Here is a 57,010-nt window from a genome sequence, read left to right on the forward strand (position 1 = left end):
GCCACCCAGGCCATCACCTTCGAGTGCACGAAGTGGCGGCGCGGACCCCGGACCTCCCACAGCCCCTCGTCCGGCTCGCGCCACGCCGACCACAGGAAGTCCATCAGCGCCTGGCGGAGCCGCCACACGTGCGGCTTGGCGGGCAGCCCCGCGTGCTGCGCGAGAGTGAGCGAGTCGATCACCTCGCCGTACACGTCGAGCTGCGACTGCCGTACGGCGTGATTGCCGATCCGGACCGGCGCCGAACCGCGGAAACCGGGCAGCCACGCCAGCTCGAACTCGGGGATCCGCCGCTCACCCGCCAGGCCGTACATGATCTGCAGTTCCGCGGGGTCGCCCGCCACGGCGCGCAGCAGCCAGTCGCGCCAGGCCGCCGCCTCCTCCTGGTAGCCGCACGCGAGCAGCGCGCCCAGGGTGAGCGTGGAGTCGCGCAGCCAGCAGTAGCGGTAGTCCCAGTTGCGTACGCCGCCGATCTCCTCGGGCAGCGATGTCGTGGGCGCCGCGACGATGCCGCCGCTCGGCGCGTAGGTGAGCGCCTTGAGCGTGATCAGGGAGCGGACGACGGCGTCCCGGTGCGGTCCGTCGTAGCGGCACCGGGCCACCCACGCCCGCCAGTCGGAGAGGCTCGCGGCCAGCGCCTCGTACGGGTCGACGCGGTCTGGGCGCGGTTCGTGCGAGGGGTGCCAGGTCAGTACGAAGGCGACCTTCTCACCCTCGGCGACCTCGAACTCCGAGTGCGTACCGAAGTCCTTGCCCCAGGTGCGAACCTCGGGCTCGGTGCGCAGCCACACCGAGTCCGGGCCCGCGACGGCCACCCGGTGGCCGTCGGACTTGCGCATCCACGGCACGATCGAGCCGTGGTCGAAGCGCAGCCGCAGCGTGCTGCGCACGGTGACCCGGCCCTTGACGCCTTCGACGATCCGTACGACGTCGGGGGCGCGGTCGCGCTGTGGCATCAGGTCGGTGACGCGTACCGTGCCGTCCTCCGTCTCCCACTCGGTGTCGAGTACGAGGGAGTCGGTCCGGTACGCGCGGCGGGTGCAGGCGTCCGCCCCCTTCGGCGCGATCCGCCAGTGGCCGTTCTCCTCGTCCCCGAGCAGTTTCGCGAAACAGGCCGCCGAGTCGAACCGGGGGAGACAGAGCCAGTCGATCGACCCGTCCCGTCCGACAAGGGCGGCGGTCTGGTGGTCGCCGATGAGGGCGTAGTCCTCGATGGATGGGTGCACTGTTGCCGGGTTCCCGGCGGGTACGACGATCAATCCCGGCGAGGGGTTGTTGTGTGGGTGCGGGTCGGTGGGGGCTGATCGCGCAGTTCCCCGCGCCCCTGGTGGGGCCCGGCCCCGCTTGTACGACGGAGGGGGCGGGGTTCGGTCCCCGCGGTCCGCCGTGCTCAGACCGTGGCCGGTTCGGCCTCTGGCTCGGTCTGGGCGGCTGCCGCTTCTGCCAGGTCTCGGCGTTCTCGGCGGACCAGGACGACCCAGCCGACCGGGACGCCCGCGGCGAAGAGCCACCACTGGATCGCGTACGCCATGTGGGGGCCGATGCCGCTGTGGTCGGGCTCCGGGATCAGTTCCGGGGTGTCGCCCTTCGGCTCCGGCGCGGTCAGCTCGACGTAGCCGCCGAGGACCTGCTTGCCGAGTGCCTTCGTCTGCTGCTCGCTGTTGATCAGCATGACCATGCGGTCGGGGAGGCCGCGGACGTCCTTGATGCCGCTGTCGGCGGTCGTCTCGTCGGCCATCAGCCGGCCCGTGACGGTGGTCTCGCCCTTCGCGGGCGCGGGCACCTTCGGAAACTCGGTCTGCGCCCCGTCCGCGGGGATCCAGCCGCGGTTCACCATGAGGACCTTGCCGTCGTCCAGGACGAACGGGGTCAGTACGTGGAAGCCGACCTCTTCGTCGGAGTTGGTGCGACGGCGGACGACGACCTCGTCCGCGGTGTCGAAGGTGCCCTTCGCGGTCACCCGGCGGTACAGGTCGTCGCGCTCGATCGCCTTGCCCGGCGCGGTGAGCGACTCGGCGGGGACCGGCTTCGCGGACAGCGAGTCGGAGATCACCTTGTTCAGCGCGACCTTGTGCTCGTGCCGGTGCAGCTGCCAGAAGCCCAGCTCGATCATCGTCGGGATGAGCGCGAGCATGATGAGGGTGAGGATCACCCACTGCCGGGACAACAGGAAGCGGTACACCCCACGACCGTACAACTCGGTCATGGGGTGTTGACGGGAGGGGGTGGCTTGGCGGCGTGTGGTTCGGACGGGGGGTTCAGACCTTGTCGATGATCCCCACCCTCCCCTCCGCGCGGGCGCAGTGGGCCCCGCAGTACCAGTGGCCCTCGACCTCGACACCCTGGCCGATGATCTGGACGCGACAGTGCTCGCAGATGGGCGCCATGCGGTGGATGGCGCAGGAGAAGCAGTCGAAGACGTGCACCGCACCCTGTGCGTGCACCTCGAACGTCATGCCGTAGTCGTTTCCGCAGACCTCACAACGTGCCATGCGCCACAGGGTGGGCCGCCGGGGCGGTACGGGCGAGCGGTCGCCGGGCGAGTCGCTCCCCAATCACCCGTACGACCGGATGCCCGCGCCCCCGGCGTGCGCCCCGTACGGCCGACGCTGAGCACGGCAGACGCTCCGTCACGCCTTCGACGCCGGCTCCACGTCCCGCAGCAGCTGGCCGAACGCCGCCTCGTCGACGACCGGAGTGCCGAACTGGCGGGCCTTGACCACCTTGGACGTACCGGAGTCCGGGTCGTTCGTCACGAGGAGGCTGGTGAGCCGGGACAGGCTCGTCGCCACATGCAGCCCGGCCTCGACCGCGCGGTCCTCCAGGAGGTCGCGCTCGACCGAGGTGTCCCCGGAGAACGCGATGCGCATGCCCTGCTTGAGCTGCTTGCCCGGTTCGTACCGCCCCGGGTTGGGATAGGGGCACGCGGGCCGCTTGCGCGAGGGGCGCCAACTCCCGGACGGGTAGCCCCCCGACGAGTAGCCGCCGGAGGAGGAGCCCCCGGACTGCCGGCCGATCCGCGGGGCGGCCCGGTCCGTCCACTCCGTCAGCGGCCGGCATTCGAGCAGCGGCAGCCGTACGCCCTCGCGCGCGGCGGCCCGCAGGCTCGGCCGGAACGCCTCGGCCAGCACGCGCGCGTCGTCCAGCGCGTGGTGCGCGCGCTGCTGTACGACGCCGAAGTGCGCCGCGAGCGACTCCAGCTTGTGGTTGGCCAGCGGCAGGCCCAGCTCCTTGGACAGCGCGATGGTGCACAGCCGCTGACGGACCGGCGCCTCGCGTTCCGCGCGCGCGTACTCCCGCGCGATCATCGACCAGTCGAACACCGCGTTGTGCGCGACGAGGACGCGGCCGTCGAGCCGGGAGGCGAACTCCTCGGCGATCTCCGGGAACAGGGGCGCCCCTTCGAGCACATCACTCGTCAGACCGTGGATCCACACAGGACCCGGGTCCCGCTCCGGGTTGACCATCGTGTACCAGTGGTCCTCGACCTCGCCGCGCGCGTCCAGCCGGTAGACCGCGGCCGACACTATGCGGTCGTCGCGGGCCAGTCCTGTGGTCTCCACGTCGACGACCGCGTACCCCTGCGGATAGGCGGCCGGCCACGGGGTGGTGGACGGTGCGGTCTGATGGTCTTCGAGCATGGTCACTGAGGATAAGGGGCGCGACTGACAGTCCTGTCCCCGGAGTCCGGGCCCGGGCCGGATCCGGAGTCCGACTCCCCGTCACGAGCCCCCGCCAACAGCCCGGCCACCAGCGCCTTCACGGAGAGGGTGAACAGCTTCTCGGTGTCGATGGCCCGCGCGAGGGTGCGGGCGAGCGCCGGGTCCTCCTCCGCCGTACGCGCCCCCCACAGCTCCTCCTCGCCGGGGTGCTGCGCCGGGGCGCGCTCACGGTTGCGCTCGACCAGGACGTGCCCGACGACCTGGAACTGCACGGCCCGTACGACATCGGCGGCCCGTGTCCCACGCAGTCCAGCCGCGTGCACCTCGTGCACCAGGGCCTGCTGCGCGGGCAGGAACATCCGTTCCGTCAGGCCGCGTTCGTGCACCATCGCGACGAGGTGCGGATGGTCGCGCAGCCGTCGGCGCAGGGCGCGCGCCACGGACACGATGCGCCCCGCCGGGGTGCGCCCGACGGGCCGGATCTCGCCGAGCTCGGCGACGGTGCGTTCGACGAGCGCGTCGAGCAGCGACTCGCGGTTGCCGACGTGCCAGTAGATCGAGGTCACCGCCGTGCCCAGCTCGGCGGCGAGCCTGCGCATCGTCAGCGCCTGGGGACCGTGCTGCCTCACCAGGTCCGCGGCGGCGGCCAGGACCTCCTCGCGGGTCAGTGCCGGTCTCGCCATGACGCCCCCAATTCCCTGTGGCGCACGAGTATTTACCCTTCGCGAGGTCTGCTGTAACTGTGTTACAGGTGACGGCCCATCAGAGAAGGACGGTCAGAGAAGGGCGGTACGACATGGCACGCGTACGGTACGGCGCGCGGACCGAGGCGGAGATCGGCGCCGCGCGCACCGCGAGCTCCCGGCTCCCCGACATCTGGTCCACCGGTGTGGTGGCCGTCTGGGAGAGCGACCCCGACGCGGTCGCGGCGGTCCTGCCGCCACCGCTCAAACCCACCGGGCGGCCCCTGGTCCGGGTGAACATCAGCAAGGTCGACCTGCCCGGATACCCCCTGGGCGCGGGCTCGTTCGCGGTCGCCGCCGTGCACGACGGGGTCGAGGGCTGGTACCCGCTCGTCATGCCGATGACCCACGAGCGGGCCCTCATCGGCGGCCGCGAGGTCTTCGGGGAGCCCAAGAAGCTCGGCGAGGTGACGGTCGAGCGCGACGGTCTCGTCGTACGTGCGGCCCTCGCCCGGCACGGCATCGAGTTCGTGGAGGTACGCGGCGCGGTCAGCGGGGCGCTGCCCCTGCCGGAGCCGACACAGAAGACCGACTTCTACTTCAAGTTCCTTCCGGCGGTGGACGGTTCGGGCTTCGACGCCGACCCCGTACTCGTGCACTGCGTGCGCAACGAGAAGGTGCGCAGGCTGGAGCGGATCACCGGTGACGTCGTCCTCCGGGAGTCCATGTACGACCCGGTCGCCGACCTCCCCGTACGCGAACTCGTCGAGATCACCCTCGGCGAGAAGACGACCGACCAGAGGGGCAGAGTCGTCGAACGGGTCAGCGGGCAGGCCCTGTTGCCGTACATCCACCAGCGCTACGACGACCCGCAGCAGATTCTCGACGGGCCGCCCGAGGGGAGCACCTGAATGGAACTGAGGGCGGGACAGGTCGCCGTCGTCACCGGAGCCGCGAGCGGCATCGGGCTGGCCATGGCACGGCGGTTCGCGGCCGAGGGGCTGAAGGTCGTCCTCGCCGACGTCGAGGAGGGCGCCCTGGAGAAGGCCGCCGCCGGGCTGCGCGAGGACGGGGCCGTGGTGCACGCGCGCGTGGTCGACGTCGGCGAGCGCGAGGAGGTCGTCGCGCTCGCCGAGGAGACGTACGAGAGGTTCGGTGCCGTGCACGTCCTGTGCAACAACGCCGGAGTCGGCTCGGGCGCCGAGGGCCGTATGTGGGAGCACGACCCGAACGACTGGAAGTGGGCGTTCGCGGTCAACGTCTGGGGCGTCTTCCACGGCGTCCAGGCCTTCGTGCCGCGGATGCTGGCGGGCGGGGAGCCGGGCCATGTGGTCAACACCTCGTCCGGCGACGGCGGCATCGCGCCCCTGCCCACCGCCTCCGTGTACGCCGTCACCAAGGCGGCCGTCGTGACGATGACCGAGTCCCTGTACGCGCACCTGAGGGCCGAGCACGCGCGCGTGGGGGCCTCCGTGCTCTTCCCGGGGCCCCACATGCTCCGTACCGGGCTGTGGGAGTCGCATCGCAACCGGCCCGACCGGTACGCGAAGCAGAAGCCCCGCCAGACCCCGTACCGCAGCCTCGACCAGTGGGAGGCCGCGATGAAGGAGGCGGGGAAGGACGTGCGGTTCACGCCGGTCGAGGAGGTCGCCGACTTCGTGGCGGACGGCATCCGGGCGGACCGCTTCTGGCTGCTGCCCGACAGCGAGCACAGCGACGCGCAGATCCGGGCGCGCTCGCGGTCGATGCTCGACCGCGCCGATCCGGCGTACCTGGAGAACTTCATTCTCGACTGAGGACTGGACCGGACCGAGGAGCCGCAAAATGGCCGCTACGACAGAGCCCTACCTGATCATCTCCTCCGACTGCCACGCCGGACTGCCCACCGAGGAGTACCGGCCCTATCTGGACGCCCGTTTCCACCGGGACTTCGACGAGTTCCTCGCGGGCCGCGACCGCCGCCGCGAGGAGATGACACGGCTCGGCATCCGCAACGAGGCGTTCGCGAGCAAGTGGTTCCAGGACAACGAGGAGGGCCTGCGCGGCGGTTGGGACTCCGCGCAGCGGCTCAAGGAACTGGACGGCGACGGAGTTGCTGCGGAGGTCGTCTTCCCCGACGCCGACGCCGTGGACAGCCGGACGGCCGCGCCCTTCGGGGTGGGCCTCGGCCTCTCCGGCGACCAGGACCCGGAGTTGGGCATGGCGGGCGCGCAGGCGCACAACCGCTGGCTGGCCGACTTCGTGGGCGAGAACCCCGAACGCCACTGCGGAGTCGCCCTGTTGCCCGTCACGGCTCCCGCCGAGCGGGTCGTCGCCGAGGTGTACCGCGCCAAGGAGTCGGGCCTCGGCGCGCTGATGATCCCCTCCATGTGGGTCGACAAGGAGCCCTACCACGACCGCCGTTACGACCCCGTGTGGGCCGCCGCGGCGGAGTGCTCCATGCCGGTGCTGACGCACTCGGGGGCGGCGCCCCGCCACGAGTACGGCGACCACCTCGGGATCTATGTGAGCGAGGTGACCTGGTGGCCGGCCAGGCCGTTGTGGTTCCTGCTCTGGTCCGGTGTCTTCGAGCGCCACCCGGGGCTCAGGTTCGGTGTGGCGGAGTCGGGTTGCTGGTGGCTGCCGAACCTCCTGTGGTTCATGGACCGGCTCTACCTGGGCGCGCACGGCGGCAAGAAGCTGTCCCCCTTCGCGGAGCTGACGCGTTCGCCGCACGAGTACCTGGACCGCCAGGTCTTCATCTGCGCTACCAACACCAAGCGGCGCGAACTCGCGCAGCGGTACGAGATCGGCGTCGACAACATCCTCTGGGGCAGCGACTTCCCGCATCCCGAGGGCACTTGGCCCGACACGCGCGCGTGGCTGTCGCGCACGTTCCACGACATCCCGGTGGCGGAGACGCGCCGCATGCTGGGCCTGGCGGCGGCGGAGGTCTTCGGCTTCGACACCGGGAAACTGGCCCCGCTCGCCCGGCGTATCGGCCCGACACCGGCCGAACTCGGCCAGTCCGAGGACCAGTCGGCCGTCGAGGCGTCCTGGGCGCGCTCGCGCGAGGTGGGCCGGCACTGGCTGACGGACCACGACTTCCCGGTCCTGGGGGTGACCCCGTGAACACCCGGAACGAGAACCCCGTGGGCGAGAACCCGGTGAGTGACGACCGCTACACGGTCATCTCGGCCGACTGCCACGCGGGAGCCGATCTCCTCGACTACAAGCCGTACTTGGCAGGTCGGTACCACGAGGAGTTCGACGCCTGGGCAGCCTCGTACGTCAATCCGTACGAGGACCTGATGGCCGACACCGCCGACAAGAACTGGAACTCGGAGCGGCGGCTCGCGGAGCTGGAGCAGGACGGGATCGTCGCCGAGGTCGTCTTCCCGAACACCATCCCGCCGTTCTTCCCCTCGGGTTCGCTGATGGCGCCCGCGCCGACGGCCGAGGAGTTCGAGCGGCGCTGGGCGGGACTGCGGGCCCACAACCGCTGGCTGGCGGATTTCTGCGCGGCGGCCCCGGGCCGGCGGGCGGGCGTCTTCCAGATCCTCCTCAACGACGTCGAGGAGGCGGTGGAGGAGATCAGGTGGGCGGTCGGCGCGGGGCTGCGGGGCGGCCTGCTGCTGCCCGGCACGCCACCGGGCAGCGGGCTGCCCGAGCTGTACTCGTCGGCGTACGACCCGATCTGGACGGTCTGCGAGGAACTGGGCGTGCCCGTGAACCACCACGCGGGCTCGGCCTCCCCGCCGCTCGGCGAGGAGCCCGCGGCCCGGGCCGTCTTCATGGTGGAGACGACCTGGTTCTCGCACCGCGCGCTCTGGCACCTGATCTTCGGCGGCGCCTTCCGCCGCCATCCCGGCCTGAAACTGGTGCTGACCGAGCAGGGTTCGGGCTGGATACCCGGGGTGCTCGACATGCTGGACTACTACCACGGGCGGCTGGTCGCGGCGGCGACGAAGGCGACCACGGCCGAGTCCAAGTTCGGTGCCGGGCTCGCCGCTTCGATGGGCAAGGGCCCCTCCGAGGTCTGGCGGGACAACTGCTTCGTCGGCGCCAGTTTCATGCGCCCGCACGAGGTACCGCTCCGCGACCGCATCGGCCTCGACAAGATCATGTGGGGCAGCGACTACCCGCACGACGAGGGCACGTACCCGTACTCCCGCGAGGGCCTGCGGATCGCGTACGCGGGCCTTTCCCGCGCGGAGATCGCGGCGATGGTCGGCGGCAACGCGGCCCGCGTGTACGGCTTCGACCTCGACCTCCTCGACCCCATCGCGGCGAAGGCCGGCCCGACCGCCCAGGAGATCGCCGAACCACTGGGGGAGCCTCCATCGGACGCGACGAGTCCGGTGTTCGCGCGGGGAGGGTCGGTACGGGTCTGGTGACGTCCCGGGTGGGATGCTCCCGCATGTGACGGAACCGACGCATGACGAGGCCCACGGCGGGGCGCTGGGCGAGCGGTTGAACTGGCTGCGGGCGGCCGTTCTGGGTGCCAACGACGGCATCGTGTCCACCGCGGGCCTCGTCGTCGGCGTGGCCGGGGCGACGGACGACCGCGCGGCCCTGCTGACGGCGGGGCTCGCGGGCCTGCTGGCCGGCTCCATGTCGATGGCCGCGGGGGAGTACGTGTCCGTCTCCACCCAGCGGGACTCGGAGAAGGCCGCCCTCGCCGCGGAGAGGCGGGAGTTGCGGGACCAGCCGGAGGCGGAACTGGAGGAGCTCACGGAGCTGCTGGAGGAACGGGGACTCTCGCGGGAGGTGGCCCTGGAGGCGGCGCAACAGCTCACGGAACGGGACGCTCTGAAGGCACACGCGCGCGTGGAGCTCGGCATCGACCCGGACGAACTGGCGAACCCGTGGCACGCGGCCTGGGCGAGCTTCCTGGCGTTCACCGCCGGGGCGCTGCTCCCGCTGCTGGCGATGGTGCTCCCGCCCGCCGACTGGCGGCTGGCGGTCACCGTGGTCTCGGTCCTCGCCGCCCTCGTCCTGACCGGCTGGATCAGCGCCCGCCTCGGCGCCGCGGACCCGGGCCGGGCGGTGCTGCGGAACGCGGCCGGCGGGGCGTTGGCGATGGCGGTCACCTATGGGGCGGGGGCATTGCTGGGCGCGGCGGGGGTGTGACGGCCATGACCTGGGGTTGAGGCGCTCGCACCGGGGCCGGGCCGCGCGGCTCCTTGGTGGAGATCGCCAAGAAGCAAGCGCATACCGCCGGTAATACTTGTGGGTAACAACGTCTAGCCGCGGTCCACCAGCGGTTCTACGGTGCTTGCATGCCGAACCTGCCCGATGTCGTGCTGTGGTCGATACCCGCGTTTGTGCTGCTCACCGTGATCGAGGTGGTGAGCGTCCGGATCCATCCGGACGACGATGCCGCCGGGTACGAGACGAAGGACGCCGCGACGAGTGTCGGCATGGGGCTGGGGAGTCTGGCCTTCGACCTTCTGTGGAAGATCCCGATCGTCGCCATCTACACGGCGATATATGAGCTGACACCACTACGGGTGCCCGTCCTGTGGTGGACCGTGCCACTGATGTTGCTGGCGCAGGACTTCTTCTACTACTGGTCGCACCGCGGACATCACGTGATCCGGATCCTCTGGGCCTGTCATGTCGTGCACCACTCCAGCCAGAAGTTCAACCTCACCACCGCGCTGCGCCAGCCCTGGACGACCTGGACGGTGTGGCCGTTCTACGTCCCGCTCATCGCGCTCGGCGTCCATCCGGCCGCCCTCGCGTTCTGCTCGTCGGTGAACCTCGTGTACCAGTTCTGGATCCACACCGAGCGGATCGACAAGCTGCCCCGGGCCTTCGAGTTCGTCTTCAACACGCCCTCGCACCACCGCGTCCACCACGCCTCCCAGGGCGGCTATCTGGACCGTAACTTCGGCGGGATCCTGATCGTCTGGGACCGGCTCTTCGGGTCGTTCGTCCCGGAGACCGAGCGGCCGGTGTACGGGCTGACCAAGAACATCGACACGTACAACCCGATCCGGGTCGCCACCCACGAGTACGCCGCCATCGCCAGGGACCTGCGGGCCGCGGGGAGTTGGCGGGAGCGCGCCGGGCGGATGTTCGGGGGGCCGGGATGGCAGCCGTCGCCCGCCTCCCCTTCGGGGCAGGCCACCTCTTCGGAGAAGGCCGTCGCGGCCCACGACAAGCCCCTCGCGTCCCACGAAGAGCCCCTGGCGTCCCAGGAGAAGTCCGTCACGGAGCCGGAGCCCGCCGCGTGAACGCGCGCCACGCGCGCGTGCTGCTCGTCGCCCTCGGCCTGGTGACGGTCGTGGACCTCGTCTCCCTGGCCGCCGGGTACGACACCGGTCATACGGTGGCCAAGCCCCTCCTGATGCCCCTGCTCGCCCTCTACGCGCGCGTGTGCGGCGGAGCCCGGCTCCTCGTCGCCGCGCTGCTCTTCGGGTGGGGCGGAGACGTCCTGCTCCTTTTCGACGCCGAGCCGGCCTTCCTCGCCGGGATGGCGTCCTTCGCGGCGGGCCATGTCTGCTATCTGCTGCTCTTCCGGCAGACCACAGCACTCGCCGGGAAACGGCCTCCACGCGCGCGTGCCACCTGGCTGACGGCAGCCGCGTACGCCTTCGCCCTCGTCACCACGGTCGTCCTCCTGTGGCCGGGGCTCCCGGCCGACCTCCGCGTCCCCGTCGCCGGCTACAGCCTGCTGCTGACCGCGATGGCGTACGGGGCCGCACGGCTCGGGCTCCTCGCGGGCGCCGGCGGGGCGCTGTTCATGCTTTCGGACACCCTGATCGCGACCGGCGTCGCCGACTGGCCACAGCTTCCGCGGCCCGACCTCTGGATCATGGTCACGTACATCGCGGCACAGTATCTGCTGGCCAGAGGGGTGCTGGGGGTAGTCGGCGCGCAGCCCGCACCCCAGGCGACGTACCGTGAGAGGCGCACCCTCACCACCTGAGCAGGAAGCAGGATCCAGCCATGCGCGCCACCACCATCCACGCCCCGTTCGACATGCGGGTGGAGGACGTGCCCGACCCGGTGGTGCGGAATCCGGGCGACGCCGTGGTGCGGGTGCTGCGCTCCTGCATCTGCGGCAGCGACCTGTGGGCGTACCGCGGAGAGTCGGCGCGGCGGCCGGGCCAGCGGATCGGGCACGAGTTCCTCGGGATCGTCGAGGAGACCGGTGCCGAGGTGACCGGATTCGGGCGTGGTGACCTCGTCGTCGCGCCCTTCATGTGGTCCGACGGTGTGTGCGACCACTGCCGCGAAGGGCTCACCACGTCCTGCGAGCACGGCGGTTTCTGGGGCTCGGTCGGGTCCGACGGCGGGCAGGGAGAGGCCGTGCGCGTCCCGTTCGCCGACGGCACGCTCGTCGCGCTGCCCGCCGAGGCCGCCTCCGACGACCATCTGCTGGCCGCCCTCCTGACGCTCTCCGACGTCATGGGGACCGGCCACCACGCGGCACTCGGCGCGGGAGCCCGCGCGGGAGCCACGGTCGCCGTCGTCGGTGACGGCGCCGTGGGCCTGTGCGCCGTGCTGGCGGCCAAGCGGCTCGGCGCCGACCGGATCATCGCGCTGGGACGCCACGAGGCCCGTACGGACATCGCACGGCGTTTCGGGGCCACCGACGTCGTCGCCGAACGCGGGGACGCGGCTGTCGAGGCGGTACGCGAACTCACCCGCGGCCAGGGCGCGCACGCCGTCGTCGAGGCCGTCGGGACGGAACAGTCCATGCGGACCGCCGTGAACATCACCCGTGACGGCGGTGCGATCGGCTTCGTCGGCGTTCCGCACGGCAGCGGCACCGGCCTCGACCTGAGCGTCATGTTCGACCGGAACATCGCCCTGCGCGGCGGGGTCGCGCCCGTCCGCACGTACATCCCGGAGCTGCTGCCCGACGTCCTCGACGGGACCATCGACCCGTCGCCCGTCTTCGACCTCACCGTCGGTCTGGATGGTGTGCCGGACGGCTACAAGGCGATGGACGAGCGGACCGCGCTCAAGGTCATGGTCGCCAACTGACCAGTCCGGCCGACCGCGAAGGTCACCAGCGGATCGGCACCGGCACCGCGGTGAGCACCGCCGAGACCGCGACCACGGCGCCCAGGACCATGACCTCCGCGCGCGCGGGGGAGTAGGCGGTGAGCGGGTCGGCCGCCCGGCGCAGCCGGTGGCGGGCCCACAGGGCCAGGACGGCGACGGCGACCACGAGGAGCACCTTGGCGAGCAGGGTGCGTCCGTACGCCGTCGTCGTCAGCTGTTCCAGGACCGTGCCGGGCGGCATCCGGCGCAGGGTGCTGCACACACCCGTCGCGGTGATCGCGGCGAGCAGAACGGCCGCCACGCGCGCGTAGAGGCCCAACAACGCGACGCCCTCCCCAGGGGCCGTGTTCCGCCACCGGTGGAGCGTGCGCAGCACATACAGCAGCCCGCCCGCCCACAGGGCCGCGCACGTCACATGAACGAGTGTCAGACCGGAGCCGATCATCGGGCTCTGCTCCGTGGTGGGGTGGGCGCGCAGCGCCTCCGCGACGGCCACCGCCGCCAGCGGCCACACCTGGTTGCCCGGGCGGCGCGACAGGGCGCACAGGCCCATCACGACGAACGCGTTGACCTCCAGCAGCGCGAGCGCGCCGTCCCGGGTCTGGTAGAGACCGCCGATGTCCATGTCGGAGAGACTGCGCGGCACCAGGTTGCCGGTGGCCACCACCGAGGCGAGACCGAGCGCGGCGACGAAACCGGCGGCGGCCGCGGCCGGGGCCCAGCTGCGGGGCGCGTCCTGGAGCGGCGCGCCCGGCACCCTGCGGGCCAGCCGGGCGACGAACAGCTCGCCCGCCGAGACGCACACCGCGGCGAACAGGACCGTCCGCAGGAGTGCTATCCCGCGTATGCCGGGAGCGGAGGCCTCTCCCGTGCCGCGCAGCGCGGTGGGCGGCCCGAGGAACGGGATCAGCGCGGCCAGGGCCACCAGGACGAGGACGGCGACGGAACGCCGCACGACGGCCGCGCTCACCCGGGGCGCGCCCGCCTCGCCACCCGCGTCGGCAGTCGGTCTTATCGAACTCACCTCAAGATCTTCACCAGTCGTCCAGGTCCGGGCAAGTCCTGGCAAACAACTGGCGGAACGGTATTCCGCTCACGCACACGACATTCCGCCCATCCATACGCGCCCGACCGCCCTCCCGACTCAGACCCAGCGTGGCGAATCCGCACCCCAGGGCCCCGGGGGCCGTGACCAGTCGCCCGGCCCGCCCGAGAAGGAGACCGGCGGCAGGGCGTACCGCAGCCGCCCCAGGGCACTGTCCGCCTCCGCGAGCCAGGGCGCGGGATGGCCGTACGAGCCCTCACGCGAGCCGGAGTCGTCCGCCGTTGCCCCACCCGAAGTGGACGCGTCCTCCGTGGCCCCGCCCCGCTCGGCCCTCGCCGTCAGCCAGGCCGCCGTCCGCGCCAGCGCCGGCCGTACGAACCTCGTCCCGCCCTCGTCCAGCCCCTCCGTGACCGCGCGCAGCACCCCGGCCGCGAGCAGATACCCCGTGCCGTGGTCGAGAGCCTGCGCGGGCAGTGCGCCGGGCCTCTCCCCGGATCCCTCAAGGGCCGCGATGCCGGTGGCCACCTGCACCAGGCTGTCGAACCCCCGCCGCCCGCCCCACGGCCCGTACGCTCCCCACGCCGACAACTGCCCCACCACGACCCCGGGCCGCCGCTCGGCCAGCGCCTCCGCGGAGAGCCCGAACCGGTCCAGGGCGCCCGGGCGGTAACCGGTGACGACCACGTCCGCCGAGGCGAGCAGTTCCTCGAAGACCTGCCGGTCGTGGCGGCCCGCCGTCAGGTCCAGCGTGGCGGACCGCTTCCCGAAGCCGGTGTCCGTGTGCTGGTCGGCGAGTTCGGGCAGCCCCGGCGGGTCGACGCGCAGGACGTCCGCGCCGAGCAGCGCCAGGGTCCGGGTCGCGACGGGCCCGGCGATGACACGGGTGAGGTCGAGTACGCGCAGCCCCGCGGCGGGCAACAGCGGGTCGCCCGCGAGCGGCGGAAGACTCCGCGGGACGGCGGAGCCCAGCCGGCCGCGCTCGACGAGCGGCCGCCCGGCGACAGCCGCCCCCTGCTCGTGCCGTGCCCATTCCTTCGGTGTGCGCAGCGCGACGGCGAGGCCACCGGCCGCGTACACCGTGCTCTCCACCTCCGCGGCCGACCGCTCCGCCAGGCACCCGGCCACGGCCTCCACCGAGGCGTCGTCCGGCAGTCCCAGGGCGCCCAGCAGCCGCGCCCGGTGGTGCGGATAGTTCGCATGCGTGCGCACCCACCCGTCCGCCGTGCGCCAGAACCGCGACAGGGGCGCGAAGGTGACCGGCGCCCGCCCGTCGACGAGGAGATGCCGCTCGCTCACGAACGCCGTGGCGACGGCCCCGTCGTCGACGCGCACCTTGGGCACGTCGACGAGCCCGGCCCGCCGCGCGCCCAGCTCGGCGGCGGCCAGCGCGCACGCCCCCACGCAGGCCCGTGCCAACTCCCGTACGGGCAGCCGTGCTTCCAGCGCGCCGGACCGTACGACGGTCGACAACCGTGGGACCAGCGCGGGATCCCCACCCAGCGCGGTCCACGCGAACTCCGTGGTCGGTGCATCCGAATGAGTCATACAGGCACTATGCAGGGTGTACGCGATCAACATGGGACGCGGTGTCCGTCATGGGACGCTGCGTCCGGCAGGGGACGCGGTGCCCCGGACGCGCGAGAGCCGGGTGGCCCATGGGCCACCCGGCTCGACATCCTGGTGGGGATCAATCCCCGTCAGGGATGCGCTACTTCGTCACCGCGTCCAGCGCGTCGGCGGTGCCCCAGCCGTAGAAGCCGTTGTAGTTCTTCGGCCCCTCGCAGACCGCGTCGACCTTGCCGTCGCCGTCGATGTCGTACGGCTTGGTGCACGGCGTGGCGTCGGCCTGCGCGTACAGCAGGGCCTTCACCTTGGCCGCCGAGGCGTGCGGGTGCGTCGACTTGATGAGCGCGGCGACGCCCGCGACGTGCGGGGACGCCATCGACGTACCGGCCATGTAGCCCCACGAGCCGCCGGGGAGCGGGCCGAGGATCAGACCGCTGGTGGCAGGCGGCGCCGGGGTCTGGAAGCGCGTCGAGTCGCCGCCGGGGGCCGCGATGTCGATGACGCCCAGGCCGTGGTTGGAGAAGGACGACTTGATGCCCTTCGCACCGGTCGCCGCGACCGTGACGACACCCGGCAACTGCGTCGGGATGTCAAGGCATTCCGACGGGTCGATGACGCGCTCGGAAGGAGTCGAGTCGTTCGGCGAGACCGGGTCGGTGATCTCGTCCGCGGACAGGTCGTAGTTCTCGTTGCCCGCCGCCGCGACGTTGACCGTGCCCTTCTTCTCCGCGTACCTCGTCGCCCGGCCGATGGCCTCGACCAGCGCCTTCTGGTCCGGGTCGTTCTTGCAGTTGAAGTACCACGGGTCGGTGTAATAGCTGTTGTTCGTGACGTCCACGCCGTGCTCGGCCGCCCACATGAAGCCGCAGACGACGGCCTCCGTGTAGAAGAAGCCGGCGGTCGTGGAGACCTTGATGCCGGACACCTTCACGCCCGGCGCGACACCCGTGACACCGACGCCGTTCTTGGCGGCCGCGATCTCGCCTGCGACATGCGTGCCGTGCGGGCTCTCGGCGGCGCTCGGCCGCCAGGCCCCGTCGGTCGTGTCCGGCTTGCCCGACACGCAGTTGACCGACGCCTTGCGGTCGAAGTTCGGCGCGATGTCGGGGTGCGTGTCGTCGACGCCGGTGTCGATCACGGCGACGGTGACCTTCTTGCTGCCGAGCGTCTTCTCGTGCGCCTTGTCCGCCTTGATGGCGGGCAGATCCCACTGCAGCGGCTCCAACGGGTCCTGCCCGGCCGCCGCCTCGACGTCCGCGACCTGCTCCGCGCTGAGCACCTTGGGGGTGCCGACATCGGTCGTCGACTGCGCGGGCAGCGGCGCCGTACGCGTCGAGCCCGCCGATTCCACCCCGCGCACCTTGCGGATGGTCTTGGCGAAGTCGGCGTTCGACGAGTGGACGACGATCACGCCGATCCGGTCGTACGACGTCACGATCGTGCCGCCGGCCCGGGCGATGGCCTTCTTCACCTGGGAGGAGGGACCGTGCCCGGCGCGGACGTTGACGACGTAGCTCAGCGGAGTGGCCTCCGCCGAGATCTTCGCCGCCACGTCGCTGACATCGGCCTTGTCGGCCGCCGGGGCCGCCGAGGCGTTGACGTTCGGCAGGAAGGCGAGAGCCGTCGCCAGGGCCATTCCCAGCGGGATGGCTATGACGCGGCGGGAGCGCGTCTGAGGCGCTGTCATGCTGTCTCCAGTTCGTTTCGCGAGTACGTGCGGGCCGTGCGGGAAGTCCCGGGAAACGCGGACTACTTGACCGCCTTCAGCGCGTTCACGATGCCGAAGCCGTAGAAGCCGTTGACACGCTTGCCGCCCTCACAGTTGGCGTCCTGCGTGCCGTTGCCGTCCTGGTCGTACGAGTCCGGGCAGCCCGGGTTGTCCGCCTGGGCCTTCAGCAGCGCCTGCAGCTGGGCGGGGCTCGCCCACGGGTGCTCGGACTTCAGCAGCGCGGCGACGCCCGCGGCGTGCGGCGAGGCCATCGAGGTGCCCTGCAGGAAGCCGTACTGGTTGTTCGGCATCGTGGAGAGGATGCGGCCGTTCTTCGACGGGGTGTCCGGGATCTGGTAGAGCCGGTCACCACCGGGCGCGGCGACGTCGATGACGCCCTTGCCGTACGTGGAGTAGTACGACTTGAGGTTCTGCACGCCCGTCGCGCTCACCGTGACGATGCCCGGCAGCTGGGTCGGTACGTCGAAGCACTCGTGCGGGTCGATCGTGCGCGTGACCGGGGTCGAGTCGTCGGGGCTCGTGTCGTCGACGATCGCGTCCGAGTCCAGGTCGTGGTTGGAGTTGCCGGCCGACGCGAGGTGCAGGGTGCCCTTCTTCGTGGCGTACTGCTGGGCCCGGTTGACCGCGTCGACGATCGCCTTCTGGTCGGGATCGTCCATGCAGTTGTAGAGCCACGGGTCCACGTAGTAGCTGTTGTTCGTGATCTCCACGCCGTGGTCGGCGGCGAACACGAAGGCACAGACGACGCTCTCCGGGTAGAAGAGTCCGTTGTCCGGGTCGCTGACCTTGATGCCGGAGACCTTCACGCCGGGCGCGACACCGGCCACACCGATGCCGTTGCGGGCGGCGGCGATCTCACCGGCGACATGCGTGCCGTGGTAGTCCTCGGCGGTGTACGGACGCCAGGCGCCCTCACTCGTGTCGGCCACGCCGCCCACGCAGTTGGCGGACTGCTTGGCGGAGAAGTTCGGGGCCAGGTCCGGGTGCGTGTCGTCGACACCCGTGTCGATCACGGCGACCGTGACCTTCTTGCTGCCCGGGTTGATCTTGGCTGCCTTGTCGGCGCCTATCGCGCGCAGGTCCCACTGGTCGGCCTCGAGGGGCTCGCTCGCGGGGGTGGCCGCGGCCTTCACCTTGGCGGCCTCGGCGGCCGACAGATAGTCGGCGGCGCCCTCGTCCGTCGTCCCCGCCGCGGTCAGCGGCGTCGTGCGCGTGGCACCGGCGGACTGCACCCCGCGCGCGGTGCGGATCTGCGGGCCGAACTCCGGGTTGGCGGAGTGGACGACTATGACGCCGATCTTGCTGTACGTGGTGACGACCGTGCCGCCGGCCTTGGCTATCGCCTTCTTCACCGACTCGATCGTGCGGCGGTCGGTCTTCGTGTTGACCACGTACGCGAGGTTCGGGCCGTCCGCCGCCGTGACGGCCGGAGCCGACTGCGGGGCGGCCGCCGTGGCGACACCCGGAATGAAACCGAGCGAGGCGGTGAGCGACAGAACTACGGGCACGGCGAGGGCGAGACGGCGTCTGGAACGCAGATGAGCCATGGGATCTCCACATCATCCGGAAACGGAACCAGCCCGAACACAGGTGGTGCCCGGGCAGGTACATGACGGGGTGGTGCAGGCCCGAAGCTATCTCCCGTCGTCCCTGGCCAGCAATGACTTACGGGGATGTCTTCCGAAACGTCGGCCGCCACTTCCGAAATAAGTGCCGCGAGTTGAACCGCTCCTCGCGCGGCTCCGTGACGTTGAGCAGGGAGCACGAGCACGATCGAGCCCCCTGTCGGATCACGCCCGGGGCACCTAACATCGCCACCCGGCCCACGTGATCCACATCACCGTGAGGTCAGAAATAAGCCATGTCCGTACCCAGCCCGTCCCCCGATCCCCAAAGACCCCCGTCCAACGTCGCAACCGCACCCGCAACGCGAGGAGACTCCGTGGCCACCGACGCACCGCCCCCCTCGAAAGCCGAACCTCATCTCCCCACCACCGAGGAGTTCGTAGAGGTACAGGAGAGCGCTGAGTTCGGTGAACTGCGCCGCGCCCACCGCTCCTTCGCCTTCCCGCTGACCATCGGCTTCATCAGCTGGTACCTGCTGTACGTCCTGCTGTCGATCTACGCGGACGACTTCATGGGCACCAAGCTGTTCGGCAACATCAACGTCGCCTTCGTCCTGGGCCTCGCCCAGTTCCTCACCACGTTCCTCATCGCCTGGTGGTACGAGCGGCACTCCTCCCGCCAGCTCGACCCCAAGGCCGAAGCGATCAAGTCCCGGATGGAGGGCGGCGCATGAGCCCCGCGATCACTCAGGTCCAGCTGGCGCAGGCGCAGCTCGCGGCGGGGGAGGCCAGCGAACACAGGCCGCTGATCATCTCCCTGTTCGCGGTCTTCGTCGTCGCCACCCTCGTCATCACCGTCTGGGCGGGCCGGCAGACCAAGGACGCCGCGGACTTCTACGCGGGCGGCCGTCAGTTCAGCGCCTTCCAGAACGGTCTCGCCGTCTCCGGCGACTACATGTCCGCCGCCTCGTTCCTCGGCATCGCCGGCGCCATCGCCCTCTTCGGGTACGACGGCTTCCTGTACTCCATCGGCTTCCTGGTCGCCTGGCTGGTGGCCCTGCTCCTGGTCGCCGAGCCACTGCGCAACTCCGGCCGGTACACGATGGGCGACGTCCTCGCGTACCGCATGCGGCAGCGCCCGGTGCGTACGGCGGCCGGCACCTCCACGATCGTCGTCTCGATCTTCTACCTGCTGGCGCAGATGGCGGGCGCGGGTGTCCTCGTCTCGCTGCTGCTCGGCATCACCAGCGACGCGGGCAAGGTGGCCATCGTCGCCCTGGTCGGCGTCCTGATGATCGTGTACGTGACCATCGGTGGCATGAAGGGCACCACCTGGGTCCAGATGGTCAAGGCCGTGCTGCTCATCAGCGGCACCCTGCTCATCACCTTCCTGGTACTGCTCAAGTTCGACTTCAACATCTCCGACCTGCTCGGCTCGGCGGCCAAGAACAGCGGACAGGGCGCGGCCTTCCTGGAGCCGGGCCTGAAGTACGGCCTCACGACTACGTCCAGCATCGACTTCATCTCGCTGGGCATCGCCCTCGTGCTGGGCACCGCGGGCCTGCCGCACATCCTGATCCGCTTCTACACGGTGCCCAACGCCAAGGCCGCGCGTAAGTCCGTGAACTGGGCGATCGGCATCATCGGCGGCTTCTACCTGATGACCATCGCGCTCGGCTTCGGCGCGGCGGCCCTCATCTCGAAACAGGAGATCGTCGAGTCCAACCCGGCCGGCAACACGGCCGCGCCACTGCTCGCACTGCATCTGGGCGGCGTCGACTCGGCCTGGGGCGCGATCCTGCTCGCCACGATCTCCGCGGTGGCCTTCGCCACGATCCTCGCGGTGGTCGCCGGGCTGACGCTGGCCTCGTCCTCGTCGTTCGCCCACGACATCTACGCGAACGTCATCAGGAAGGGCAAGGCCACCGAGAAGGAGGAGATCAACGCCGCCCGGTACGCCACCATCGGTATCGGCGTCGTCTCCATCGGCCTCGGCGCCCTGGCCCGTGACCTGAACGTCGCCGGTCTGGTCGCCCTCGCCTTCGCGGTCGCGGCCTCCGCCAACCTGCCGACGATCCTCTACAGCCTCTTCTGGAAGCGGTTCACCACCCAGGGCGCGCTGTGGTCGATCTACGGAGGCCTCACCACGGCGGTCGGCCTGGTGCTGTTCTCGCCGGTCGTCTCGGGCAAGGCCACCTCGATGTTCCCGGACGTCGACTTCCACTGGTTCCCGCTGGAGAACCCGGGCATCATCTCGATCCCCGTCGGCTTCCTGCTGGGCTTCCTCGGCACCCTCCTGTCCAAGGAGGAGCCGGACGCCGGCAAGTACGCCGAACTGGAGGTCCGCTCCCTCACCGGTACCGGAGCGCACTGACCGTCCCGCCCGGCGGCCGCGTCGTAGATCCCTACGACGCGGCCGCGGTGCGTCTCGTGGGATCAGGGCCCGCCTCGTTGTCGGTCCCGTCACGTAGGCTCGCTGGTATCGGATCGACTGATCGACCAGATGTCTCTGCCGAGGTCCGTACGGAAGAGCTAGAGGGAGGGGGCCCACGTGCTCATCGACACCTACGGCCGAGTGGCCACCGATCTGCGTGTCTCGCTGACCGACCGATGCAACCTCCGCTGCACGTACTGCATGCCGGAGGAAGGGCTGCAGTGGCTGGCCAAGCCCGACCTGCTCTCGGACGACGAGATAGTCCGCCTCATCGACATAGCGGTCACCCGGCTGGGCATCACCGAGGTCCGCTTCACCGGCGGCGAGCCCCTGCTGCGCCCCGGCCTCGTCGGCATAGTGGAGCGCGTGGCGGAGCTCGAACCCCGCCCCCAGATGTCCCTGACGACGAACGGCATTGGCCTCAAGCGCACCGCGACCGCCCTGAAGGCGGCGGGCCTGGACCGGGTCAACGTCTCGCTGGACACGCTGCGCCCCGACGTCTTCAAGACCCTCACCCGCCGTGACCGCCACAAGGACGTCATCGAGGGCCTCGAAGCCGCCCGCGCCGCGGATCTGACCCCGGTCAAGGTCAATTCCGTACTGATGCCGGGACTGAACGAGAACGAGGCGCCCGACCTGCTCGCCTGGGCCGTGGAGCACGACTACGAACTGCGGTTCATCGAGCAGATGCCCCTGGACGCGCAGCACGGCTGGAAGCGCGACGGCATGGTCACCGCCGGTGACATCCTCGCCTCACTGCGTACGCGCTTCGAGCTCACCGAGGAGGGCTCCGAGGAGCGGGGCTCGGCACCCGCCGAGCGCTGGGTGGTGGACGGGGGCCCGCACCGGGTCGGCGTGATCGCCTCCGTGACGCGCCCCTTCTGCTCGGCCTGCGACCGTACGCGGCTGACGGCCGACGGCCAGGTCCGCACCTGTCTGTTCGCGCGCGAGGAGACCGACCTGCGGGCCACACTGCGCTCGGACGCACCGGACGAGGAGATAGCCCGTATCTGGCGGCTCGCCATGTGGGGCAAGAAGGCGGGGGCGGGCCTGGACGACCCGACGTTCGTCCAGCCGGACCGGCCGATGTCGGCGATCGGCGGCTGACGGCTCGGCCCGCTGTCTTCGGAAGGGGCTCGGCTACTCCGGGGACTCCCAGTCCTCCAGGAGTACGACGTCCTTCAGGAAGCCACGTACGCCCAGGAACTGGGACAGGTGCTCGCGGTGTTCCTCGCACGCGAGCCACGTCTTGCGGCGCTCAGGCGTGTGCAGTTTGGGGTTGTTCCAGGCGAGGACCCAGACCGCGTCGGCCCGGCAGCCCTTCGCCGAACAGATGGGGGAGGAGGGCGAGGACGGGTCGGAGCCTGGGACGTTCAGAATCACGCCTCGACCCTACGTCAGCGGCACTGACCGACCGCTCCGGGTGGGGTCGAGGGGGCCGCGAACCCCGCTCCACAAAAGGCGACGCCGAGCAGCCACGGGGGGAGCTGCCCGGCGTCGGTCTGTCGCTCCGACGGGGGATGCGGAGCGCGTACGAAGTATGTCACGGGTAACCCGCTGCCCGGCACCGGAACAACATGATTGATCTGAGCTTTTCTTGAGCTTGGTACGGTCCTGAATTCCGGTCCCGAAGGATCGTTCGTGGTCAGGTCCGCTCGTGCGGCTCGTCCCGCAGGCGGGGGCCCGGATCGGTCACGAGGTCTTCCGGGACGGATTCCGCGGCGTCATCCGCACGGGGCGCCGCGAGCATCGGACGGGTCGGCGCCGTCACGAACGTGGACGGCAGCGAGGGCGCGTTCTCCCGGCCCGCGTTGGCGATCACCACGGCGACATAGGGGAGCAGGATGCCGAGCGCCAGGGCAACGACGGCGACGTGCCGTTCGACGTTCCAGAGGGTGGCCGCGAGGATCACCGAGAGCGTGCGGACGGACATCGAGATGATGTAGCGGCGCTGCCTGCCACGTACATCGTCGGCGAGGCCCTGCCTGGCTCCGGTGATCCGGAAGACCTCGACCTCGCTCTGCTTCCGCATCACGTTCCACCACCCGCCTGTGTCGGACGCTCCCCTGGCCCGTACAGCCTCCACGTTACGCCGCGGCTGCGTCGCCTACGAGACCGGGGCAGGTCCGGTTTCGGCGGGGGACGGCTGCGCCGTACCGCGTATGGCCGTGCCCGACATGCGCCGTATGGCGGACAGGCCGAGACTGGGCGTAATGCTCACGTAGAGCCGTATAGGAGGCAGCCATGGGCTGGTTGTGGGCGATCATCGTGGGATTCGTGCTTGGCCTGTTGGCCAAGGCGATCATTCCGGGCAAGCAGCACAGCCCGCTCTGGCTCACCACGATCTTCGGGATCATCGGCGCGATCGTCGGCAACGCTATCGCCCGCGGCTTCGGCATCGAGTCGACCCGCGGCATCGACTGGGGCCGCCACGCCCTCCAACTCGGCGCCGCGATCGTCATCGTCTTCCTCGGCGACATGCTCTACACAGCCATGCGAGGCAACAAACAGAGAGCCTGAACGGGGACGCCCGTCAGGGGCGCGGGGAACTGCGCGACCAGCCCCCACACACCCGCACGGACGAACCGACCCGCCGTTCCCCTGCCCCTAGCGGAGCTCAACGGCGGCAAGGTTCTTCTTGCCCCGCCGAAGCACCAGCCACCGCCCGTGCAACAACTCCCCCTCGCCGGGAACGGCATCCTCGGAGGCGACCTTCACGTTGTTCACGTAGGCACCCCCCTCCTTCACCGTCCGCCGCGCAGCGGACTTGCTGGCCACCAGGCCCACCTCGGCGAAGAGGTCCACCACCGGACCGAGCTCGGCGACCTGGATGTGCGGCACCTCGGAGAGCGCCGCACTCAGCGTCTTCTCGTCGAGCCCGTCGAGCTCACCCTGACCGAAGAGGGCCTTCGACGCGGCGATCACGGCGGCCGTCTGCTCACCGCCGTGCACCAGAGTCGTCAGCTCCTCGGCGAGAGCCCGCTGGGCGGTACGCGCCTGGGGCCGCTCCTCCGTCAGCTTCTCCAGCTCCTCGAGCTCCTCGCGGGACTTGAAGGACAGGATCCGCATGTACGTCGAGACGTCCCGGTCGTCCACGTTCAGCCAGAACTGGTAGAACGCGTACGGCGTCGTCATCTCCGGGTCGAGCCAGACGGCGCCGCCCTCGGTCTTGCCGAACTTGGTGCCGTCCGCCTTGACCATCAGCGGCGTCGCGACACAGTGGACGTCGGCGTCGGGCTCCAGCCGGTGGATCAGGTCCAGGCCCGCCGTGAGGTTGCCCCACTGGTCGCTGCCGCCCTGCTGGAGGGTGCAGCCGTACCTCCGGTACAGCTCAAGGAAGTCCATGCCCTGGAGCAGTTGGTAGCTGAACTCCGTGTAGCTGATGCCCTCCTGGGACTCCAGGCGCCGGGCGACCGAGTCCTTCGTGAGCATCTTGTTGACGCGGAAGTGCTTGCCGATGTCCCGGAGGAACTCGATGGCCGACAGCCCGGCCGTCCAGTCCAGGTTGTTCACCATCACCGCGGCGTTCTCGCCCTCGAAGGACAGGAACGGCTCGATCTGGCCGCGCAGCCGGCCGACCCAGTTGGCGACCGTCTCCGGGTCGTTGAGCGTGCGCTCCGCCGTCGGGCGCGGGTCGCCGATCTGGCCGGTCGCACCGCCCACCAGGGCCAGCGGGCGCAGGCCCGCGTGCTGGAGGCGGCGCATGGTGAGGACCTGCACCAGATGCCCCACGTGCAGCGAGGCCGCCGTGGGGTCGAAGCCGCAATAGAACGTGACGGGACCGTCCGCGAGCGCCTTGCGCAATGCATCCTCGTCGGTGGACAGGGCGAACAGCCCGCGCCACTTCAGCTCGTCGACGATGTCCGTCACGGTTCTCGTGTCTCCTTGGATGATCTTCGTGCAGTCGGTGATGGTCTTCGGACAGCCGGGATGACAGCCGACTGCGAGGCTACCGAGGTTATACGCCCTGACTGACAGAGCTCATATTGAAGTCGGGCACCCTCAGCGCAGGCATCGCGGCCCTCGTGAACCAGTCGCTCCACTCGCGAGGCAGCGTCTTCTCCGTACGCCCGGCCTCGGTCGCCCGCCCCAGCAGGCCCACCGGCGACTCGTTGAACCGGAAGTTGTTCACCTCGCCGACGACCTGGCCGTTCTCGACGAGGTACACGCCGTCCCGGGTGAGACCGGTGAGCAGCAGCGTCGCCGGATCGACCTCGCGGATGTACCAGAGGCAGGTCAGCAGCAGGCCTCGCCCGGTCGCGGCGACCATGTCCTCCAGGGACTTGTCCTCGCCGCCGTCCAGGACGATGTTGCCGATGCCGGGGGCCACCGGGAGACCGGTCAGGCCGGCGCTGTGCCGGGTGCTCGTCAGATGCCTCAGCTCGCCCTCGCTGACCCACTCCGTGGGCCGCAGCGGCAGCCCGTTGTCGAAGACGGAGGCGTCGTCGCCGGAGGAGTGCGCGAGCACGAAGGGTGCGGACTCCAGGCCCGGCTCGTTCGGGTCGCTGCGCAGGGTCAGCGGCAGGTCGGTGAGCCTCTCGCCGACGCGCGTCCCGCCGCCGGGCTTGCTGAACACCGTCCGGCCCTCGGCCGCGTCCCGGGCCGCCGCCGACCACATCTGGTAGATCAGCAGGTCCGCGACCGCGGTCGGCGGCAGCAGCGTCTCGTATCGCCCCGCGGGCAGTTCGACGCGCCGCTCGGCCCAGCCCAGCCGGATGGCCAGCTCCGCGTCGAGCGCCGCCGGGTCCACGTCCTTGAAGTCCCGCGTGGAACGGCCGGCCCACGCCGAGCGCGTACGGTCCGGCGACTTGGCGTTCAGCTCCAGCGTCCCGTTGGGCTGGTCGTGACGCAGGCGCAGGCCCGTGGACGTACCGAGGTAGCTGGAGACGAGCTCGTGGTTGGCGAAGCCGTACAGCTCGCGTCCGCCCGCACGCGCGCGTGCGAACGATTCGCCGAGGGCCGGGGCGAAGTCCGCGAAGACCGCCGACGAGGTTTCGGCGGGCGCGTCCGTGAAGTCGGGGGAGACGGGCACGCCCTCGACGAGCGGCTGCGCGTCCTCCGCCGGACCCGCGCCGCGCGCCGCCGCCTCGGCGGCCCGCACCAGCGGCTCCAGCTCGTCCGCGGTCACGGCCGCGCGCGACACGACCCCGGACGCCGTGCCCTCGCGGCCGTCCACGGTCGCGACGACGGTCAGCGTGCGCCCGCGTGTGACGCCGTTCGTGGTCAGCGCGTTGCCGGCCCAGCGCAGGTTCGCCGTTGATTGCTCGTCGGCGATCACGACACAGCCGTCGGCCCGCGACAGTTCGAGGGCACGCTCGACGATCTCGTGCGGCTTGTTCGTACGAGGGCTCATCGACCGGCCTCCTGGGTGGTGTTGAGACTGTGCTTTCCCGGGGAGTAACCCCCGGACCCCCAGCCGATTCCAGTGCTGACGCTCATCGACCGGCCTCCTGGGTGGTGTTGAGGATGTTGACGCCCTTGAAGAGGGCCGACGGGCAGCCGTGCGAGACCGCCGCGACCTGGCCCGGCTGGGCCTTGCCGCAGTTGAAGGCACCGCCCAGGACGTAGGTCTGCGGGCCGCCGACCGACGCCATGGAGCCCCAGAAGTCCGTGGTCGTCGCCTGGTAGGCCACGTCCCGCAGCTGACCGGTGATCCGCCCGTTCTCGATCCTGAAGAACCGCTGCCCGGTGAACTGGAAGTTGTAGCGCTGCATGTCGATCGACCACGACCGGTCGCCGACGACATAGATCCCGCGGTCGACGCTCCCGATCAGATCCTCCGTGGACATCCCGGCGGGATCGGGCCGCAGCGACACGTTCGCCATGCGCTGTACGGGCACATGGCCGGGGGAGTCGGCGTACGCGCACCCGTTGGACCGCTCGAAGCCGGTGAGCTTCGCGATCCTGCGGTCCAGCTGGTAGCCGACGAGCGTCCCGTCCTTCACCAGGTCCCAGGACTGCCCGGCCACGCCCTCGTCGTCGTACCCGATGGTCGCGAGACCGTGCTCGGCGGTGCGGTCCCCGGTGACGTTCATCAGCTCGGAGCCGTACTTCAGCTTGCCCAGCTGGTCGAAGGTGGCGAAGGACGTCCCGGCGTACGCCGCCTCGTAGCCGAGCGCGCGGTCCAGCTCGGTGGCGTGGCCGATGGACTCGTGGATGGTCAGCCACAGGTTGGACGGGTCGACGACCAGGTCGTACACGCCCGCCTCGACGCTCGGCGCCCGCATCTTCTCGGCGAGCAGCTCCGGGATCCGTGCGAGCTCCGACTCCCAGTCCCAGCCGGTGCCCGTGAGGTACTCCCAGCCGCGCCCGACGGGCGGCGCGATCGTGCGCATCGAGTCGAACTCGCCGCTCGACTCGTCCACGGCGACAGCGGTCAGCTGGGGGTGCAGCCGGACCCGCTGCTGAGTCGTCACCGTCCCCGCCGTGTCCGCGTAGAACTTGTTCTCGTGCACCGTCAGCAGTGAGGCGTCCACATGGCTGACGCCGTCCGCCGCGAGCAGCCGCGCGCTCCAGTCGGCGAGCAGTCCTGACTTCTCCTCGTCCGGCACGGAGAAGGGATCGATCTCGTACGAGGAGATCCAGGTCTTCTCCGCGTGCACCGGCTCGTCCGCGAGCTCCACGCGCTCGTCCGAACCCGCCGCCTTGATCACCTGGGCGGACAGCTTCGCCATCGCCACGGCCTGCGACGCCACCTTCGCGGCGCTGTCCATCGTCAGATCCACACCCGACGCGAACCCCCAGGTCCCCCCGTGCACCACACGCACCGCGTAGCCCAGATCCGTGGTGTCCGAGGATCCGGCGGGCTTCGCGTCCCGCAACCGCCAGGCCGCGCTGCGCACCCGCTCGAACCGGAAGTCCGCATGGTCGGCGCCCAGCGCCCTGGCCCGCGCGAGCGCCGCGTCGGCCAGGGCCCTCAGCGGCAGTGCCGTGAAGGCTTCGTCGATGGAATGAGGCACGGAGGTCTCCCTGCTGTCGTCGCCTGTCGGTCCGATCATGTCGCGCGGGCGCGCCGGGGGCCACAACTTTCTGTAGGGATCCGACAGCGAGTCCGGTACGTCACTGTCGGCGCCCGATTCTCCGTACGGGGGACGGTGCCGATAGGTTTTCGAGGTACCAGACCGGCTATCGAAAGGGTGATCCGTTGAGCCGCTCGGTTCTCGTCACCGGAGGAAACCGGGGCATCGGCCTCGCCATCGCCCGCGCTTTCGCCGACGCGGGCGACAAGGTCGCGATCACATACCGCTCGGGCGAGCCCGCAGCTCTTCAACAAGAAGGGTTCCTCGCCGTCAAGTGCGACATCACCGACAGCGAGCAGGTGGATCAGGCCTACAAGGAGATCGAGGCCGAGCACGGCCCGGTCGAGGTGCTCGTGGCCAACGCCGGCGTCACCAAGGACCAGCTGCTGATGCGGATGTCCGAGGACGACTTCACCTCCGTCCTGGACACCAACCTGACGGGCGCCTTCCGGGTCGTGAAGCGCGCCAACCGCGCCATGCTGCGGGCCAGGAAGGGCCGTGTCGTGCTGATCTCGTCGGTCGTCGGGCTGTACGGAGGTCCGGGCCAGGCGAACTACGCCGCCTCCAAGGCCGGCCTCGTCGGCTTCGCGCGCTCGCTCGCCCGTGAGCTGGGCTCGCGCAACATCACCTTCAACGTCGTCGCGCCCGGCTTCGTCGACACCGACATGACCAAGGTGCTCACCGACGAGCAGCGCGAGGCCATCGTGAAGCAGGTGCCGCTCGGCCGGTACGCGAAGCCCGAGGAGATCGCCGCGACGGTGCGGTTCCTCGCCTCGGACGACGCCTCGTACATCACTGGAGCCGTCATCCCCGTAGACGGCGGACTGGGAATGGGTCACTGATCACCATGAGTGGAATTCTCGAGGGCAAGCGCGTCCTGATCACCGGTGTGCTGATGGAGTCCTCCATCGCCTTCCACGCCGCGAAGCTGGCCCAGGAGCAGGGCGCCGAGATCATCCTGACCGCGTTCCCGCGGCCCACACTGACCGAGCGCATCGCCAGGAAGCTTCCCAAGCCCACCAAGGTCATCGAGCTCGACGTCAGCAACGACGAGCACCTGGCGCGGCTGGCCGACCTGGTCGCCGAGGAGCTGGGCGGCCTGGACGGCGTCGTGCACTCCATCGGTTTCGCCCCGCAGGACGCCCTCGGCGGCAACTTCCTCAACACGCCGTTCGAGTCCGTGGCCACCGCCATGCACGTCTCGGCGTTCTCCCTGAAGTCGCTGACCATGGCCTGCCTGCCGCTGATGCAGAACGGCGGCTCGGTCGTCGGCCTCACCTTCGACGCGCAGTACGCCTGGCCGCAGTACGACTGGATGGGCCCGGCCAAGGCCGCGCTGGAGGCCACCAGCCGCTACATGGCGCGTGACCTGGGCAAGCAGAACATCCGCTGCAACCTCATCTCCGCGGGCCCCATCGGCTCCATGGCCGCCAAGTCCATCCCGGGCTTCAGCGACCTGGCCGCCGTGTGGGACAGCCGTTCGCCCCTGGAGTGGGACCTCAAGGACCCCGACCCGGCGGGCCGCGGCATCGTCGCCCTGCTCAGCGACTGGTTCCCGAAGACCACCGGCGAGATCATCCACGTCGACGGCGGTCTGCACGCGATCGGCGCGTAAGCGATCGCGTAAGCGTTTACGCGAACGTTTGCGTATCCGCCTCCGTACGGCTTCGACGCCCCGTTTCCCGCACTGCGCGGGGAGCGGGGCGTCACCCGTTCGGCCCTGTCGGCCGGGCGTGCGGACCGGTAACTGCGCACCCTGGAGTAGGAGTTCCCCCCTCCCGAGATGCCCTCCCGAGCCCTGCCGAGGAGGTCCCCTTGTGCGCCTGTCCCAGCGCTTCGCCCCGCTGCTCGCTGCCCTGACCCTCCTGCTCGCGCTGCCCTGCGGCGCCGCCTCGCACGCCGGCTCCTCGCGCACCACGAAAACAGCCCCCCACGCGCGCGTGCCCGTGGAGGAGAGGCCCTTCGGGGCGGCGTGCCGGACCGCCGTCGACGGTTCGTCCGTGACGGCGTACTGCCACAACCCGTACCCCGAGCCCGATCACGTCCGTCTGCACATCGAGTGCGACCCGTGGTGGGACATCGACACCGACGGGGCCTCGGTCGAGGCCGGACCAGCCCAGACCGTACGGCTGACCGGCCGCTGCTGGAAGGAAGTCCGCTCGGCGTGGGTCAGCCACCAGCGATGACGACGGGCCGCCTCACGCGGAGGTGACGTCGGCCCCTTTTCGCGCCGGGGTGTCCACGGCGGGACGGCTCGGGCGGCACAGGAAGGGATAGCCCGCCGCCTCCGTGGCGGCGGTCTCCGCGTCGCCCGCGCGGATGGCGTCCACCAGACGCGTGTGGTCCATGTACGTCTCGGGCGTCAGCTCCTCGCCCACGTCCTCGCGCAGCCAGTCGCGCACGACCTCGCCCAGGTCCGCGTACATCGCCGTCATGACGTCGTTGTGGGACGCGGCGACCACGGCCAGGTGGAAGGTCGTGTCGGCGGTCACGAAGGCCTCCGCGTCGCCCGACTCCCAGGCCTCCTCGCGGCGTACGAGGAGGGCGTCCAGCTGCTTCAGATCGCGCTCCGTGCGGCGCTCGGCGGCCAGCTTCGCGGCGCTCGACTCCAGCGTGGAACGCAGCTCGGCGATGTGCCGCGGATCGGCGTCCGCGAAGCGGCGGTGCATCACGCCCGCCAGCTCACTGGTCGCCACGACGTACGTGCCCGAGCCCTGGCGGATGTCGAGCAGGCCGTTGTGCGCGAGCGCGCGGACGGCCTCGCGGACCGTGTTCCTGGCGACCCCCAGCTGCTCGACCAGCTCAGGCTCGGTGGGGATGCGGGAGCCCACCGGCCACTCGCCCGAGGTGATCTGGTTCCGCAGCTCGGCGATGACCTGTTCGGACAGTGCCGATCGGCGGGGGTGGCTCAGCGGCATGACGGTCCTTCGCGCCAGGGGGTGCACCGGGAGGACGCACCGGGATGCGTGTCAGGGGATTGTGCCCCAGGTGTGCACCAGGGGATTGGACAACCAATCATCCCATGATTCTATGATGTCTGGCATGACTGGCGAGGAAACCCGGACGGCGATGTCCCCACCGATACGCAGCTCCGCACAGGACGCGGAACTCCGACCGCCCGCCCCGCGCGCGTGGATGACGCGTGTGGTGATCATCGGCATCGTCCTCACCGCCCTCAATCTGCGCCCCGCCATCACCAGCCTCGGCGCCCTCCTCGAAGAGGTGCGCGACGGGCTCGGCATGAGCGGCAGCTTCGCGGGGCTCCTCACCTCCGTACCGCCGCTGTGCTTCGCCGTCTTCGGCGTCATGGCACCGCGCCTCGCCCGCCGCTTCGGACCCGCCGCCGTGGTCTGCGCCGGCATGGTCGCGATCGCCGCGGGACTGGTGATCAGGCCCTTCGCCGGGAACACGGCCGGGTTCCTGGTCGCCAGCGCCCTCGCCCTCATGGGCATCGCGGTCAGCAACGTCCTGATGCCGGTGATCGTCAAGCGCTGGTTCCCGGACCGGGTCGGCTCCATGACCGGCCTCTACTCCATGGCCCTCGCCCTGGGCACCGCCGCGGCGGCCGCCGTCACCGTGCCCATGACCCGGGCCCTGGGCGGCAGTTGGCATGCGGGGCTCGCCGTCTGGGCGGGGCTCGCGGCCGTCGCCGTACTGCCGTGGATTCCACTCGTACGGGCCCGGGGCACGGCCCTGTCCCCGGACGCCGCCCCGGCCTCGGCTCCGGCCCCTCCGGCCCCGGCCCGTGACGCCTCCTCGGCCTCCGCGGCGGGTCAGGAGCCCGCCCCGCTGCGGATCACCCGGAGCCGTACCGCCTGGGCGCTGGCCGTCTTCTTCGGGCTCCAGGCCACCGCCGCGTACATCACGATGGGCTGGATGGCGCAGATCTTCCGGGACGCGGGTGTCCCGGCGGGCACGGCCGGACTGCTGCTCGCCGTCACCATGGTGATGGGCGTACCGCTGGCCTTCGTCATCCCGCGGCTCGCCACGCGCCTGCCCCACCAGGGGCCGATCGTGGTCGCCCTCGGGGTCTGCGGCCTCGTCGGCTACGCGGGCCTCTACCTCGCCCCCGCGGGCGGTGCCTGGGCGTGGGCGCTGCTGCTCGGCATCGCCAACTGCGCGTTCCCGCTGGCCCTCACCATGGTCGGCATGCGGGCCAGGACCGGAGCGGGGGTCGCGCAGCTCTCCGCCTTCGCGCAGAGCACCGGGTACCTCATCTCGATCCCCGGCCCGCTCCTGGTGGGCGTGCTCTACCAGCACAGCGGCGGCTGGGGGCTGCCGATCGCCCTCATGGCGGGCCTGATGATCCCGCAGATCGTGGTGGGCATCCTGGCCGGCCGCGACCGCACGGTGGAGGACGAGGCCGCGCGCCGGCGGTGACGGCGGCGCGCCAGCACCCGCGCGCGGACCTCACTCGTGCGCCGACTTCCACGTAAGCACGCCATCCGTGCGCCGACTTCCACGTAAGTACGCCACTCGTGCGCCAACGCCCACGCAAGCACGCCACCCGTGCGCACCCGCCGCGTGCGCGCCCCACCCGCGCGCCGACGCCCGTGACCGGACCCCACCCGTGAGCGGGCGGCCGAGGGGTGCGAAACTGGTGCCATGCCCGTGCTCGACCCGAACCCCCAGAACGGCCAGAAGAAGATGCTGCTCGTCTTCGGCGCGTTCCTCCTCATCTTCGTGATCATCGGCGTCATCGCGTCGATCGCCTCGCCCTGACCCGTCGGAAGCCGGCCCCGGGCCCTCCGGTGTGACACCTCCGCGACGCGATGGTGGGGCTAGCCCCACCATCCCCTAGGGGGTGAGTGTCAGGGTCAAGTGGGTGGATCTCCGGATGGGTTGGGGGCCGCGGAGTCCGTAACTTCGAGATGTGACCGCGAGGACGCGGACCACGGACCACTCGGAGCCCCACGGAGGCGGCATGTCGGCCCCAACGCACATCCCGCCCCACCCGGCGACCAGGCGCGGCGTCGAGACCCGGCTCCCCTGGTGGGCCCTCGTCCTCCCCGCACTCGCCTTCGCCGCACTGCTCCTGCTGATACTGAACCCCGCCGACGCCCACGCGGCAGGCGGCGACCCGGCGGTCGGCCGGCTCTTCGAGCAGGTCCAGCAGATCGTGCTGCACCAGGGCTCCTGAGCTCCCGGCACACCACGCCGGGGCAGCGAGTCAACTCCCTGCGCCCCATGGCGTGTTTCGTGCGAAGCTGGGAACCATGAGCGTCGCAGAACCCCGCAGGATTGTCCTTTTCCGGCATGCGAAAGCCGACTGGCCCGAGGTCTCCGATCATGAGCGGCCGCTCGCTGAGCGGGGCCGCAAGGACGCCGCCGTCGCCGGACGCAAGCTGGCCGACACCGGCATCCCCTTCGATCTGGCCCTCTGCTCCACCGCGACCCGGACCCGCGAGACATGGAAACTCGCCGTCCACGAGCTCCCCCATCGGCCGAAAACGGTCTATGAGGAGCGGCTCTACGAGGTCTCTCCCGGCGAGCTGATCGCCGTCCTCAACGAAACCCCCGACGATGTGCAGAACGCACTCCTGATCGGCCACAACCCCGGCGTGCAGGGTCTCGCCGACATCCTGGCCGGCCAGTCGGAGGGCGACGCGCAGGAGCGGATGGGCCGCCTCGGCTTCCCCGCGGCCGCCTTCGCCGTGCTCTCCTTCACCGGTTCCTGGAAGGCCCTGGAGCCGGGTGTGGCCACGCTGCTGGACTACTGGGCGCCGTCCGAGTAGACCCGGCCGTTCCCTTCTCACGTCTCGCTTCCCACGTCTCACGTGGACGGGGCCCGGCACCATCACGGTGCCGGGCCCCGTCCACGTCGTGGGCGCTCTCCGCTCGCCGGAAGCAGCCGGAACCGCCTGCCCCGACGCGAGAACTCAGTCCACGTGCATGTCCGCCGCCTCGACCTCTTCCCGTGTCACGCCCAGCAGGTACAGGACCGTGTCCAGGAAGGGGAAGTTCACCGCGGTGTGCGCGGCCTGGCGCACCACCGGCTTGGCGTTGAAGGCGACCCCGAGACCGGCCGCGTTGAGCATGTCCAGGTCGTTGGCGCCGTCGCCGATAGCCACCGTCTGGGCCAGCGGCACCCCCGCCTCCGCGGCGAACCGGCGCAGCAGCCGCGCCTTGCCCGCCCGGTCCACGATCTCGCCGGTGACCTTGCCCGTCAGCTTCCCGTCGACGATCTCCAGGGTGTTGGCCTGGGCGAAGTCCAGCCCAAGACGCTCCTTGAGGTCGTCCGTGACCTGCGTGAACCCGCCCGAGACGACACCGACTTGGAAGCCGAGCCGCTTCAGCGTACGGATCAGCGTGCGCGCCCCCGGCGTGAGCCGTACCTCGCTGCGCACCTTGTCCACCACGGAGGCGTCGAGCCCCTTGAGCAGGGCCACGCGCGCGTGCAGCGACTGCTCGAAGTCCAGTTCCCCGCGCATCGCGGCCGCCGTCACCTCGGCGACCTCGTCCTCGCAGCCGGCGTGCGCGGCGAAGAGCTCGATGACCTCGTCCTGGATGAGCGTGGAGTCCACGTCCATGACCACCAGGCGCTGCGCCCGCCGGTGCAGTCCCGCCGCGACCACCGCGATGTCGACGCCCAGGGCCGCCGCCTCGGTCACCAGGGCGGTCCGCAGCTCCTCAGGCTCCGTTCCGGACACGGCGAACTCGACGGCCGTCACGGGGTACTTGGCCAGCCGGAAGATTCGGTCGATGTTGCCGCCGGTCCCGGTGATCCGGGCGGCGATCGCGGCCGCGGACTCGGCGGTGAGCGGGTGTCCGAGCACGGTCACCAGCGACCTGCCGTGCCCGCGCGGCCGGTTGTCGCCGAGGCCGGAGATGATCTCGGCCTGCAGCCTCATCGAGTCCGCCCAGCTGTGCACCGTGGCCCGCAGGTCGCCCTCCAGACCGGCCGGCGGATGCGTCACGAGCGCGCACAGCACAATCCGGCCACGGGTGACGACCTGCTCGATGTCGACCACGTCGACCGAGTAGGCGGCGAGGGTGTCGAAGAGCCCGGCGGTGATTCCGGGCCGGTCCTTGCCGAAGATCTTGACGAGGAGAGTGGGGACTTCAGCGGTTTGTGATGCGCTCATGGTGTTTCCACCGTATCCGGCACCCTGTGCCGCACGCGCCCGAGGTCCGCCTGACGGACAGGGAACAGTAGATGTCGCCGAGGTGTCCCCGGTCTTCACGAGCCGTGGCGCCCGCACGCCACGGCCCGGGTCGGCATCGTCGGGACCGCCGGTCAGCGCCGTCCGGGCGGCCTCCCGGACGGAGGCGGCGGTTCGTCCGGCGGGGGAGGCGGCGGCCCGTCCTGCGACGACCGGGGCCGACGCCGCGGCCCCGGCGGGGGCGGCGGTGTGAACGGCCCGGCCACCGTGGGAGCGCCGTACACGTCGTTCGGCGGCCGCGCACCCGGCGGTCGGGCACCCGGTGGCCACCCGCCCGGATCCTGCCCGCCAGGATCTCGTCCGCCCGGATCCCGTCCGTCCGGATCTCGTCCCCCGGGAGGTTGTCCGCCGGAGGGCTGGGCCCCGGGCGGGCGTCGGCCGGGGGACTGCGCGCCAGGGGGCCGGGGCCCGGAAGGCGGCGGTCCCGAGGACCGGTTCCGGCTGCCGGGGGACTGGGGTCCGGGCGGTGGGACGCCGGGCCGCCGCCCGGACCCGGGCTCCCGCAGCTCGTCGGGCAGCCGCAGATACGGGTTCGTGTCGGGGTTCGCCGGCCGGTACGGCATACCGGGGTTGTAGGGCCCGCTCTCCCCGGCGACCTCGGCGAACGGCGGATCGGAAGCCGGGATTCCGGGAGCGCCCACGTCACCCAGTGCCAGCGGCGCCGCGTGCCGCCCGGCGGCCCCGGTGGCGCACGCGAGCAGCGCCCCCACCGTCCCCGCGCCCGCACCCCACAGCGCACCGAGCAGCAGCGCCATGCCCAGCTGCCCGTGCAGTTCTATCCCCGCGTCGAACGCGTCGATGCCCAGCACGGCCATCGAGGCGTCCACGGACACGTCCGTCAGCCAGGCGAGCAACGGCATCGCGAGCGCGGTCACGATCCCCAGCCGCAGCGCGCAGCGCCCGGCGAAACCGAGGACGCCGCGCTCCCGTACGAACGGAGTGCGCACCGCGGTCAGCACGCCCGCGTAGAGCATCATCAGCGCCGCCGCCGCCCCCAACAGCCAGACCCGGCTGTCCAGTTCGGCCAGCCGTCCCAGCGAGACGGACTGGTCGTCGGAAGCGCTCAGCAGCTTGTCCAGGGGGTCGGGCAGGAACTGGACGAGCGGTCCCGACGCGCTGCCGTCCCACGGCACGAAGAGCCCGATCGGGATGCCCAGCCACACTCCGTTGGGCGCCCCGACCAGCGCGGCGCCCGCGATCCGCTTCGGATTGTCGTCACCGATCGCCGCGTACGCGGCCGCCGAGAGCCCGGCGAGGACCGCCACCAGCAACACCGTGACCAGCGCGGACGCGGCAGGACGCACCAGGCGGTGCACCGCGGTCAGGCCGCGCGGCAGCGGAGTCCGGCGCGAGGCCAGCAGCGCGATCGCCAGGACGCCGAGCACCCAGCCCAGGCCGCCCAGCAGTGTCGGCACGGTCTCGACCGTGAAGCCCACCTTGGCGTTCGCGTCCGCGAGATCCCCGAGCCGGTCGGGCAGCAGTCCGCCGATGTCACCGAGCCCGGGCACGTCCACCTCGTCGGGCAGCCCGCCGCCCGGCAGTGAATCGAGCCCGAGCGAGCCGCCGTCGATGGTGATGACGTCGTGCCCGGCCCAGGCAAGACCGCCGAGCATCGCCACGAAGAGAGCCGCCACGGCGCCCGCGCGGGCGACCAGTTCGGCCGGCTCGATCACCGCTCCGGCCCCGCGCAGTGACCGTAGGAAGAACCAGGACAGCAGCAGCGCACCCACCAGGCTCACGCCCAGTGGCGTGATCTGGAGGGCGGTGTCGGCCTGTGCGCCCTCAAGGCCGAAAGCCGACACGTCGCCGGACGGCGTCACCGACCCACCCGCCCCGAGCGCCACGACCGCCGCGGTCATCGTCCCGAGCGAGCCCGCCGCGTCCGCGCCGAGCAGATGCAGCCCCAGCGCCGCCACGCCGGCCATGCCGATCAAGGCCCAGCTCACGGCGGCGATCGAGGCCAGCACCACATCACCCCACGGCACACGCCTGCCGTGTCCCACGGTTCCGTCGCTCATCGTCAGCCCCCCGACTCCGCGCCGCGATGGTTCCACCGCGGTGTCCCCCTCGCGTGGGATTACCACTCTCCGGGCCGGTTTCAACCCAGTCAACGGAAACGGACAAGCCGCCCGTACGCGGTCTTCACAAGGCCCGACTTTCGGTCAGAGGGGTCCTACTGAAATAGTTCCCCACGATGTTCGACATCCCTAGACTCCCTGTGATGGGGGAACTTCGGGGGACAACTCAGTGGGGCATGGAGTGCCGGAACTCGTACTGGAATTGAATGGACGGACCTGGACGCTCGATGCGTCCAGGCCATACACCCTCGGACGTGATCCGCAGGGGGACATCGTGCTCGACGACGCCAGGGTTTCCTGGCGTCACGCCACGATCAGCTGGGGCGGCCGCAGTTGGGTCATCGAGGACCACGGCAGCACCAACGGCACATTCGTGCAGGGGCAGCGGATCCATCAGATGGAGATCGGCCCCGGCTCGGCCGTGCACCTCGGCAACGCGACCGACGGACCGCGGCTGAGCCTGGGGGGCAACGCGGCCGCCGCCGCACCGCAGGCACAGCCCCAGCAGCAGCCGTACGCCGCGCAGGGCGCGCCCGCGGCCGGCTGGGCACAGCAGGCTCCGCAGCCGCAGCAGCACGCACCGGAGCAGGGCTGGCAGCAGCCGCAGCAGGGCGCGCACATTCCGCCGCAGCAAGGATCCGGTGGGGGCGCGGGGGCGCCGCCGGTCTACGGCGACCGCAGCCCCACCACGTTCCACCAGTTCTCGCTCGGCCGTGTGATGCGCATCGGCCGTGCCCTGGAGAACGAGCTGGTCGTCTCCGACCTGCAGGTCTCGCGTCACCACGCGGAGTTCCACGCGACGCCGGACGGCCGCCAGGAGATCCGTGACCTCGGCTCGCACAACGGCACGTACGTCAACGGTATGCCGATCGCCAAGGGCGGCTCCGCGCTGCTCGGTCCGAACGACATCGTCGGCGTCGGCCACTCGACGTTCCGGCTGGTCGGCGACCGGCTCGAGGAGTTCGTCGACACCGGTGAGGTCTCGTTCTCGGCCCGCCATCTGACGGTGACGGTCGACGGCGGCAAGCAGATCCTCAAGGACGTCTCCTTCGGCGTACCGGAGAAGTCGCTCATCGCGGTCATCGGCCCGTCCGGGTCCGGCAAGTCGACGCTCCTGAAGGCGCTCACGGGCTACCGCCCCGCCAACCAGGGTGACGTCCTCTACGACAACCGGAACCTCTACAAGCAGTTCGCCGAGCTGCGTCAGCGCATCGGTCTGGTCCCGCAGGACGACATCCTGCACAAGGAGCTGACCGTCAAGAAGGCCCTCAAGTACGCGGCCAAACTGCGCTTCCCCGCGGACACCACGACGCAGGAGCGCGACGCCCGTATCGACGAGGTGTTGCGCGAGCTCAAGCTCGACATCCACAAGGAGAAGAAGGTCACCTCCCTCTCCGGTGGCCAGCGCAAGCGCGTCTCGGTGGCCCTGGAGCTGCTGACCAAGCCGTCGCTGATCTTCCTGGACGAGCCGACCTCCGGCCTCGACCCGGGCATGGACCGCGACGTCATGCAGCTGCTGCGCGGTCTCGCCGACGACGGCCGTACGGTCCTCGTCGTCACGCACTCGGTGGCCGAGCTGGCCATCTGCGACAAGCTTCTGGTCATGGCGCCCGGCGGCTCGGTGGCCTATTTCGGTCCGCCCGAGGAGGCTCTGAACTTCTTCGGCTACGACACCTGGGCCGATGTCTTCTCCGCCTTCGAGAACTACCGCGACTACGACTGGGCGGGGCGCTGGAAGGGCTCGCAGCACTACCAGATGTACGCCGCGGACATCGACGCGGTGGCTCCGCAGTCCGTAGACATGCCGTCCGCCCAGGCGATGCGCCCGCCCAAGCCACAGGGCTGGGGCTCACAGCTGATGACGCTGATCCGTCGCTACACGTCGGTGATCGCGTCCGACAAGGGCTTCCTGGCGCTGACGGTGATCCTGCCGGCGGTGCTCGGCGCGGTGAGCCTGCTCATCGAGCCCGACAAGACGCTGCTGGTGAACAAGCAGCTGGGGCCGAACGGCCTGCCCATCCCGAACAGCACGGCCGCCACGGTGCTGCTGATCCTCGCGGTCGGCGCCTGCTTCGCCGGCGCGGCCAACTCGGTCCGTGAGCTGATCAAGGAACGGGTCATCTACGAGCGGGAGCGCGCGACCGGCCTGTCGCGCTCCGCGTATCTGATGTCCAAGGTGATCGTCCTCGGCGTGATCACCATGCTCCAGGGTGCGCTGGTCGGAGCGATCGGCTTCATGAGCCGGACGATCCCCGACGAGGGCCTGATCCTCGGTGGCGCGGTCGCGGTCGAGCTCTCCCTGCCGATCATGGCGCTGGGCTTCACCTCGATGATGTTCGGCCTGGTCATCTCCTCGCTGGTGAAGACCGCCGAGAAGACCATGCCGCTGCTGGTCATGTTCGCGATCATCCAGGTCGTCTTCACCGGCTGTCTGTTCCCGCTGGCCGGGGCCCTGGGCGTCAACGAGTTCTCGTATCTGATGCCGTCGCGCTGGGCGGTCGGCGCCGCCGGCACCACGCTCGACTTCAACAAGATCAACCCGCACAACACGACCGACTCGGACCCGCTCTGGGACCACGAGGCGCTGACCTGGGCACTGGACATGGCCGCGCTGTTCGCGCTCGCCGCCGTCTGCGCCTTCCTCGTGGCGCGCTTCCTGCGCCGCCACGAGCCCGAGGTCATGCGCAAGTAGCCGGATCGTGCGAGCCGGACCGCTCAAGCAGGACGGCTCAAGTAGACACGCGAAGGGCGGCGCCCCGTTGGGGGTGCCGCCCTTTTCGGCGTACTCGTCAGAGGTCCGCGCAAACCTCAGTACGCGCTGTTGACGTTGTCGATCGAGCCGTACCGGTCGGCCGCGTAGTTGGCGGCGGCGGTGATGTTGGCGACCGGGTCGTACTGGCTCTTGGGCGTGCCGGCGACGTGGTACGCGTCGAAGGTCGGCTTGATGACCTGCAGCAGACCGATGGACGGGACACCGTTGATCGCGTTGATGTCCCAGTTGTTGATGGCGTTCGGGTCGCCCGCGGACTCCCGGATGATGTTGCGGTGCAGGCCGTCGTACGTACCCGGGATGCCGCGCTTCTTCATGATGTCCAGCGACTCGCGGATCCAGCCGTCCAGGTTGTTCGGGTAGGTCTTCGCGGCGGCCGCCTTGACGGCGGCACGCTTGGCGGACCGGCTCGCGGCCTCCTTCGCCTTGCGGGCGTCCTCGGCCTTCTTCTTCGCGGCGGCCTCCGCGGCCTTCTTGGCGGCCGCGGCGTCGGCGGCCTTCTTCTTCGCGGCGGCGGCCTGGGCGTCGGCCAGCTGCCCGCTGAGGCCGGCCGTGGCGGGCTTGAGCTGCTCCGCGGAGAAGGCGACCGGAGCGGCGGCGACCGAGTCGGCGCTGGCCTGCTGGGTGTTCCCCGGCACGAGCGACAGCGCGACGGCCGCGGCGCCGAGCGTGGCGACACCGGCGATGGAGAGCTTGTGGGTCTTGGTCAGCGCGCGGCTATGACCAGGAGTGGTGTTCTGCTTGGGCATGGCTGATGGACCTCTTCGAATAGCGCGGAGGTCGCTCTCGGCCCGATGGGGACAAAGGTGTTTCCGGGACAAGCGCCGTGGGTAGTGGCCCGCGGCGCCGAGCGACCGGTGGCCATTCTTAGCGGTCGCAATTTTCTCTGGCAAAGGTGTGACGTACGACCCCGGGTAGTGGAGCCAGGAAGGGCAAATCGGGGCAGACTGACACGTCTGCCCCGCTCACCAGGAGTCCCTTTGTCTCCTAGGTCCCTTCGTACGTGATGTGCGTCCTATGTGCGGGCTCACACCGACCCCGGTCCTGTCTCACCGGCAGTTGCTGGCGCAATGCTCTGTGTGAGGAGCCTCCTCCGGGAGGATGAGGTGCACGTCGCCGAACTCGTGCCACAGGTAGCGCCCCCGCAGCGCCGCCTCGTACCCGCGGTCGATCGCGGCCCGCCCCGCGACCGCCTCCAGCATCAGCAGATGCGAGGCCTCGGGCTCGTGCAGCCCGGTGAGCAGCCCGTCGACGACCCGAACCCCGCGCTCCGGGGTCACCACGAGGTCGGTCCAGCCCTCCGAGGCCCGCACCACCCCGTCGGCACCGGTCGCCGACTCCACCGCCCGTACGGCCGTCGTCCCCACCGCGACGACCCTGCCGTCCCCAGCCCTGGCCGCGTTGATGAGCCGCGCCGAGGCCTCCGGCACCGCGAAACGCTCCGGGTACGGCGGCTCGTGCGCCTCCGCCGAGGCGACCCCGGTGTGCAGCGTGACGGGCGCGAACTGCACACCCCGGCTCACCAGCGCTGCCACCAGCCGCGCGGTGAAGGGCCGCGCCGCGCTCGGCATCTCCGCACTGCCCGCCCCGTCGGCGGCCGGCAGCGCGAACACCGTCTGGTACGCGGACAGCGGCTGGTCCCGGTCCGTGTACGAGTAACGAATGGGCCTCCCGTGCCGACCCAGCAGCCCCAGGACGTCGGCCTCCGGCATCGGGCCTTCCGGCGCCCGGCCCTCGGGTTCCGGCGCATGTCCGCCCGGTTCCGACACCCGGCCCCACCACAACCGCGGGCTCCGCCCCGTGAGGGACTCCTCAAGGACGAGCCGTACGCCCCCGGGGAGACGCACCTCTGTCCCCGCGGGCCCACCCGCACGCGCGCGCGTGGTGCCCCTTCCGTCGGGATCCCGCACCTCCACGGCCCAGCGCCCGTCGTCTCCCCGAGTGGAGAAATGCACCACCACGCGCGCGTGCCCGATCCTCCCGTCCACCGCGGCCGCCAGCGTCGATGACGTGTTCACGATGAGCAGGTCCCCGGCTCTCAGCAGACACGGCAGCTCCGCGAACCCGTGATGCGACACCTCCGTACCGCGCGAGACGAGCAGCCGCACCGCGTCACGGTCGAGCCCCTTGCCCCGCTGCTCGGCGGGCACCCGGGCCGACAACTCCTCCGGCACCCGAAGGGCCGTCGTCATCGCTGCTCCAGCAGCGCCGGCGCCCCGAAGCGCCCGCTCGCCGGACGCCGGTCGAGCAGCCGCAGAAACGCGGGCACGACACGGGCCGGCTCGGGCCGCGGATCCTCGTCGTCCGGCACGGCCGCCGCGTACAGATCGGTGCCCATGTCTCCCGGGTCGACCGCCCACACCCGCAGCCCGGGCTCCTCCTCGCCGAGCACCGCCGACAGATGGTCCAGCGCCGCCTTCGAGGCCCCGTAGCCGCCCCAGGTCTCGTACGCCTCGGCCGCGGCGTCCGAGCTGACGTCGATCACCGCGCCCTCGGGGGACTCCCGCAGCAGCGGCAGCGCCTCCTGGATCAGACCGAGCGCCGCGACCACGTTGACCTCCAGGGCCCGCCGCAGCCCGTCCAGGGCCAGTGAGTCGAGACGTACGAGCGGTTCGGCGCCCAGCGCGCTCGCGTTGTTCACCAGGAGATCGACGCCACCGAGCCCCCGCGCCGCCGCCACCAGGCCGGCGCGATGAGCGCCGTCCGTGACATCCCCCGGCAGCGCCTCCACCCGTGTCCCGTACTTGGCGAGGGCGCCGGCCGTCTCCTGGAGGACTCCCGCCGTTCTGGCGTCGAGCACCAGATCCCAGCCACGCTCCGCCAGGGCCTCGGCGAGTGCGCGCCCCAGCCCCTTCGAAGCCCCCGTGATGATCGCTACCGGCATGACTTCCGTCCCCTCGTCCCATGGCCGCCGCTCCCGGCGAGTGCCTCCAACGTAGGAACCGGACCGCGTCCGCCGCCTCGTGCGCGGGCCGCAGAGCAGAGGGGTCCTTCGGCCTAGGCCCAGCGGCCCAGGGAGGGCCGCCACTGGTCGGATACGCGCTGTCACACCCCGCCGGTACCGTGAGGTCATGAGCAAAGGACCCCGGTCGGGCCTGTCCGCGGTGAGCACCGCGCTGCTGGCCATGAGCCGACACCTGGAGGTGCGCGACGTCCTCAAGACGATCGTCGCCTCGGCCCGCGAACTGCTCGACGCGCAGTACGCGGCACTGGGGGTCCCCGACGACCACGGAGGCTTCGCCCAGTTCGTCGTCGACGGCGTCAGCGACGCCCAGTGGAAGGCCATCGGCCCGCTCCCGCGCCAGCACGGCATCCTCGCCGCGATGCTGCACGAGGCCCGCCCCGAGCGCCTCGCCGACGTGCGCGAGGACCCCCGCTTCGAGGGCTGGCCCTCCGCCCACCCCGACATGTCCGACTTCCTGGGCCTGCCCATCCGCGACGGCGACGAGGTCATGGGAGCCCTGTTCCTCGCCAACAAGAACTGCCCCAAGCCGGAAGGCGGTTGCGGCTTCACCGAGGACGACGAGGAACTCCTCACGATCCTCGCCCAGCACGCCGCGATCGCCCTCACGAACGCCCGGCTGTACGAGCGAAGCCGCGAACTCACCATCGCCGAGGAGCGCTCCCGCCTCGCCCACGAACTGCACGACGCCGTCAGCCAGAAGCTGTTCTCCCTGCGCCTCACCGCCCAGGCAGCCGCCGCCCTGGTCGACCGTGACCCGGCCCGCGCCAAGGGCGAACTCCAGCAGGTGGCCGCCCTCGCCGCCGAGGCCGCCGACGAACTGCGCGCGGCCGTCGTCGAGTTGCGCCCCGCCGCACTCGACGAGGACGGACTGGTCGCCACGCTGCGCACCCAGATACAGGTCCTCGACCGCGCCCACTCCGCGCGCGTGACCTTCGACAGCTGTGGTGTCCGCGCACTGCCCGCGGCCCAGGAGGAGGCCATGCTGCGTGTCGCCCAGGAGGCGCTGCACAACGCGCTGCGGCACTCGGGCGCGGCACGCGTCGACGTCACCCTGGAGCGGCACGGGCCGGGCGCCGTCCTGCGCGTCATCGACGACGGCGGCGGATTCGAACCCAGGGCGACGCGCCGCGCGGGACGCCACCTCGGCCTGGTGTCCATGCGCGACCGGACCAATGGCGTCGGAGGCACGCTCACCGTGGAATCGGCGCCCGGAAAGGGCACCACGATCGAGATGGAGGTCCCTGGTGGCTGACGCAATCAAGGTGCTGCTCGTCGACGACCACCAAGTGGTCCGCCGGGGCCTGCGCACCTTCCTCGAAGTGCAGGACGACATCGAGGTCGTGGGAGAGGCGTCCGACGGCGCCGAAGGAGTCGCCCGCGCCGAGGAGTTGAAACCCGACGTCGTCCTCATGGACGTCAAGATGCCGGGCATGGACGGCGTGGAGGCCCTGCGCAAGCTCCGCGAACTCGACAACCCCGCGCGCGTGCTCATCGTGACCAGCTTCACCGAACAGCGCACGGTGATCCCCGCCCTGCGCGCGGGCGCCGCCGGGTACGTCTACAAGGACGTGGACCCCGACGCCCTCGCCGGAGCCATCCGCTCGGTCCACGCCGGACACATCCTGCTGCAACCCGAGGTGGCCGGCGCGCTGCTGTCCCAGGAGGAGACCAACTACGGGCAGGGGAGAGGCAGTTCACTCACCGAGCGGGAGCGGGAGGTACTCGGCCTGATCGCCGACGGCCGCTCCAACCGCGAGATCGCCCGCGCGCTCGTCCTGTCCGAGAAGACCGTCAAGACGCACGTCTCGAACATCCTGATGAAACTCGACCTCGCCGACCGGACGCAGGCCGCGCTGTGGGCCGTACGTCATGGTGTGGCCGGCTGATGACCTGCTGATCCGTCCGGCGGCGGCCCTCCGGACAGCACTACGGACGGCAACACGGAAGGTTCCGTTCCGGGCTGAGATTCATACCGTCGTGGGAATGTCCCCCGGATGGCGCATCCTTCCGGGATCTCCGCCGTTCTCCAGTGCGTGCTGCGGCGCTTTGCCGCAGTGGTTCACAAGGAGAGGGCTCAAAGAAGTGAAGAACCTGAAGAAGGCCGCAGCCGTCACGATGGTGGCCGGTGGCCTGGTTGCCGCCGGTGCCGGTTTCGCCTCCGCCACCGATGGTGCGCACGCCGTCGGCAAGGCCGTGGGCTCGCCGGGTGTCGCCTCGGGCAACCTCGTCCAGGTCCCGGTCCACGTCCCGGTGAACGCGGTCGGCAACACGGTGAACGTTGTCGGCATCCTGAACCCGGCGTTCGGCAACGACGGCTTCAACGGCTGACGTCCGCGCCTCGGGTCACCAGTGACCACCGGCCTTCCAGGCAACCCTGGGGGGCCGGTCCGCTTTCCGGCCCGGCCCACCCCCCCCAGAAAGCTGGGCCGCCTCTTTTCAGGGGCGCGGGGAACTGCGCGACCAGCCACAAACAACCCGCAGCCGCCCGACGACACCCCCCGCCGAGTCAGTGGGCGCCCCTCAACGAACCCCCCGCTCCCGCTCCTCCACAAACGCGTTGTACGCCGCCACCTGAGCCCGTCGAGCCGTCCGCTCGACCGGCCGCAGCGCTTCGGAGCGCGCGGCCATCTCGGACGCGCTCACAGCGCCGCCGTGCCCGTTCTCGTAGGCGACGGAGATGAGCAGCCCGACCCGCTGGGCGAGCTCCAACACCCGTACCGCACGCGGCGGATACCCGGGCGCGAGCACCTCACGACCCCGCTCGGCCCGAGCCCGGTACGCGTCGATCGCCGCCTCCGCGACCGGACCCGACCCGGCGACATCGAGCCGCGACAACATCTCCGTGGCGTCGCGCAGCGCCTCCGCGAGCTCCCGCTCCGCCTCGCCGAGGGACGGCACATCGGCCGGCGGCGCCTCCCGCACGGGCAAGCAGTGCCAGACGACCTCCACGTGGACATCACCGTCGGGACCGGCCTCGTACACCTCCGGCACGAGCCCCAGCGCGGCCCCGTGACAGACCACCGCCTCCTCGGCGTCCAGGGCACGGGCGTTGAAGTCGGGCGGCCCGCTCAGCCCGAGCGGGTGCCCCGGCGCGGGCAGCGCGACCCGCAGACCGGTCACCCCGAGCGCGCGCAGCCGCCCCAGGGCGAGAGTGAGTCCGACGGGCGCGGTCTCACCGGGCAGCCCCTCGACCCGGTGCACCGCGTCTTCGCCGACGATGGCGACGACCGCGTCGTCCGGCGAAACAAAACCGGCCAACAGGGCATTTCCCCATGCTGCCAGCCGTCCTGAGCGTGGTTCCGAATGCATGGCTCCCACCCTAAGGACCGGCCGATGGATTGGACGGGTCGACCGGTGGCGTAGGTTTTCCCTGGGGGCTGCGTCCACAGACGTCAGCGACGGCCGAGACTGCAATGGGAGACAGCGCGCTCATGAGCGATGTTCTGGAGCTTGAGGACGTATCCGTGGTCCGAGAGGGCCGGGCTCTGGTGGACCAGGTCTCCTGGTCGGTCAAGGAGGGCGAGCGCTGGGTCATCCTCGGTCCCAACGGCGCCGGAAAAACGACCCTTCTGAACCTCGCCTCCAGCTACCTCTACCCCAGCCAGGGCACCGCCACCATCCTCGGCGAAACCCTCGGCAAGGTCGACGTCTTCGAGCTGCGCCCGCGCATCGGCATGGCCGGCATCGCCATGGCGGAGAAGCTCCCCAAGCGCCAGACCGTCCTGCAGACGGTCCTCACCGCCGCCTACGGCATGACGGCCGGCTGGCACGAGGACTACGAGGACGTCGACGAGCAGCGCGCCCGCGCCTTCCTCGACCGCCTCGGCATGACCGAGTTCGTCGACCGCAAGTTCGGCACGCTCTCCGAGGGCGAGCGCAAGCGCACCCTCATCGCCCGCGCGCTGATGACCGACCCCGAGCTCCTCCTCCTCGACGAACCCGCCGCCGGTCTCGACCTCGGCGGCCGCGAGGACCTCGTACGCCGCCTCGGCCGCCTCGCCCGCGACCCGATCGCCCCCTCCATGCTCATGGTCACGCACCACGTCGAGGAGATCGCCCCGGGCTTCACCCACGTCCTGATGATCCGTCAGGGCAAGGTGCTCGCCGCGGGCCCCCTGGAGCTCGAACTCACCTCGCGCAACCTGTCGTTGTGCTTCGGCCTCCCGCTCGTCGTCGAACAGGTCGGTGAGCGCTGGACCGCGCAGGGCCTGCCCCTGTCCTGACAACCAGGAACACCTGCCCCAACTTGATCGGCGCCCTGTCGGGGACAGGACCCGCGGACCTACCATGACCACGTGGACGACATCGACGCATGGGTGTGGTGGCTGATCGCCGCGGTCGGGCTCGGAATCCCGCTCGTCGTGACCGCGATGCCGGAGTTCGGAATGCTCGCCGTCGGCGCCGTCGCGGGCGCCGTGACCGCGGGGCTCGGAGGCGGTGTGGTCCTCCAGGTAGTGGTCTTCGCCGTCGTCTCGGTCGCGCTCATCGCGGTCGTACGCCCCGTCGCCGCCCGACATCGTTCCCAGCGGCCCCAACTCGCCACAGGCATCGACGCCTTGAAGGGCAAGCAGGCCGTCGTCCTGGAGAGAGTCGACAGTTCGGGTGGCCGGATCAAACTCGCCGGAGAGGTCTGGTCCGCACGCGCCCTCGACACCGGACGCGCCTACGAAGTAGGCCAGGAAGTGGACGTCGTGGAGATCGAAGGGGCCACAGCGATCGTCATGTGACTCCCGCGACGTCCAGTGAACGGAACGTCGCACGTGGCGAGTTGTGGTCTGACACACTCGTCGAGCAAGATCTTCGACAATCACAAGATCTTCCGGAAGCACCTAGGCGGAGAAGGGTACGGGGACCACGATGGAACCGATCATCATCGTCCTGATCATTCTGGTGGTGTTGGTCTTCATCGCGCTGATCAAGACCATCCAGGTGATCCCACAGGCCAGCGCGGCCATCGTCGAGCGGTTCGGCCGCTACACGCGCACGCTCAACGCCGGCCTCAACATCGTCGTCCCGTTCATCGACTCGATCCGCAACCGCATCGACCTCCGTGAACAGGTCGTCCCGTTCCCGCCCCAGCCGGTGATCACCCAGGACAACCTGGTCGTGAACATCGACACCGTCATCTACTACCAGGTGACCGACGCCCGCGCCGCCACGTACGAGGTCGCCAGCTACATCCAGGCGATCGAGCAGCTCACCGTCACCACGCTCCGCAACATCATCGGTGGCATGGACCTTGAGCGGACCCTGACCTCCCGCGAGGAGATCAACGCGGCACTGCGCGGAGTCCTCGACGAGGCCACCGGCAAGTGGGGCATCCGCGTCAACCGCGTCGAGCTCAAGGCGATCGAGCCGCCCACCTCCATCCAGGACTCGATGGAGAAGCAGATGCGCGCCGACCGTGACAAGCGCGCCGCGATCCTCACCGCCGAAGGTATCCGCCAGTCGCAGATCCTCACCGCCGAGGGTGAGAAGCAGTCCGCGATCCTGCGCGCCGAAGGTGAGGCCAGGGCCGCCGCACTGCGCGCCGAGGGCGAGGCCCAGGCCATCCGTACGGTCTTCGAGTCCATCCACGCCGGAGACGCGGACCAGAAGCTCCTCGCCTACCAGTACCTCCAGATGCTCCCGAAGATCGCCGAGGGCGACGCCAACAAGCTCTGGATCGTCCCCAGCGAGATCGGCGACGCCCTCAAGGGCCTCAGCGGCGCCATGGGCAACTTCGGCCCAATGGGCGGCATGGGCGGAGGCGGCGGCCAGGCCAACCCCCCCACAGAACGCCGAGAAAAGCCGTCGGTAACCGACTGACAGACACAAAGGGGCTCACCTCGTACGAGGTGAGCCCCTTCTGCTTGGGGCCGAGGCCGGCCTGCTCGGGGGCGCGAGGAACGGCGCAATCTTTAGGGGCGCGAGGAACTGCGCGACCAGCCCCAACGCACCCGCACTCAACGAATCACCGAAGTACCCCGCACCACCCGGCGAACCGCTCACGCCGCCGGCTGCGCAAGCCACTCCGGCAAGGCCTCAAGATCATCGCGCCCCAGCGCGAGCAACATCGCATCGGCCGGCGTCGGCTCGAACGGCTGCCGCAACAGCGGCATCCCCGCCTGCTCCGGCGTCCGCGCGGCCTTGCGATGGTTGTCCTCCGCGCACGAGGCAACCGTGTTCAGCCACGAGTCCTGACCACCCTGCGCCCGAGGCACGACGTGGTCCACGGTCGTCGCCCGACGACCGCAGTACGCGCACCTGTGCCGGTCACGCACCAGCACACCCCGCCTCGACCACGGCGCTTGTCTTCGGAACGGCACCCGTACATAGCGGCAGAGCCTGATCACCCGGGGCGCCGGTATGTCGAGCGCGGCTCCGCGCATACGCAGTTCGGGGTGGGCCTGCTCGACAACGGCCTTGTCCTGCAGCACCAGAACGACGGCTCGATTCAACGTCACCGTCGACAGCGGCTCAAAGCTCGCATTCAGCACCAGCGTGTCCCGCATCAAGCCCACCTCCCATGCGCACCGGCCCACCGCCTGGCGGGCTTGGATCAACTCTGGCCGGGCACGCCGAGATGGACAACGCAATAAAAACTGCCCGCCCCTGATCAATTCCATGACCAGGGGCGGGCAAACGTTCAGTGAACGCTCAGCTGTCCGCGGGAGCCGCGTATTCGGCGACGATCTGCGTCCGCGCCAGCGTGTGGAACCGGAGGTTGAAGCCCACGACAGCAGGGGAGGCGTCCGAGTCGGGACCGAGCTTCTCCTGGTCCACTGCGTACACCGTGAACACGTACCGGTGCGCCGGGTCCCCGGCGGGCGGCGCGGCGCCTCCGAAGTCCTTCGACCCGTAGTCGTTGCGCGCCTGTACGGCGCCCTCGGACAATCCCTCGAACTTCCCCGTGCCCGCGCCCGTCGGCAATTCCGCCACCGAGGCCGGAATGTCGAACACGACCCAGTGCCAGAAGCCGCTCCCCGTAGGGGCGTCCGGATCGAAGCACGTCACGGCGAAACTCTTGGTCTCCGGCGGGAAGCCTTCCCAGCGCAGCTGCGGCGAGGTGTTCCCGGCCGCGTAGACCTGAGCGTCCTTCAGCGTCGCGCCCGGCTCGACGTCCTCACTCGTGACCGTGAACGACGGCACGACGGGATGGAAGTCATGGGGAAGCGGCGGCCTCTTGGGCTCGGTCACCTCAGCACCTCCTGATCGGTTCCTGATCCTTGGAAACTCTCGCCCCGAGCCTAGAACCAGTTGCGCTTGCTACCGACCTCGGACAGCCACTGGGTGAGATACGCGGTCCAGTCGGTCCCCTGGAAGTCGTTCAGCCCCACCTTGAAGGAGCGGAACGTGTCGCTGCCCTCACTGAAGAGACCCGGCTTCTTGTCCATCTCCAGTACGACGTCCATCTCACGGTCGTCCGCGACGAAGCTGAGCTCGACCTGGTTGAGACCGCGGTACTGCTGCGGCGGGAAGAACTCGATCTCCTGGTAGAAGGGCAGCTTCTGCCGCGTACCCCGGATGTGGCCGCGCTCCAGGTCCGCGTTCTTGAAGCGGAAGCCCAGCTGGATGAACGCGTCCAGGAGCGCCTGCTGCGCGGGCAGCGGGTGCACACTGATCGGGTCCAGGTCACCGGAGTCCACCGCGCGCGCGATCTCCAGCTCCGTGGTCACACCGACGTTCATCCCGCGCAGCGGCTGCCCGGCGATGGTCGTGATCGGCGTCTCCCACGGGATCTCGAGCCCGAACGGCACCGCGTGCACCCCGCCGGCCTGCAGCTCGAAGGCACCGCCGAGCCGCAGCTTCGTGAACTCGACGTCCTGCTTGTACTCCTGGTCGTCATGGCCCTCGACCTCGACCCGGGCCTGGAGACCGACCGACAGACCCTCGATCGCCTGGTTCACGGACCCGCCCTGGATCCGCACCTCACCCTGGACGACGCCGCCGGGAACGACGTTGACCTCGGTCAGCACCGTCTCGACCGAAGCCCCACCGGCCCCCAGGCTCGCGAGCAGCCGCTTGAACCCCATGTCTTTTCCTCCTCGGGCAACGCCCCGTTGTTGTTCTGTCCGGATCGGATCCTTGATCCATACAAACGCGATCCAGCCGTGTCCGGTTCCGCGCACTCACCCTGGCAAGACGCACGCTCCCTGACCACCCCGCACGCAGTCACACCTCTGCACTACGCTCGTACGCCATGATCGCGGCCCCTGACCGTACGCCCCTCACCCGGGAGTTCTTCGACCGACCCGTACTGGAGGTCGCCCCGGACCTGTTGGGGCGCGTGCTCGTGCGCACCACCCCGGACGGTCCGATCGAGCTCCGCCTCACGGAGGTCGAGGCGTACGACGGTCCGAACGACCCCGGCTCCCACGCCTATCGCGGTCGCACGGCCCGCAACGGCGTGATGTTCGGTCCGCCCGGGTACGTGTACGTCTACTTCACCTACGGCATGTGGCACTGCATGAACCTGGTGTGCGGCCCGGAGGGCAGGGCGAGCGGGGTCCTGCTCCGCGCCGGCGAGATCACCGAGGGCGCCGAACTGGCTCGCAAACGTCGACTTTCGGCCCGATATGACCGGGAACTGGCCAAAGGCCCGGCCCGTCTGGCCACGGCCCTCGGGATCGACCGGGCTCTCGACGGCACGGACGCATGCGCCACCGAAGGTTCACCCCTGAGCCTTCTCACGGGCACTCCGGTCCCCTCCGACCAGGTACGCAACGGTCCACGCACCGGTGTGTCCGGCGACGGAGGCGTCCACCCGTGGCGCTTCTGGGCCGACAACGACCCGACGGTGAGCCCTTATCGGGCCCACACCCCCCGCCGTCGCCGAACTTGACTCTCCCCTGGGGGGTCCGTAATGTAGCCCGAGCCGCTGAACCGGGTACGGCGTTCAGTCAGCAGTCGGAAGCGGCCAACCCACTACCTACGACTTCCTCTGAGCGAGGGCGAATTCGGCGTGCCTGCATGCCTGAATTCAAGCTTGCGGAACTCGATTATGAGTTGCTGAGGGAATCGGCTAACGTAGTGAATGTCGAAAGGCCGCGAGGCCAAAAGGCAAAGCCCACCGACTGGGAATCACGGCCCGAAAGGGTCTGATAGAGTCGGAAACGCAAGACCGAAGGGAAGCGCCCGGAGGAAAGCCCGAGAGGGTGAGTACGAAGGAAGCGTCCGTTCCTTGAGAACTCAACAGCGTGCCAAAAATCAACGCCAGATATGTTGATACCCCGTCTCCGGTCGTCATGGCCGAGGATGAGGTTCCTTTGAAAAAGTCCTGTCGGGCATTGTTCCGGCAGGCGCACAGCGAGGACGCAGTGAACGACCGGTCTTATTCCGGCTGGTTGTTCCGCTCTCGTGTGTGTTGTCCCGATTACGGGAATACATTCACGGAGAGTTTGATCCTGGCTCAGGACGAACGCTGGCGGCGTGCTTAACACATGCAAGTCGAACGATGAAGCCCTTCGGGGTGGATTAGTGGCGAACGGGTGAGTAACACGTGGGCAATCTGCCCTTCACTCTGGGACAAGCCCTGGAAACGGGGTCTAATACCGGATAACACTCCTACAGGCATCTGTGGGGGTTGAAAGCTCCGGCGGTGAAGGATGAGCCCGCGGCCTATCAGCTTGTTGGTGAGGTAGAAGCTCACCAAGGCGACGACGGGTAGCCGGCCTGAGAGGGCGACCGGCCACACTGGGACTGAGACACGGCCCAGACTCCTACGGGAGGCAGCAGTGGGGAATATTGCACAATGGGCGAAAGCCTGATGCAGCGACGCCGCGTGAGGGATGACGGCCTTCGGGTTGTAAACCTCTTTCAGCAGGGAAGAAGCGAAAGTGACGGTACCTGCAGAAGAAGCGCCGGCTAACTACGTGCCAGCAGCCGCGGTAATACGTAGGGCGCAAGCGTTGTCCGGAATTATTGGGCGTAAAGAGCTCGTAGGCGGTCTGTCGCGTCGGATGTGAAAGCCCGGGGCTTAACCCCGGGTCTGCATTCGATACGGGCAGACTAGAGTGTGGTAGGGGAGATCGGAATTCCTGGTGTAGCGGTGAAATGCGCAGATATCAGGAGGAACACCGGTGGCGAAGGCGGATCTCTGGGCCATTACTGACGCTGAGGAGCGAAAGCGTGGGGAGCGAACAGGATTAGATACCCTGGTAGTCCACGCCGTAAACGGTGGGAACTAGGTGTTGGCGACATTCCACGTCGTCGGTGCCGCAGCTAACGCATTAAGTTCCCCGCCTGGGGAGTACGGCCGCAAGGCTAAAACTCAAAGGAATTGACGGGGGCCCGCACAAGCAGCGGAGCATGTGGCTTAATTCGACGCAACGCGAAGAACCTTACCAAGGCTTGACATCGCCCGGAAAGCATCAGAGATGGTGCCCCCCTTGTGGTCGGGTGACAGGTGGTGCATGGCTGTCGTCAGCTCGTGTCGTGAGATGTTGGGTTAAGTCCCGCAACGAGCGCAACCCTTGTTCTGTGTTGCCAGCAACCTCTTCGGAGGGTTGGGGACTCACAGGAGACTGCCGGGGTCAACTCGGAGGAAGGTGGGGACGACGTCAAGTCATCATGCCCCTTATGTCTTGGGCTGCACACGTGCTACAATGGCAGGTACAATGAGCTGCGATGTCGCAAGGCGGAGCGAATCTCAAAAAGCCTGTCTCAGTTCGGATTGGGGTCTGCAACTCGACCCCATGAAGTCGGAGTTGCTAGTAATCGCAGATCAGCATTGCTGCGGTGAATACGTTCCCGGGCCTTGTACACACCGCCCGTCACGTCACGAAAGTCGGTAACACCCGAAGCCGGTGGCCCAACCCCTTGTGGGGAGGGAGCTGTCGAAGGTGGGACTGGCGATTGGGACGAAGTCGTAACAAGGTAGCCGTACCGGAAGGTGCGGCTGGATCACCTCCTTTCTAAGGAGCATCTAGGCCGCCAAGCTCTGCTTGGTGGTCCAGGGCCATTACGTCGGCACACGTCCGACGGTGGTTGCTCAAGGGTGGAACGTTGATTATTCGGCCGGTTCACGAGCCGGAGGCTTGCAAGTACTGCCCTCGTAAGAGGGTGTGGAAAGCATGATCTCTGGGCGGGAGCCGGCTGGGCACGCTGTTGGGTGTCTGAGGGTACGGACCTTGTGTCTGGATCTTCAGTGCCGGCCCCAGTGAACTCGCCCGTAAGGGTGGGGTGGTGGGTGGTTGGTCGTTGTTTGAGAACTGCACAGTGGACGCGAGCATCTGTGGCCAAGTTTTTAAGGGCGCACGGTGGATGCCTTGGTACCAGGAACCGATGAAGGACGTGGGAGGCCACGATAGTCCCCGGGGAGCCGTCAACCAGGCTTTGATCCGGGGGTTTCCGAATGGGGAAACCCGGCAGTCGTCATGGGCTGTCACCCACATCTGAACACATAGGGTGTGTGGAGGGAACGCGGGGAAGTGAAACATCTCAGTACCCGCAGGAAGAGAAAACAACCGTGATTCCGGGAGTAGTGGCGAGCGAAACCGGATGAGGCCAAACCGTATACGTGTGAGACCCGGCAGGGGTTGCGTGTACGGGGTTGTGGGATCTCTCTTTCACAGTCTGCCGGCTGTGAGACGAGTCAGAAACCGTTGGTGTAGGCGAAGGACATGCGAAAGGTCCGGCGTAGAGGGTAAGACCCCCGTAGTCGAAACATCAACGGCTCGTTTGAGAGACACCCAAGTAGCACGGGGCCCGAGAAATCCCGTGTGAATCTGGCGGGACCACCCGCTAAGCCTAAATATTCCCTGGTGACCGATAGCGGATAGTACCGTGAGGGAATGGTGAAAAGTACCGCGGGAGCGGAGTGAAATAGTACCTGAAACCGTGTGCCTACAAGCCGTGGGAGCGTCGCTCATCAAGTTTACTTGGTGGGTCGTGACTGCGTGCCTTTTGAAGAATGAGCCTGCGAGTTTGCGGTGTGTTGCGAGGTTAACCCGTGTGGGGAAGCCGTAGCGAAAGCGAGTCCGAACAGGGCGGTATAGTAGCGCGCTCAAGACCCGAAGCGGAGTGATCTAGCCATGGGCAGGTTGAAGCGGCTGTAAGAGGTCGTGGAGGACCGAACCCACCAGGGTTGAAAACCTGGGGATGACCTGTGGTTAGGGGTGAAAGGCCAATCAAACTCCGTGATAGCTGGTTCTCCCCGAAATGCATTTAGGTGCAGCGTCGTGTGTTTCTTGCCGGAGGTAGAGCACTGGATAGGCGATGGGCCCTACCGGGTTACTGACCTTAGCCAAACTCCGAATGCCGGTAAGTGAGAGCACGGCAGTGAGACTGTGGGGATAAGCTCCATGGTCGAGAGGGAAACAGCCCAGAGCATCGACTAAGGCCCCTAAGCGTACGCTAAGTGGGAAAGGATGTGGAGTCGCAGAGACAACCAGGAGGTTGGCTTAGAAGCAGCCACCCTTGAAAGAGTGCGTAATAGCTCACTGGTCTAGTGATTCCGCGCCGACAATGTAGCGGGGCTCAAGCGTACCGCCGAAGTCGTGTCATTTCAGCATATAGGGCCAACGCCCGCTGGGATGGGTAGGGGAGCGTCGTGTGCCGGGTGAAGCCGCAGCGGAAGCTAGTGGTGGACGGTTCACGAGTGAGAATGCAGGCATGAGTAGCGATACACACGTGAGAAACGTGTGCGCCGATTGACTAAGGGTTCCTGGGTCAAGCTGATCTGCCCAGGGTAAGTCGGGACCTAAGGCGAGGCCGACAGGCGTAGTCGATGGATAACCGGTTGATATTCCGGTACCCGCTGTGAAGCGTCAAACATTGAACCAGGCGATGCTAAGTCCGTGAAGCCGCCCTGGAGCCTTCGGGCAAAGGGGAGTGGTGGAGCCGACGGACCAGACCTGTAGTAGGTGAGTGATGGGGTGACGCAGGAAGGTAGTCCAGCCCGGGCGGTGGTTGTCCCGGGGTAAGGGTGTAGGCCGAGTGGTAGGTAAATCCGCTACTCATCAAGGCTGAGACCTGATGCCGAGCCGATTGTGGTGAAGTGGATGATCCTATGCTGTCGAGAAAAGCCTCTAGCGAGTTTCATGGCGGCCCGTACCCTAAACCGACTCAGGTGGTCAGGTAGAGAATACCGAGGCGTTCGGGTGAACTATGGTTAAGGAACTCGGCAAAATGCCCCCGTAACTTCGGGAGAAGGGGGGCCATCACTGGTGATCGGATTTACTCCGTGAGCTGGGGGTGGCCGCAGAGACCAGCGAGAAGCGACTGTTTACTAAAAACACAGGTCCGTGCGAAGCCGTAAGGCGATGTATACGGACTGACGCCTGCCCGGTGCTGGAACGTTAAGGGGACCGGTTAGTGCACTTTCGGGTGTGCGAAGCTGAGAACTTAAGCGCCAGTAAACGGCGGTGGTAACTATAACCATCCTAAGGTAGCGAAATTCCTTGTCGGGTAAGTTCCGACCTGCACGAATGGCGTAACGACTTCTCGACTGTCTCAACCATAGGCCCGGTGAAATTGCACTACGAGTAAAGATGCTCGTTTCGCGCAGCAGGACGGAAAGACCCCGGGACCTTTACTACAGTTTGATATTGGTGTTCGGTTCGGCTTGTGTAGGATAGCTGGGAGACTGTGAAGTCATGGCGCCAGCCATGGTGGAGTCGTCGTTGAAATACCAGTCTGGTCGTGCTGGATGTCTAACCTGGGTCCGTGATCCGGATCAGGGACAGTGTCTGATGGGTAGTTTAACTGGGGCGGTTGCCTCCTAAAGAGTAACGGAGGCGCCCAAAGGTTCCCTCAGCCTGGTTGGCAATCAGGTGTTGAGTGTAAGTGCACAAGGGAGCTTGACTGTGAGACCGACGGGTCGAGCAGGGACGAAAGTCGGGACTAGTGATCCGGCGGTGGCTTGTGGAAGCGCCGTCGCTCAACGGATAAAAGGTACCCCGGGGATAACAGGCTGATCTTCCCCAAGAGTCCATATCGACGGGATGGTTTGGCACCTCGATGTCGGCTCGTCGCATCCTGGGGCTGGAGTCGGTCCCAAGGGTTGGGCTGTTCGCCCATTAAAGCGGTACGCGAGCTGGGTTTAGAACGTCGTGAGACAGTTCGGTCCCTATCCGCTGTGCGCGTAGGAATATTGAGAAGGGCTGTCCCTAGTACGAGAGGACCGGGACGGACGAACCTCTGGTGTGCCAGTTGTCCTGCCAAGGGCATGGCTGGTTGGCTACGTTCGGGAGGGATAACCGCTGAAAGCATCTAAGCGGGAAGCCTGCTTCGAGATGAGTATTCCCACCAACTAGATTGGTTAAGGCTCCCAGTAGACGACTGGGTTGATAGGCCGGATGTGGAAGCCCTGTAAGGGGTGAAGCTGACTGGTACTAATAGGCCGAGGG

At 69.3% G+C, this 57,010-nt stretch carries 50 protein-coding genes, 2 rRNA genes and 1 pseudogene (2 of these 53 cut by a window edge); 29 read left to right on the forward strand and 24 right to left on the reverse strand.

Annotated elements, in window-relative coordinates:
• From JEQ17_RS35830 to JEQ17_RS35850, 5 genes are all read right to left on the reverse strand, one after another.
• Positions 1–1,226, reverse strand: the 5' portion of a protein-coding gene (locus tag JEQ17_RS35830; protein ID WP_200399128.1) for a glycoside hydrolase family 15 protein. It extends 595 nt beyond the left edge of the window; the window shows 1,226 of its 1,821 coding nt (coding positions 1–1,226); its start codon is at positions 1,224–1,226; the stop codon falls past the left edge of the window.
• Between the two features lie 164 nt (positions 1,227–1,390).
• Positions 1,391–2,182, reverse strand: a complete 792-nt coding sequence (locus JEQ17_RS35835) for an SURF1 family cytochrome oxidase biogenesis protein (RefSeq protein ID WP_200401891.1) — start codon at positions 2,180–2,182, stop codon at positions 1,391–1,393.
• Between the two features lie 76 nt (positions 2,183–2,258).
• Positions 2,259–2,492: a hypothetical protein gene (locus JEQ17_RS35840; protein WP_143637050.1), complete on the reverse strand. Its 234-nt coding sequence runs from the start codon at positions 2,490–2,492 to the stop codon at positions 2,259–2,261.
• A gap of 138 nt (positions 2,493–2,630) precedes the next feature.
• A complete protein-coding gene (locus JEQ17_RS35845) occupies positions 2,631–3,641 on the reverse strand; it encodes a DEDDh family exonuclease (protein ID WP_200399129.1) in 1,011 nt (336 codons plus the stop codon).
• A gap of 2 nt (positions 3,642–3,643) precedes the next feature.
• Positions 3,644–4,345, reverse strand: coding sequence for a TetR/AcrR family transcriptional regulator (locus JEQ17_RS35850; RefSeq protein ID WP_200399130.1), 702 nt, complete (start codon positions 4,343–4,345; stop codon positions 3,644–3,646).
• Between the two features lie 113 nt (positions 4,346–4,458).
• On the opposite strand from JEQ17_RS35850, the gene JEQ17_RS35855 reads away from it, so the two are divergent.
• The 8 genes from JEQ17_RS35855 (at position 4,459) to JEQ17_RS35890 (ending at position 12,325) form a co-directional block, all read left to right on the forward strand.
• Entirely contained in the window at positions 4,459–5,256 is a 798-nt protein-coding gene (locus JEQ17_RS35855; protein WP_200399131.1) for an acetoacetate decarboxylase family protein, read from the forward strand.
• Positions 5,257–6,141, forward strand: a complete 885-nt coding sequence (locus tag JEQ17_RS35860; RefSeq protein ID WP_200399132.1) for an SDR family NAD(P)-dependent oxidoreductase — start codon at positions 5,257–5,259, stop codon at positions 6,139–6,141.
• A gap of 28 nt (positions 6,142–6,169) precedes the next feature.
• Positions 6,170–7,456 (forward strand): amidohydrolase family protein, encoded by a 1,287-nt coding sequence (locus JEQ17_RS35865; protein WP_200399133.1) that lies wholly within the window; start codon positions 6,170–6,172, stop codon positions 7,454–7,456.
• Positions 7,453–8,721, forward strand: a complete 1,269-nt coding sequence (locus JEQ17_RS35870) for an amidohydrolase family protein (protein ID WP_234048494.1) — start codon at positions 7,453–7,455, stop codon at positions 8,719–8,721. Before JEQ17_RS35865 ends, JEQ17_RS35870 begins: the two co-directional genes overlap by 4 nt.
• 25 nt (positions 8,722–8,746) lie before the next feature.
• The gene (locus JEQ17_RS35875; RefSeq protein WP_200399134.1) at positions 8,747–9,457 is read left to right on the forward strand and encodes a VIT1/CCC1 transporter family protein; all 711 of its coding nucleotides are present in this window, start codon (positions 8,747–8,749) and stop codon (positions 9,455–9,457) included.
• A gap of 149 nt (positions 9,458–9,606) precedes the next feature.
• On the forward strand, positions 9,607–10,566 hold the full coding sequence (locus JEQ17_RS35880; protein ID WP_200399135.1) for a sterol desaturase family protein: 960 nt from the start codon (positions 9,607–9,609) through the stop codon (positions 10,564–10,566).
• Positions 10,563–11,261 carry a lysoplasmalogenase gene (locus JEQ17_RS35885; protein WP_200402123.1) on the forward strand — a complete coding sequence of 233 codons (699 nt, stop codon included), beginning with the start codon at positions 10,563–10,565 and terminating at the stop codon, positions 11,259–11,261. Before JEQ17_RS35880 ends, JEQ17_RS35885 begins: the two co-directional genes overlap by 4 nt.
• Before the next feature lie 20 nt (positions 11,262–11,281).
• On the forward strand, positions 11,282–12,325 hold the full coding sequence (locus JEQ17_RS35890) for a zinc-dependent alcohol dehydrogenase family protein (RefSeq protein WP_200399136.1): 1,044 nt from the start codon (positions 11,282–11,284) through the stop codon (positions 12,323–12,325).
• A 22-nt stretch (positions 12,326–12,347) separates the two neighbouring features.
• Here JEQ17_RS35890 and JEQ17_RS35895 read toward each other — a convergent pair whose 3' ends face one another.
• From JEQ17_RS35895 to JEQ17_RS35910, 4 genes are all read right to left on the reverse strand, one after another.
• Positions 12,348–13,370, reverse strand: coding sequence for a CopD family protein (locus JEQ17_RS35895; RefSeq protein ID WP_407700111.1), 1,023 nt, complete (start codon positions 13,368–13,370; stop codon positions 12,348–12,350).
• A 120-nt stretch (positions 13,371–13,490) separates the two neighbouring features.
• On the reverse strand, positions 13,491–14,936 hold the full coding sequence (locus JEQ17_RS35900; RefSeq protein WP_200399137.1) for a CoA transferase: 1,446 nt from the start codon (positions 14,934–14,936) through the stop codon (positions 13,491–13,493).
• 163 nt (positions 14,937–15,099) lie between these two features.
• Positions 15,100–16,644 (reverse strand): S8 family peptidase, encoded by a 1,545-nt coding sequence (locus JEQ17_RS35905; protein ID WP_200399138.1) that lies wholly within the window; start codon positions 16,642–16,644, stop codon positions 15,100–15,102.
• 62 nt (positions 16,645–16,706) lie between these two features.
• Positions 16,707–18,233, reverse strand: a complete 1,527-nt coding sequence (locus JEQ17_RS35910) for a S8 family peptidase (protein ID WP_200399139.1) — start codon at positions 18,231–18,233, stop codon at positions 16,707–16,709.
• A gap of 395 nt (positions 18,234–18,628) precedes the next feature.
• Between JEQ17_RS35910 and JEQ17_RS35915 the strand changes: the two genes are divergently transcribed.
• The 3 genes from JEQ17_RS35915 to moaA all read left to right on the forward strand — a co-directional run bounded on the left by JEQ17_RS35915 (position 18,629) and on the right by moaA (position 21,792).
• Positions 18,629–18,985 carry a DUF485 domain-containing protein gene (locus JEQ17_RS35915; RefSeq protein WP_189840609.1) on the forward strand — a complete coding sequence of 119 codons (357 nt, stop codon included), beginning with the start codon at positions 18,629–18,631 and terminating at the stop codon, positions 18,983–18,985.
• Positions 18,982–20,625, forward strand: a complete 1,644-nt coding sequence (locus JEQ17_RS35920) for a solute symporter family protein (protein WP_200399140.1) — start codon at positions 18,982–18,984, stop codon at positions 20,623–20,625. Before JEQ17_RS35915 ends, JEQ17_RS35920 begins: the two co-directional genes overlap by 4 nt.
• Positions 20,626–20,802: 177 nt before the next feature.
• Complete coding sequence (moaA, locus tag JEQ17_RS35925) at positions 20,803–21,792, forward strand: GTP 3',8-cyclase MoaA (protein WP_200399141.1); 990 nt, start codon at positions 20,803–20,805, stop codon at positions 21,790–21,792.
• Between the two features lie 33 nt (positions 21,793–21,825).
• Here moaA and JEQ17_RS35930 read toward each other — a convergent pair whose 3' ends face one another.
• Positions 21,826–22,068, reverse strand: coding sequence for a hypothetical protein (locus tag JEQ17_RS35930; RefSeq protein WP_200399142.1), 243 nt, complete (start codon positions 22,066–22,068; stop codon positions 21,826–21,828).
• Positions 22,069–22,330: 262 nt separating this feature from the next.
• Positions 22,331–22,717 carry a DUF3099 domain-containing protein gene (locus tag JEQ17_RS35935; protein WP_200399143.1) on the reverse strand — a complete coding sequence of 129 codons (387 nt, stop codon included), beginning with the start codon at positions 22,715–22,717 and terminating at the stop codon, positions 22,331–22,333.
• Between the two features lie 212 nt (positions 22,718–22,929).
• Between JEQ17_RS35935 and JEQ17_RS35940 the strand changes: the two genes are divergently transcribed.
• A complete protein-coding gene (locus tag JEQ17_RS35940; protein ID WP_200399144.1) occupies positions 22,930–23,205 on the forward strand; it encodes a GlsB/YeaQ/YmgE family stress response membrane protein in 276 nt (91 codons plus the stop codon).
• An 87-nt stretch (positions 23,206–23,292) separates the two neighbouring features.
• Here JEQ17_RS35940 and tyrS read toward each other — a convergent pair whose 3' ends face one another.
• The 3 genes from tyrS to JEQ17_RS35955 form a co-directional block, all read right to left on the reverse strand.
• Positions 23,293–24,555, reverse strand: coding sequence for a tyrosine--tRNA ligase (gene tyrS, locus JEQ17_RS35945; RefSeq protein WP_200399145.1), 1,263 nt, complete (start codon positions 24,553–24,555; stop codon positions 23,293–23,295).
• Between the two features lie 88 nt (positions 24,556–24,643).
• Complete coding sequence (locus JEQ17_RS35950) at positions 24,644–26,038, reverse strand: metallopeptidase TldD-related protein (RefSeq protein WP_200399146.1); 1,395 nt, start codon at positions 26,036–26,038, stop codon at positions 24,644–24,646.
• An 82-nt stretch (positions 26,039–26,120) separates the two neighbouring features.
• Positions 26,121–27,644 (reverse strand): TldD/PmbA family protein, encoded by a 1,524-nt coding sequence (locus tag JEQ17_RS35955; RefSeq protein ID WP_200399147.1) that lies wholly within the window; start codon positions 27,642–27,644, stop codon positions 26,121–26,123.
• A 185-nt stretch (positions 27,645–27,829) separates the two neighbouring features.
• On the opposite strand from JEQ17_RS35955, the gene fabG reads away from it, so the two are divergent.
• From fabG to JEQ17_RS35970, 3 genes are all read left to right on the forward strand, one after another.
• Complete coding sequence (gene fabG, locus JEQ17_RS35960) at positions 27,830–28,546, forward strand: 3-oxoacyl-[acyl-carrier-protein] reductase (protein ID WP_200399148.1); 717 nt, start codon at positions 27,830–27,832, stop codon at positions 28,544–28,546.
• Between the two features lie 5 nt (positions 28,547–28,551).
• Entirely contained in the window at positions 28,552–29,319 is a 768-nt protein-coding gene (fabI, locus tag JEQ17_RS35965; RefSeq protein ID WP_143636993.1) for an enoyl-ACP reductase FabI, read from the forward strand.
• 202 nt (positions 29,320–29,521) lie between these two features.
• On the forward strand, positions 29,522–29,890 hold the full coding sequence (locus JEQ17_RS35970; RefSeq protein ID WP_200399149.1) for a hypothetical protein: 369 nt from the start codon (positions 29,522–29,524) through the stop codon (positions 29,888–29,890).
• Between the two features lie 12 nt (positions 29,891–29,902).
• On the opposite strand, the gene JEQ17_RS35975 is transcribed toward JEQ17_RS35970, so the two are convergent.
• Complete coding sequence (locus tag JEQ17_RS35975) at positions 29,903–30,622, reverse strand: FadR/GntR family transcriptional regulator (protein ID WP_200399150.1); 720 nt, start codon at positions 30,620–30,622, stop codon at positions 29,903–29,905.
• 112 nt (positions 30,623–30,734) lie between these two features.
• On the opposite strand from JEQ17_RS35975, the gene JEQ17_RS35980 reads away from it, so the two are divergent.
• From JEQ17_RS35980 to JEQ17_RS35990, 4 genes are all read left to right on the forward strand, one after another.
• Positions 30,735–32,084: a CynX/NimT family MFS transporter gene (locus JEQ17_RS35980; RefSeq protein ID WP_200399151.1), complete on the forward strand. Its 1,350-nt coding sequence runs from the start codon at positions 30,735–30,737 to the stop codon at positions 32,082–32,084.
• A gap of 225 nt (positions 32,085–32,309) precedes the next feature.
• The gene (locus JEQ17_RS50560) at positions 32,310–32,426 is read left to right on the forward strand and encodes an SGM_5486 family transporter-associated protein (RefSeq protein ID WP_107102519.1); all 117 of its coding nucleotides are present in this window, start codon (positions 32,310–32,312) and stop codon (positions 32,424–32,426) included.
• A 202-nt stretch (positions 32,427–32,628) separates the two neighbouring features.
• Entirely contained in the window at positions 32,629–32,844 is a 216-nt protein-coding gene (locus tag JEQ17_RS35985; RefSeq protein WP_200399152.1) for a hypothetical protein, read from the forward strand.
• Positions 32,845–32,920: 76 nt separating this feature from the next.
• Positions 32,921–33,439, forward strand: a complete 519-nt coding sequence (locus JEQ17_RS35990; RefSeq protein ID WP_200399153.1) for a SixA phosphatase family protein — start codon at positions 32,921–32,923, stop codon at positions 33,437–33,439.
• A 144-nt stretch (positions 33,440–33,583) separates the two neighbouring features.
• Here the strand turns inward: JEQ17_RS35990 and serB are convergent, their stop codons facing one another.
• Positions 33,584–34,789, reverse strand: coding sequence for a phosphoserine phosphatase SerB (gene serB, locus JEQ17_RS35995; protein ID WP_200399154.1), 1,206 nt, complete (start codon positions 34,787–34,789; stop codon positions 33,584–33,586).
• Between the two features lie 152 nt (positions 34,790–34,941).
• On the reverse strand, positions 34,942–36,885 hold the full coding sequence (locus JEQ17_RS36000; protein ID WP_200399155.1) for a streptophobe family protein: 1,944 nt from the start codon (positions 36,883–36,885) through the stop codon (positions 34,942–34,944).
• Between the two features lie 241 nt (positions 36,886–37,126).
• Here JEQ17_RS36000 and JEQ17_RS36005 point away from each other — a divergent pair, with 241 nt between their 5' ends.
• Positions 37,127–39,637 (forward strand): ABC transporter ATP-binding protein/permease, encoded by a 2,511-nt coding sequence (locus JEQ17_RS36005; protein ID WP_200401894.1) that lies wholly within the window; start codon positions 37,127–37,129, stop codon positions 39,635–39,637.
• A gap of 116 nt (positions 39,638–39,753) precedes the next feature.
• On the opposite strand, the gene JEQ17_RS36010 is transcribed toward JEQ17_RS36005, so the two are convergent.
• The 3 genes from JEQ17_RS36010 to JEQ17_RS36020 all read right to left on the reverse strand — a co-directional run bounded on the left by JEQ17_RS36010 (position 39,754) and on the right by JEQ17_RS36020 (position 42,599).
• Positions 39,754–40,464: a transglycosylase SLT domain-containing protein gene (locus JEQ17_RS36010; RefSeq protein ID WP_200399156.1), complete on the reverse strand. Its 711-nt coding sequence runs from the start codon at positions 40,462–40,464 to the stop codon at positions 39,754–39,756.
• Between the two features lie 300 nt (positions 40,465–40,764).
• Entirely contained in the window at positions 40,765–41,907 is a 1,143-nt protein-coding gene (locus JEQ17_RS36015; RefSeq protein ID WP_200399157.1) for an S-adenosylmethionine:tRNA ribosyltransferase-isomerase, read from the reverse strand.
• Positions 41,904–42,599, reverse strand: coding sequence for an SDR family NAD(P)-dependent oxidoreductase (locus JEQ17_RS36020; protein ID WP_200399158.1), 696 nt, complete (start codon positions 42,597–42,599; stop codon positions 41,904–41,906). The genes JEQ17_RS36015 and JEQ17_RS36020 overlap by 4 nt, the downstream gene beginning before the upstream one ends.
• A 187-nt stretch (positions 42,600–42,786) precedes the next feature.
• On the opposite strand from JEQ17_RS36020, the gene JEQ17_RS36025 reads away from it, so the two are divergent.
• From JEQ17_RS36025 to chpE, 3 genes are all read left to right on the forward strand, one after another.
• Entirely contained in the window at positions 42,787–43,932 is a 1,146-nt protein-coding gene (locus JEQ17_RS36025) for a GAF domain-containing sensor histidine kinase (RefSeq protein WP_200399159.1), read from the forward strand.
• Entirely contained in the window at positions 43,925–44,566 is a 642-nt protein-coding gene (locus JEQ17_RS36030; protein ID WP_200399160.1) for a response regulator, read from the forward strand. The genes JEQ17_RS36025 and JEQ17_RS36030 overlap by 8 nt, the downstream gene beginning before the upstream one ends.
• A 196-nt stretch (positions 44,567–44,762) precedes the next feature.
• Entirely contained in the window at positions 44,763–45,008 is a 246-nt protein-coding gene (gene chpE, locus JEQ17_RS36035; RefSeq protein ID WP_200399161.1) for a chaplin ChpE, read from the forward strand.
• Between the two features lie 192 nt (positions 45,009–45,200).
• Here the strand turns inward: chpE and JEQ17_RS36040 are convergent, their stop codons facing one another.
• Positions 45,201–45,989 (reverse strand): hypothetical protein, encoded by a 789-nt coding sequence (locus JEQ17_RS36040; RefSeq protein WP_200399162.1) that lies wholly within the window; start codon positions 45,987–45,989, stop codon positions 45,201–45,203.
• A 122-nt stretch (positions 45,990–46,111) separates the two neighbouring features.
• Between JEQ17_RS36040 and JEQ17_RS36045 the strand changes: the two are divergent.
• The 3 genes and pseudogenes from JEQ17_RS36045 to JEQ17_RS36055 all read left to right on the forward strand — a co-directional run.
• Positions 46,112–46,636: pseudogene (locus JEQ17_RS36045) on the forward strand (ABC transporter ATP-binding protein); the annotation flags it as partial.
• 339 nt (positions 46,637–46,975) lie between these two features.
• Positions 46,976–47,407, forward strand: a complete 432-nt coding sequence (locus JEQ17_RS36050) for an NfeD family protein (protein WP_200399163.1) — start codon at positions 46,976–46,978, stop codon at positions 47,405–47,407.
• A gap of 130 nt (positions 47,408–47,537) precedes the next feature.
• A complete protein-coding gene (locus tag JEQ17_RS36055; RefSeq protein WP_200399164.1) occupies positions 47,538–48,488 on the forward strand; it encodes an SPFH domain-containing protein in 951 nt (316 codons plus the stop codon).
• A gap of 179 nt (positions 48,489–48,667) precedes the next feature.
• Here the strand turns inward: JEQ17_RS36055 and JEQ17_RS36060 are convergent, their stop codons facing one another.
• The 3 genes from JEQ17_RS36060 to JEQ17_RS36070 all read right to left on the reverse strand — a co-directional run bounded on the left by JEQ17_RS36060 (position 48,668) and on the right by JEQ17_RS36070 (position 50,695).
• Positions 48,668–49,174 (reverse strand): HNH endonuclease, encoded by a 507-nt coding sequence (locus tag JEQ17_RS36060; protein WP_200399165.1) that lies wholly within the window; start codon positions 49,172–49,174, stop codon positions 48,668–48,670.
• 145 nt (positions 49,175–49,319) lie between these two features.
• A complete protein-coding gene (locus tag JEQ17_RS36065) occupies positions 49,320–49,859 on the reverse strand; it encodes a YbhB/YbcL family Raf kinase inhibitor-like protein (protein WP_200399166.1) in 540 nt (179 codons plus the stop codon).
• Positions 49,860–49,909: 50 nt separating this feature from the next.
• Complete coding sequence (locus JEQ17_RS36070; RefSeq protein ID WP_200399167.1) at positions 49,910–50,695, reverse strand: sporulation protein; 786 nt, start codon at positions 50,693–50,695, stop codon at positions 49,910–49,912.
• Between the two features lie 167 nt (positions 50,696–50,862).
• Here JEQ17_RS36070 and JEQ17_RS36075 point away from each other — a divergent pair, with 167 nt between their 5' ends.
• From JEQ17_RS36075 to JEQ17_RS36085, 3 genes are all read left to right on the forward strand, one after another.
• Entirely contained in the window at positions 50,863–51,504 is a 642-nt protein-coding gene (locus tag JEQ17_RS36075) for a DNA-3-methyladenine glycosylase (protein WP_200399168.1), read from the forward strand.
• A gap of 544 nt (positions 51,505–52,048) precedes the next feature.
• A 16S ribosomal RNA gene (locus tag JEQ17_RS36080) occupies positions 52,049–53,575 on the forward strand.
• Between the two features lie 322 nt (positions 53,576–53,897).
• A 23S ribosomal RNA gene (locus JEQ17_RS36085) occupies positions 53,898–57,010 on the forward strand; it runs 9 nt beyond the window's last position.
• The 16S and 23S rRNA genes sit together here, the layout of an rRNA operon.

Source organism: Streptomyces liliifuscus (genome assembly GCF_016598615.1).
Lineage (GTDB): Bacteria > Actinomycetota > Actinomycetes > Streptomycetales > Streptomycetaceae > Streptomyces > Streptomyces liliifuscus.

Coding starts and splice junctions, on each gene's coding strand:
- JEQ17_RS35840 (WP_143637050.1), bottom strand. CDS start 2,492: ATGGCACGTTGTGAGGTCTGCGGAAACGACTACGGCATGACGTTCGAG.
- JEQ17_RS35845 (WP_200399129.1), bottom strand. CDS start 3,641: ATGCTCGAAGACCATCAGACCGCACCGTCCACCACCCCGTGGCCGGCC.
- JEQ17_RS35850 (WP_200399130.1), bottom strand. CDS start 4,345: ATGGCGAGACCGGCACTGACCCGCGAGGAGGTCCTGGCCGCCGCCGCG.
- JEQ17_RS35855 (WP_200399131.1), top strand. CDS start 4,459: ATGGCACGCGTACGGTACGGCGCGCGGACCGAGGCGGAGATCGGCGCC.
- JEQ17_RS35860 (WP_200399132.1), top strand. CDS start 5,257: ATGGAACTGAGGGCGGGACAGGTCGCCGTCGTCACCGGAGCCGCGAGC.
- JEQ17_RS35865 (WP_200399133.1), top strand. CDS start 6,170: ATGGCCGCTACGACAGAGCCCTACCTGATCATCTCCTCCGACTGCCAC.
- JEQ17_RS35880 (WP_200399135.1), top strand. CDS start 9,607: ATGCCGAACCTGCCCGATGTCGTGCTGTGGTCGATACCCGCGTTTGTG.
- JEQ17_RS35890 (WP_200399136.1), top strand. CDS start 11,282: ATGCGCGCCACCACCATCCACGCCCCGTTCGACATGCGGGTGGAGGAC.
- JEQ17_RS35900 (WP_200399137.1), bottom strand. CDS start 14,936: ATGACTCATTCGGATGCACCGACCACGGAGTTCGCGTGGACCGCGCTG.
- JEQ17_RS35905 (WP_200399138.1), bottom strand. CDS start 16,644: ATGACAGCGCCTCAGACGCGCTCCCGCCGCGTCATAGCCATCCCGCTG.
- JEQ17_RS35910 (WP_200399139.1), bottom strand. CDS start 18,233: ATGGCTCATCTGCGTTCCAGACGCCGTCTCGCCCTCGCCGTGCCCGTA.
- JEQ17_RS35920 (WP_200399140.1), top strand. CDS start 18,982: ATGAGCCCCGCGATCACTCAGGTCCAGCTGGCGCAGGCGCAGCTCGCG.
- JEQ17_RS35935 (WP_200399143.1), bottom strand. CDS start 22,717: ATGCGGAAGCAGAGCGAGGTCGAGGTCTTCCGGATCACCGGAGCCAGG.
- JEQ17_RS35940 (WP_200399144.1), top strand. CDS start 22,930: ATGGGCTGGTTGTGGGCGATCATCGTGGGATTCGTGCTTGGCCTGTTG.
- JEQ17_RS35950 (WP_200399146.1), bottom strand. CDS start 26,038: ATGAGCCCTCGTACGAACAAGCCGCACGAGATCGTCGAGCGTGCCCTC.
- fabI (WP_143636993.1), top strand. CDS start 28,552: ATGAGTGGAATTCTCGAGGGCAAGCGCGTCCTGATCACCGGTGTGCTG.
- JEQ17_RS35975 (WP_200399150.1), bottom strand. CDS start 30,622: ATGCCGCTGAGCCACCCCCGCCGATCGGCACTGTCCGAACAGGTCATC.
- JEQ17_RS35980 (WP_200399151.1), top strand. CDS start 30,735: ATGATGTCTGGCATGACTGGCGAGGAAACCCGGACGGCGATGTCCCCA.
- JEQ17_RS50560 (WP_107102519.1), top strand. CDS start 32,310: ATGCCCGTGCTCGACCCGAACCCCCAGAACGGCCAGAAGAAGATGCTG.
- JEQ17_RS35985 (WP_200399152.1), top strand. CDS start 32,629: ATGTCGGCCCCAACGCACATCCCGCCCCACCCGGCGACCAGGCGCGGC.
- JEQ17_RS35990 (WP_200399153.1), top strand. CDS start 32,921: ATGAGCGTCGCAGAACCCCGCAGGATTGTCCTTTTCCGGCATGCGAAA.
- serB (WP_200399154.1), bottom strand. CDS start 34,789: ATGAGCGCATCACAAACCGCTGAAGTCCCCACTCTCCTCGTCAAGATC.
- JEQ17_RS36000 (WP_200399155.1), bottom strand. CDS start 36,885: ATGAGCGACGGAACCGTGGGACACGGCAGGCGTGTGCCGTGGGGTGAT.
- JEQ17_RS36010 (WP_200399156.1), bottom strand. CDS start 40,464: ATGCCCAAGCAGAACACCACTCCTGGTCATAGCCGCGCGCTGACCAAG.
- JEQ17_RS36015 (WP_200399157.1), bottom strand. CDS start 41,907: ATGACGACGGCCCTTCGGGTGCCGGAGGAGTTGTCGGCCCGGGTGCCC.
- JEQ17_RS36020 (WP_200399158.1), bottom strand. CDS start 42,599: ATGCCGGTAGCGATCATCACGGGGGCTTCGAAGGGGCTGGGGCGCGCA.
- JEQ17_RS36025 (WP_200399159.1), top strand. CDS start 42,787: ATGAGCAAAGGACCCCGGTCGGGCCTGTCCGCGGTGAGCACCGCGCTG.
- JEQ17_RS36040 (WP_200399162.1), bottom strand. CDS start 45,989: ATGCATTCGGAACCACGCTCAGGACGGCTGGCAGCATGGGGAAATGCC.
- JEQ17_RS36055 (WP_200399164.1), top strand. CDS start 47,538: ATGGAACCGATCATCATCGTCCTGATCATTCTGGTGGTGTTGGTCTTC.
- JEQ17_RS36060 (WP_200399165.1), bottom strand. CDS start 49,174: ATGCGGGACACGCTGGTGCTGAATGCGAGCTTTGAGCCGCTGTCGACG.
- JEQ17_RS36070 (WP_200399167.1), bottom strand. CDS start 50,695: ATGGGGTTCAAGCGGCTGCTCGCGAGCCTGGGGGCCGGTGGGGCTTCG.
- JEQ17_RS36075 (WP_200399168.1), top strand. CDS start 50,863: ATGATCGCGGCCCCTGACCGTACGCCCCTCACCCGGGAGTTCTTCGAC.